44 protein-coding genes (1 of these 44 running past the window's edge) are annotated in these 57671 nt (G+C 39.2%); 28 read left to right on the top strand and 16 right to left on the bottom strand.

The features are described 5' to 3' along the window. The 7 genes from K6D58_RS01605 to thyX form a co-directional block, all read left to right on the top strand. The coding region (locus K6D58_RS01605; RefSeq protein ID WP_296826882.1) for a type 2 periplasmic-binding domain-containing protein at nucleotides 1–1107 on the top strand (1107 nt) is incomplete at its 5' end. Between the two features lie 190 nt (nucleotides 1108–1297). Continuing rightward, entirely contained in the window at nucleotides 1298–2074 is a 777-nt protein-coding gene (locus tag K6D58_RS01610; RefSeq protein ID WP_296826884.1) for a sugar-binding protein, read from the top strand. A 27-nt stretch (nucleotides 2075–2101) separates the two neighbouring features. Continuing rightward, the gene (locus tag K6D58_RS01615) at nucleotides 2102–5254 is read left to right on the top strand and encodes a glycoside hydrolase family 2 TIM barrel-domain containing protein (protein ID WP_296826886.1); all 3153 of its coding nucleotides are present in this window, start codon (nucleotides 2102–2104) and stop codon (nucleotides 5252–5254) included. Nucleotides 5255–5318: 64 nt separating this feature from the next. After that, nucleotides 5319–6233 (top strand): glycoside hydrolase family 16 protein, encoded by a 915-nt coding sequence (locus tag K6D58_RS01620; RefSeq protein WP_296826888.1) that lies wholly within the window; start codon nucleotides 5319–5321, stop codon nucleotides 6231–6233. A gap of 20 nt (nucleotides 6234–6253) precedes the next feature. After that, a complete protein-coding gene (locus tag K6D58_RS01625) occupies nucleotides 6254–6868 on the top strand; it encodes a hypothetical protein (protein ID WP_296826890.1) in 615 nt (204 codons plus the stop codon). Between the two features lie 384 nt (nucleotides 6869–7252). Then, a complete protein-coding gene (locus tag K6D58_RS01630; protein WP_296826891.1) occupies nucleotides 7253–8743 on the top strand; it encodes a hypothetical protein in 1491 nt (496 codons plus the stop codon). A 61-nt stretch (nucleotides 8744–8804) separates the two neighbouring features. Next, a complete protein-coding gene (thyX, locus tag K6D58_RS01635) occupies nucleotides 8805–9512 on the top strand; it encodes an FAD-dependent thymidylate synthase (RefSeq protein ID WP_296826893.1) in 708 nt (235 codons plus the stop codon). A 105-nt stretch (nucleotides 9513–9617) separates the two neighbouring features. On the opposite strand, the gene leuS is transcribed toward thyX, so the two are convergent. Together leuS and K6D58_RS01645 are read right to left on the bottom strand one after the other, a co-directional pair. Beyond that, nucleotides 9618–12164 carry a leucine--tRNA ligase gene (gene leuS / locus K6D58_RS01640; RefSeq protein WP_486389744.1) on the bottom strand — a complete coding sequence of 849 codons (2547 nt, stop codon included), beginning with the start codon at nucleotides 12162–12164 and terminating at the stop codon, nucleotides 9618–9620. 72 nt (nucleotides 12165–12236) lie between these two features. Beyond that, nucleotides 12237–13592, bottom strand: coding sequence for an MATE family efflux transporter (locus K6D58_RS01645; protein ID WP_296826897.1), 1356 nt, complete (start codon nucleotides 13590–13592; stop codon nucleotides 12237–12239). A 165-nt stretch (nucleotides 13593–13757) separates the two neighbouring features. Here K6D58_RS01645 and K6D58_RS01650 point away from each other — a divergent pair, with 165 nt between their 5' ends. From K6D58_RS01650 to K6D58_RS01660, 3 genes are all read left to right on the top strand, one after another. Further along, on the top strand, nucleotides 13758–14468 hold the full coding sequence (locus tag K6D58_RS01650) for a LamG domain-containing protein (protein ID WP_296826899.1): 711 nt from the start codon (nucleotides 13758–13760) through the stop codon (nucleotides 14466–14468). A 196-nt stretch (nucleotides 14469–14664) separates the two neighbouring features. Next, complete coding sequence (locus K6D58_RS01655) at nucleotides 14665–15048, top strand: PilZ domain-containing protein (RefSeq protein ID WP_296826901.1); 384 nt, start codon at nucleotides 14665–14667, stop codon at nucleotides 15046–15048. Next, nucleotides 15049–16005, top strand: a complete 957-nt coding sequence (locus K6D58_RS01660) for an SAM-dependent methyltransferase (RefSeq protein ID WP_296826903.1) — start codon at nucleotides 15049–15051, stop codon at nucleotides 16003–16005. It abuts the gene before it with no gap. Nucleotides 16006–16098: 93 nt separating this feature from the next. Here the strand turns inward: K6D58_RS01660 and metA are convergent, their stop codons facing one another. Next, nucleotides 16099–17019, bottom strand: coding sequence for a homoserine O-acetyltransferase MetA (metA, locus tag K6D58_RS01665; protein ID WP_296826905.1), 921 nt, complete (start codon nucleotides 17017–17019; stop codon nucleotides 16099–16101). 47 nt (nucleotides 17020–17066) lie between these two features. On the opposite strand from metA, the gene K6D58_RS01670 reads away from it, so the two are divergent. The 4 genes from K6D58_RS01670 to K6D58_RS01685 all read left to right on the top strand — a co-directional run bounded on the left by K6D58_RS01670 (nucleotide 17067) and on the right by K6D58_RS01685 (nucleotide 22587). After that, nucleotides 17067–18050, top strand: coding sequence for an alpha/beta hydrolase fold domain-containing protein (locus K6D58_RS01670; RefSeq protein ID WP_296826907.1), 984 nt, complete (start codon nucleotides 17067–17069; stop codon nucleotides 18048–18050). A gap of 27 nt (nucleotides 18051–18077) precedes the next feature. Then, on the top strand, nucleotides 18078–19547 hold the full coding sequence (locus tag K6D58_RS01675) for a peptidase U32 family protein (RefSeq protein ID WP_296826963.1): 1470 nt from the start codon (nucleotides 18078–18080) through the stop codon (nucleotides 19545–19547). A 154-nt stretch (nucleotides 19548–19701) separates the two neighbouring features. Next, on the top strand, nucleotides 19702–20625 hold the full coding sequence (locus K6D58_RS01680) for a carbohydrate kinase family protein (RefSeq protein WP_296826909.1): 924 nt from the start codon (nucleotides 19702–19704) through the stop codon (nucleotides 20623–20625). Between the two features lie 48 nt (nucleotides 20626–20673). Further along, the gene (locus tag K6D58_RS01685) at nucleotides 20674–22587 is read left to right on the top strand and encodes a RelA/SpoT family protein (protein ID WP_296826911.1); all 1914 of its coding nucleotides are present in this window, start codon (nucleotides 20674–20676) and stop codon (nucleotides 22585–22587) included. On the opposite strand, the gene prmC is transcribed toward K6D58_RS01685, so the two are convergent. The 5 genes from prmC to galE all read right to left on the bottom strand — a co-directional run bounded on the left by prmC (nucleotide 22571) and on the right by galE (nucleotide 28713). After that, nucleotides 22571–23506, bottom strand: a complete 936-nt coding sequence (gene prmC, locus K6D58_RS01690) for a peptide chain release factor N(5)-glutamine methyltransferase (protein WP_296826913.1) — start codon at nucleotides 23504–23506, stop codon at nucleotides 22571–22573. The two genes, K6D58_RS01685 and prmC, sit on opposite strands and share 17 nt — an antisense overlap. Nucleotides 23507–23510: 4 nt before the next feature. Beyond that, the gene (prfA, locus tag K6D58_RS01695) at nucleotides 23511–24587 is read right to left on the bottom strand and encodes a peptide chain release factor 1 (protein ID WP_296826915.1); all 1077 of its coding nucleotides are present in this window, start codon (nucleotides 24585–24587) and stop codon (nucleotides 23511–23513) included. Nucleotides 24588–24640: 53 nt separating this feature from the next. Next, a complete protein-coding gene (pepF, locus tag K6D58_RS01700; RefSeq protein ID WP_296826917.1) occupies nucleotides 24641–26437 on the bottom strand; it encodes an oligoendopeptidase F in 1797 nt (598 codons plus the stop codon). A 3-nt stretch (nucleotides 26438–26440) separates the two neighbouring features. Continuing rightward, entirely contained in the window at nucleotides 26441–27673 is a 1233-nt protein-coding gene (locus tag K6D58_RS01705) for a M20 family metallo-hydrolase (protein WP_296826918.1), read from the bottom strand. Between the two features lie 77 nt (nucleotides 27674–27750). Then, a complete protein-coding gene (gene galE, locus K6D58_RS01710; protein WP_296826920.1) occupies nucleotides 27751–28713 on the bottom strand; it encodes a UDP-glucose 4-epimerase GalE in 963 nt (320 codons plus the stop codon). 116 nt (nucleotides 28714–28829) lie between these two features. On the opposite strand from galE, the gene K6D58_RS01715 reads away from it, so the two are divergent. Genes K6D58_RS01715 through K6D58_RS01740 form a run of 6 tightly spaced genes read left to right on the top strand, consistent with a single transcriptional unit; the run spans nucleotide 28830 to nucleotide 35872 of the window. Next, complete coding sequence (locus K6D58_RS01715) at nucleotides 28830–30110, top strand: M16 family metallopeptidase (RefSeq protein ID WP_296826922.1); 1281 nt, start codon at nucleotides 28830–28832, stop codon at nucleotides 30108–30110. Continuing rightward, nucleotides 30095–30547 (top strand): dUTP diphosphatase, encoded by a 453-nt coding sequence (dut, locus tag K6D58_RS01720; RefSeq protein WP_296826924.1) that lies wholly within the window; start codon nucleotides 30095–30097, stop codon nucleotides 30545–30547. The genes K6D58_RS01715 and dut overlap by 16 nt, the downstream gene beginning before the upstream one ends. Beyond that, entirely contained in the window at nucleotides 30548–31864 is a 1317-nt protein-coding gene (locus K6D58_RS01725) for an LptF/LptG family permease (RefSeq protein WP_296826926.1), read from the top strand. Then, nucleotides 31861–32931, top strand: coding sequence for an LptF/LptG family permease (locus tag K6D58_RS01730; RefSeq protein WP_296826928.1), 1071 nt, complete (start codon nucleotides 31861–31863; stop codon nucleotides 32929–32931). The genes K6D58_RS01725 and K6D58_RS01730 overlap by 4 nt, the downstream gene beginning before the upstream one ends. Before the next feature lie 19 nt (nucleotides 32932–32950). Then, the gene (gene tgt, locus K6D58_RS01735; protein WP_296826929.1) at nucleotides 32951–34087 is read left to right on the top strand and encodes a tRNA guanosine(34) transglycosylase Tgt; all 1137 of its coding nucleotides are present in this window, start codon (nucleotides 32951–32953) and stop codon (nucleotides 34085–34087) included. 3 nt (nucleotides 34088–34090) lie between these two features. Then, on the top strand, nucleotides 34091–35872 hold the full coding sequence (locus K6D58_RS01740) for a HEAT repeat domain-containing protein (RefSeq protein WP_296826931.1): 1782 nt from the start codon (nucleotides 34091–34093) through the stop codon (nucleotides 35870–35872). A 92-nt stretch (nucleotides 35873–35964) separates the two neighbouring features. On the opposite strand, the gene K6D58_RS01745 is transcribed toward K6D58_RS01740, so the two are convergent. Genes K6D58_RS01745 through K6D58_RS01755 form a run of 3 tightly spaced genes read right to left on the bottom strand, consistent with a single transcriptional unit; the run spans nucleotide 35965 to nucleotide 42111 of the window. Beyond that, nucleotides 35965–38568 (bottom strand): helicase-related protein, encoded by a 2604-nt coding sequence (locus tag K6D58_RS01745; protein ID WP_296826933.1) that lies wholly within the window; start codon nucleotides 38566–38568, stop codon nucleotides 35965–35967. Beyond that, nucleotides 38559–39755, bottom strand: coding sequence for a CapA family protein (locus K6D58_RS01750; protein WP_296826935.1), 1197 nt, complete (start codon nucleotides 39753–39755; stop codon nucleotides 38559–38561). Before K6D58_RS01750 ends, K6D58_RS01745 begins: the two co-directional genes overlap by 10 nt. Further along, entirely contained in the window at nucleotides 39739–42111 is a 2373-nt protein-coding gene (locus K6D58_RS01755; protein WP_296826937.1) for a coiled-coil domain-containing protein, read from the bottom strand. The genes K6D58_RS01750 and K6D58_RS01755 overlap by 17 nt, the downstream gene beginning before the upstream one ends. Nucleotides 42112–42249: 138 nt before the next feature. Here K6D58_RS01755 and K6D58_RS01760 point away from each other — a divergent pair, with 138 nt between their 5' ends. Together K6D58_RS01760 and K6D58_RS01765 are read left to right on the top strand one after the other, a co-directional pair. Then, a complete protein-coding gene (locus tag K6D58_RS01760) occupies nucleotides 42250–44151 on the top strand; it encodes an EAL domain-containing protein (RefSeq protein ID WP_296826939.1) in 1902 nt (633 codons plus the stop codon). A 63-nt stretch (nucleotides 44152–44214) separates the two neighbouring features. Beyond that, entirely contained in the window at nucleotides 44215–44889 is a 675-nt protein-coding gene (locus K6D58_RS01765; protein ID WP_296826940.1) for a hypothetical protein, read from the top strand. Nucleotides 44890–44896: 7 nt separating this feature from the next. On the opposite strand, the gene K6D58_RS01770 is transcribed toward K6D58_RS01765, so the two are convergent. Continuing rightward, complete coding sequence (locus K6D58_RS01770; RefSeq protein ID WP_296826942.1) at nucleotides 44897–45334, bottom strand: YcgN family cysteine cluster protein; 438 nt, start codon at nucleotides 45332–45334, stop codon at nucleotides 44897–44899. Nucleotides 45335–45512: 178 nt separating this feature from the next. Between K6D58_RS01770 and rocF the strand changes: the two genes are divergently transcribed. Together rocF and K6D58_RS01780 are read left to right on the top strand one after the other, a co-directional pair. Next, the gene (rocF, locus tag K6D58_RS01775; protein WP_296826944.1) at nucleotides 45513–46424 is read left to right on the top strand and encodes an arginase; all 912 of its coding nucleotides are present in this window, start codon (nucleotides 45513–45515) and stop codon (nucleotides 46422–46424) included. 99 nt (nucleotides 46425–46523) lie between these two features. Beyond that, the gene (locus K6D58_RS01780) at nucleotides 46524–48596 is read left to right on the top strand and encodes a methyl-accepting chemotaxis protein (RefSeq protein WP_296826946.1); all 2073 of its coding nucleotides are present in this window, start codon (nucleotides 46524–46526) and stop codon (nucleotides 48594–48596) included. Between the two features lie 98 nt (nucleotides 48597–48694). Here K6D58_RS01780 and K6D58_RS01785 read toward each other — a convergent pair whose 3' ends face one another. The 3 genes from K6D58_RS01785 to K6D58_RS01795 all read right to left on the bottom strand — a co-directional run bounded on the left by K6D58_RS01785 (nucleotide 48695) and on the right by K6D58_RS01795 (nucleotide 53302). Then, nucleotides 48695–50017, bottom strand: a complete 1323-nt coding sequence (locus K6D58_RS01785; RefSeq protein ID WP_296826948.1) for an aspartate kinase — start codon at nucleotides 50015–50017, stop codon at nucleotides 48695–48697. Between the two features lie 30 nt (nucleotides 50018–50047). After that, nucleotides 50048–51997: a ribonuclease catalytic domain-containing protein gene (locus K6D58_RS01790; RefSeq protein ID WP_296826950.1), complete on the bottom strand. Its 1950-nt coding sequence runs from the start codon at nucleotides 51995–51997 to the stop codon at nucleotides 50048–50050. An 87-nt stretch (nucleotides 51998–52084) separates the two neighbouring features. Continuing rightward, entirely contained in the window at nucleotides 52085–53302 is a 1218-nt protein-coding gene (locus K6D58_RS01795) for an ABC transporter ATP-binding protein (RefSeq protein ID WP_296826952.1), read from the bottom strand. Between the two features lie 185 nt (nucleotides 53303–53487). Here K6D58_RS01795 and K6D58_RS01800 point away from each other — a divergent pair, with 185 nt between their 5' ends. From K6D58_RS01800 to dapB, 4 genes are all read left to right on the top strand, one after another. Then, the gene (locus tag K6D58_RS01800) at nucleotides 53488–53619 is read left to right on the top strand and encodes a hypothetical protein (protein WP_296826954.1); all 132 of its coding nucleotides are present in this window, start codon (nucleotides 53488–53490) and stop codon (nucleotides 53617–53619) included. A 90-nt stretch (nucleotides 53620–53709) separates the two neighbouring features. Then, nucleotides 53710–55629 (top strand): clostripain-related cysteine peptidase, encoded by a 1920-nt coding sequence (locus tag K6D58_RS01805; RefSeq protein WP_296826956.1) that lies wholly within the window; start codon nucleotides 53710–53712, stop codon nucleotides 55627–55629. 21 nt (nucleotides 55630–55650) lie between these two features. After that, nucleotides 55651–56004: a hypothetical protein gene (locus K6D58_RS01810; protein ID WP_296826958.1), complete on the top strand. Its 354-nt coding sequence runs from the start codon at nucleotides 55651–55653 to the stop codon at nucleotides 56002–56004. Nucleotides 56005–56114: 110 nt separating this feature from the next. Beyond that, complete coding sequence (gene dapB / locus K6D58_RS01815) at nucleotides 56115–56903, top strand: 4-hydroxy-tetrahydrodipicolinate reductase (RefSeq protein WP_296826960.1); 789 nt, start codon at nucleotides 56115–56117, stop codon at nucleotides 56901–56903. A 12-nt stretch (nucleotides 56904–56915) separates the two neighbouring features. Here dapB and K6D58_RS01820 read toward each other — a convergent pair. Then, the coding region annotated (locus K6D58_RS01820) for an alpha-L-arabinofuranosidase C-terminal domain-containing protein (RefSeq protein WP_296826961.1) crosses the window boundary (this coding region is incomplete at its 5' end): on the bottom strand, nucleotides 56916–57671 show 756 of its 1461 nt. Its footprint extends 705 nt past the window's final position.

Below are 57671 nucleotides of genomic sequence, written 5' to 3' on the forward strand. Positions count from 1 at the left end.
GGTAAGCTTACATCCAATGAAACTTTCCTTGTAAGAAAAGATTTGTACGAAACTCTTGGCAGACCTGACATGACAACTCCTGAAGGATTCCTTAAGGCCCTCCGCAATGCAAAGAAAATGTTCCCTAATGTAAACGGTCAGGCCCTTATTCCTTTTGGTACTACAGAATTTACTGACACAGGATGTTCCCAGCTTCAGGCAGCTCTTTCTCACTTCCTTGCAATTGATCCTGAAGTAGATGGAGAATTTGTAGATGTAAATCTTGGTCTTACAGAAAATGAAGAATACCTGAGATGGCTTAAAGTATTGCGCATTGCATATCAGGAAAAACTTCTTACTAAAGAAATGTTTATTGACAAGAGATCACAGATAGAAGAAAAGGCTTCAAACGGCCGTTACTTCTGTATGCTCTATCAGAACTGGGATATGCAGACAGCACAGAATACCCTTTATGCAAGGGACCCTGATTCAATTTATATTGCTGTTCCTGGTCCTAAAAACAGTAAGGGTGATGATCCTGTTCTTGCAGGTGGTGGAATCTCTGGATGGACAATCACATTGATTTCTAAAAAGTGTAAGGATAAGGGTAAGGCAATTCAGTTCCTTACTTACCTTATAAGTGAAGAAGGACAGATGGATACTAACTTTGGTATTAAGGGCGAGACCTGGGATTACAACGAGGCAGGTATTCCTGAACTTTACCCAGAAATCAGGGCTCTTGATTCAAACAATAAAAATCAGCAGGAAACAGAAATCGGTGTTCAGTACACTTACTGGATGCTTATGGATACAGCATGGCAGACACAGTGGCCTGTTGAATATGCTCCTTCTTTAGGACAGCCACAGCTCTGGACAATTCCTTATGTTCACTCTTATGCAGTATATGATGGTCTTACAATTCCAAGTGGTTCTGATGAAGACTTGATTTATGCAGACATTCAGCGTAGGTGGGGTAAGGTACTTCCTGAACTTATTCAGGCAGAAACTGATGAAGAGTTTGATTCTATTGTTGCAGAGTTTAATGTTTATAAACGCAGCAAGGGAATTGATAAAGTTAAGGCTCTTCAGACAAAGCTTATGAAGGAAAATAAACTCAAGCTTCGTTAATAAAAAATAATTAATGAGAAGCGGCACCTGTGACTTTAGCATCTTAAAGTTTGTGCCGCTTTTTTTTGTCTTTTAATTTTTAAATTTTTTATTGGACTAAAAAAAATACTCTAATCCCGAAAACCAGCCCACTTGCTGACAGAGGGGAGGGAGTAGAGAATTACAGTAAGAAAAATTATCCGGGGGAAAAATGAAAAAACTTTTAACAGCAGCAGTTTCATGTTTTGCTTTGTTTTCTCTTACATCATGTCTGACAATACATGCAAAGAAAACTGTGGAACTTCCAGAAAAAATCAAGGCTGAACTCAATGGCCAGAGTGTAAAAGTAGAGAAAGAAGCACTTTCATATTTTTACTATTCAGAGGAGCTTGTTCCTGTTATTGATGGTAACTTTTCTGAGTGGAAAGGTTTGGAAGGAGTTCACTCAAGACAGCAGGTATATGGTGGAAGATTTAATCCTGATAATGCAGACGGTTTCTTTGTAGCCAGAACTGATGGAAGCAATCTTTATATTTACGCAGATGTTACTGACAATGATGCCCGTGTAAATGAATATGAAGTTCCACAGGCATGGCGTGGAGACGGTATTGAATTCTTCTTTGGAACTGATACAAGCAAACACACTGCATTTAAGGAAAATGATTCAAGAGTAAGAATTGTTCCAAGAAGCAAGAGTGATATTTTTGATGTAGCAATTGGTCTTAACGATGCTCCAATTGAATCAAGTGATATAGAAGCAGCAGTTGTTTTTAATTCAAAGGGATACAAGGTAGAAGTAAAGGTTCCTCTCAGTCTTCTTGGATCAAAGGAACTTAAGCTTAAGCAGAAAGTTCGTGCAGACTTCCAGGTAAATGATGCTGATGACGGAAAAGAAAGAACAGGCCTTCTTCACTGGAACAGCCCTAATGACAACACCTATTCAGATCCTTCTTCATGGGGTGACGGTAAAGTTATAGCCCTTCCATAAGCTGAAAATTATTAAGGAGAATAAGAGATGTTAAAAAAGAAACTTGCTATATTTGCAGCTGCTTTACTTTCCTTTGCAACAGCTGTTTCTGCGGAAAAAATTACAGTAAGGCAGGATGCCGGGGGATGGAAAATCTATGACGGTAAAACTGCTGTAGAAATTAAAGGTATAGTATGGTCCTTTACTCCAATCGGAGAAAGCTTCAGCTATAATCTTTTTGCTCAGGATGATGCATTCATTCAGAAAATGATTGATACTGATATGCCTATGCTTAAGGCAATGGGTGTAAATACTATCCGCTGTTTTACTACAATTCCTCCAAAGTGGGTAGAATACATTTATACTAAATACGGTATTTACACTATGATTAACGACCTTCTTGGCCGTTACGGTGTCAGTGTAAACGGTACCTGGTATGCTCAGACAGATTACTCTGATTTTTATACACGTCAGACTCTTATTGAGCAGGCCCGTCAGACAGCTCTTGCATACAAAGACTGCAAGGGTGTAATCATGTACATGTTTGGTAATGAATCAAACTACGGTCTTGTATGGTCTTCTACAGAAATTGAAGATCTTCCTGTTGGTGATCAGAATGTTGTAAAGGCTGCATATCTTTATGACCTTCTTGAACAGGCAATGGCTGTATGTAAGGATGTAGATCCTAATCGTCCTATTGGCATTGTAAACGGTGACGTAGGAAACCTTGAACTCATTGCAAAACTTTGTCCTTCCCTTGATATTCTTGGTGTAAACGTATACCGCGGATACAAGGCATACGACAGTCTTTATGAAAACGTAGCAGATGTTCTTAACAAGCCTATTGTATTTACAGAATTTGGTGCTGATGCTTATAACGATATCCTTCATCAGGAAGATCAGACTGCCCAGCTTACATATATGAAGAGCCAGTGGCAGGAAATCTATGAACAGTCATACGGAAAGGGTAAGTGCCAGAATATTCTTGGTGGTTACGTATTTGAATGGATGGATGAATGGTGGAAGCGCTATCAGACAAAAAATCTTGATCTTCATGACGACGCATCATGGGCTAATGCAGGTTATGACATTGACTATCGCGAAGGTGTAAACAATATGTCGGAAGAGTGGTTTGGTATTTGCGGTCAGAGCCCTCTTAAAGAAAACGGCATTAACGTTCGTATTCCACGTGCAGCTTATTACATGCTTAAGGATGTATGGTCTATGTCACTTTACAACTCTTCAAGCCAGGAAGTTGCCCGTAAGTTTGCTTCCCTTAATGATGCAGAATACATTGCAAGGGGAAATGAAAAATCAATCAAGCAGACTCTTAACGAAAACAAAAAAGTAGAAATAAGTCAGCTTACAGCTACTGTAAATGCTACAACTCCAGTTTATCTTAACGCCCTTATTGATGACATTAAGGACGGAACCCGTAACTGGGCAAGTGACTTCCGCTATAAGAATGCTGAAGGTGAAATCAATGAACCAACAGTTACAGCAGAAGCAACTCTTGGTGTAACAGTAAGACCTTTTGAAAATCTTGAAGGAGAAGCTGTTATTAAGGCAGTAACTGGTGAACCTTATACAAGAATCGCTGATCACTGGGCTTCTTATTATGAAGACACAGGAAATCTTTACGGAAACAATTCCAGTGACGAAGATCAGATTCAGTATGTAGATGTTTACTCTGCAAGCTTTAACTATACAAATGATATGTTTGACCTTAATGGTTATTACCATGTTGGTCATGCAGGTTTTGAAGGTAAGGGAGATCCTTTCTGTATTTCTGCAGAAGGCTTTGATATTATCGGTTACGATACTTACGGTTCAAAGGCTCCAATCGCTCTTGAATTTATTGGTCATGGACTTCTTGAAGGTCTTGAAGTTATTGGTGGTCCGGAAATTGTCGGTGGTGCATGTCCACAGGTTCAGGCAAATTACTTTAAGTGGATTCCTTCTGTAGGACCTCTTGATGGTATCGTATTTAATGCAACTGCAGCTGCAGAATTTGCTTCAAGTGAAAATGTTCTTATCGATCCTTATAACGGATATGGCGGAGGCTACAAGGCATCTGTTTATGGAGAAACTTACATCATGCCTTGGTTCCAGCTTAAGGCAGGAGTGCTTACTGCAGGTTCAGAAAAAATCGGTGCTTACTATATTAATGGTGACAAAGAAATCGATCAGGTTGACTTCCTTGATACTCTTGGTGCTCAGATTGAACTTGGTACAAATATGTTCCAGCACAGCTACATCTTTACAAAGGCAATCTATCGTGGTGTTGTAGCTGATACAAATGCTGCTATTGCAAGAGGAAGTTTCTTTACAGCTGATTCAGGAAGCGGTAACCGTTTTGAAGTTCAGCTTGGTGCAGAACTTACTTATGGAGACATGGTATTTAAACCTGTTGTACGTGCCCGCACTCCACTTGAAAAGCCAATGGGACGTTCCCTTGTAAGTGGTTCTCCATTTGTTGTAGGTCTTGGAAACCGTCAGGCCGTAGAAGTAGAAGCAGTATTTACTTATGATCCTGAAGGTGGTACATGGTTCCACGAATGGAACAGCGAAGATATTGAAGGTGCTCCATGGGCATTCAGTGTAACAGGTCTTTATCAGCTTTATGCAGGTAAGACAGATAACCTCTGTTATAAGAGTGATTCAAAGACAACTGTTAACCGCAACGACGGAACTACAGTTACAGACTATGAATGGTATGACGGCGGTGCTCTTGATCTTCAGAATAACCTCTTCCAGGTTGGAACAAGATGGGTACTTAATCCACCACAGGTTCCAGGCTTAAGGGCAATTATCAATGCAAACGTTGGACGCCTTTCTGCTTCTACTGGTGCATGGGAAGATGCAGGTAGTGATGAGTTCTGTACATTCGTAAGCGGTGGAATTGCTGCACGTTACAAGCACTTTATTGGAAGCCTTGACTGTACTGTAAACGGATGGGGTACCGAAAGCTGGTGGCGTGACTTTAACATGACATTCCCACTTCAGTACACACTTGACCTGGCTTATGCATTCGGAACAAATCCATCATTCCTTGACAGTGCAAACCGTATTGGTCTTAAGATTGTTGGAAAGAACTTTGGTGAAGATTCTTCTGATGCATACGGTGCCCTTCCTTACGGTGCTTCTGTTGACGGAGCAATGTATATGGAAGTAACAACTTATTTCAGCATCGGTCTGTAATTAAAATATGAAGGCAGGCCGGATTATATTGCCGGCTTGTCTTAGGGGTTAAATGGAGGAAGAAATGATTAAATTAAAATATAAAGTTCTGGCAGCAACAGCCGCAGCAATTCTTGCATCCAGTGCAGTAATTACTTCATGCTGTTTTTTGCCTGATGACGATGAAAAATTAGATCTTAGTGAATATGAACTTTACTGGTGTGATGAGTTTGATGGAAGTTCACTTGATACTGACACCTGGAATGAACAGGTATGGGCTTCTGGAAAAGTAAACAATGAAGTTCAGTCTTATGCAGCAGGACATGCAACTATTGTAGAAGATGATGAAGCAACAGACGGAAGTGTTCTCCGCCTTACAGCAACTTCTTCCAATGGTTCAACCTGGGTCAGCTCAAGAATTGATACAGCTACTAACTTTAACTTTAAGTATGGTTATGTAGAAGCCCGCATTAAAATGCCTGTAGCTTATGATTCTTCATCTGGAAGTAACGTAATTGAAAATAAGGGTGTATGGCCTGCTTTCTGGATGATGCCTGAAAATGTTTATGACGATGAAGGTGAATCAACAGATGGTGGTGTATACGGTGTATGGCCACGCTCAGGTGAATTAGACATTATGGAATATTCTCCATCTACAAGTGGAGAAAAAACTTATTCTACAATTCATCATGCAACATCAAAAACAGATGCGACAGACAGTTACTCATCTCTTGGTGATAAAACTTTTGACAATCCTTATGAATGGCATACCTACGGACTTTTGTGGACCAGCGGAACTGTAGAAGCTTACTATGACGGACAGTCCCTTGGTACAATTTATGCCAATACAGGTAACAACTGGGCTAAGTGGCCTTATGACCAGAACTTCTATATCATTCTTAACCTTGCCATGGGCGGAACTTTAGGCGGCAGCATTAACTCTGACATGAGAAGAGCTGAATATGATATCGACTATGTTCGCGTATACAAGGCTAAATAATTTAAGACAGGGGGAAGATTATGAAAAAGATTTGTAAAGCTTTTGCTGCGGCAGTATTTGTTCTTTCTGCCTTTGGATTTACGGCCTGCAATGATGCAATCGTAGATGATGGAAGTAATGTTAAGAGTTATATCGATAATGCAGGCTCCGGAGGTGGTGCCGTTCCTTTTAAAAGTTTTGAAGGCTGTGACCTTCAGATTTGGGTAGATACTTTTACCGCTACTCAGACTTCAGAAGCTGAACTTTTTACAGTTGGTTCTGTAGGCTGGTGGGGAGGGGCCTTTGTTAATAAGGGTTCTGTTGGACCGACAGATGCTGGTGTTGTAACTTATGATATGTCTAATGTGGCAACAATTACTTTTGAAGCCATGATTTCAGAAGCTGGAAGTATCTGGGTTTCTACAAGTGCTTCTGATTCAACTGCAGGTGCTAAAGTCGGTAAAACTTTCAGCATTACTACAGAATGGGATGAATATACATTTAATATTTCTGACGGAACAAATGCAGTATCAGACCATGATTATGGTGTATTTGCAATCGGCGGTTCAAATTCTTCTGGTACAGTTGTTTACATAAAGAACATCGCCTTCTACGACGCCTCAGGCAACGAAATCGTTCCTGGTGTCAATGACTGAGATATGATTAGTAAATAGTCATAAATTAAATCCTGTAGACAGGTTTTCATGGAAGAAAATTTTATGAAAACTTGTCTTTTTTTTTTGCATTTTTAAAAAAGTGTGTTAGAATTATAATGAAAAGGTTTTCACTTAGGCTCCTTAAGGAAAACCTTGTAACACTGCTATGATTTGTATAAATCATAAACTAAATCCTTTGGCTGCCTTTTAATGAACGGTCACATTAGAGGGTAGTCTTTTTTTTGCCCTGATAACAAAAAGTTTATTCTTATTACAATTATTTATCATATTTTTTAAGCCTACATTTAAATTTGCCTCCTAAGATGGATTTATCAGGCGGGGACAATCCTATAAGTCTGAAAAAAAGCATTACAGGAGTTATAAATGAAAAGAATATTAACATTTATCTTAACATCAACCCTTGCTCTTTCCCTTGCAAGCGGTCAGGATTTTTCTGAAGATGATTTTCCTCCTCCACCTCCAGGAGCTTTTGATATGGATGGTGATTTTGAACCAGGTAATGGTAAGGGGGGAGACGGTTTTGGAACAGTGGCTGACGAAAAGGAACCTGACCTTAAGGCAGTAAAAGTTCTGGAAGATGGAGATTCTTTTACCGGAGTTAAGTTCACATCAAAAAGTCAGGATCAGAGTGTTCTTCTTGCAGAAGATGGGATTAAGGCATCTCTGTCGGATTCAACTTTAAATAAAAAAAAGGGAGATACTTCCAAGGTTGGACAGAGTAACTTCTATGGACTTAATGCAGCAGTTGTAGCAAAAAGCGGAGCAAATCTTCAATTAAACAATGTTACAATCCGTACAATTGCAGAAGGTTCAAATGCGGTTTTTGCAACAGGAGAAGGTTCCCGTATAACAATAGACGGAATTAAAATTCAGACAGATGAAGATTCTTCCAGAGGTCTTGATGCAACTTACGGTGGAACAGTAGAAGCAAAAAATGTAGACATTACTACTAAGGGTGCTCACTGTGCAGCTTTTGCAACAGACAGGGGAGAAGGCAACATTATTGTAGATTCAGGTAAGGCTTCAACAGCAGGCCAGGGTTCTCCTGTAATTTATTCAACAGGTAATATTCGTGTTGCAAATATTACAGGCAGTGCTACAGGTTCAGAAATTGCAGTTATCGAAGGAAAAAATTCCATATCCATTACTGATTCAGAGATTTCAGGGGGTACTGATTCAAGAAGGGATACTGGCTGCGGCATAATGCTTTACCAGAGTATGAGTGGTGATGCAAACAGGGGTACTTCAGTATTCAGTGCCAGCAATTCAAGACTTATCAGCAATTCTGACGGAGCTTTCTTTTACGTAACAAATACTGATGCAAAAATAAATCTTTCCAATACTGAGCTTGTAAATTCTTCCGGTATTCTTCTTCAGGTTACTCAGAATTATTCATCAAGAGGCTGGGGAAAACAGGGAGCTAACGGCGGAACTCTTGAGTTTAATGCTCAAAATCAGCAGCTTGCCGGAAAGGTAATTACAGATTCAATCAGTAAGATAACAATGAATCTTAAAAATGGCACAAGCTTTAAGGGTTCAATTAACGAAGAAAAATCCGGTCCTGTTAACTTGAATATTTCTAAGGATGCCACTGTTGAATTAACAGCAAATTCCTATGTAAATATTCTCTCAGACGGAGATTCATCTTTTGCAAACATTAAGTCCAATGGTTATACCCTCTTTTACAATAAGAATGCAGAAGAGAACAAGGCTTTAGGCAACAAGGTTATTAATCTTGCCGATGGTGGAAAAATTATCGGAATAGAAATGACCTGGGAAGAAGTGACTCCTGTAAAAACTCAAAAGCAGGGAAGGCCTGGTAAACCGCCTGCAGGTGCAAAACCAAAATTTTAATTAGTTAAAATATGCCGCAGGGACAAATGACACAAATGAGTCTTTGCGGTATACTGTCCTAATGGTAGAGATTCTAAGCATTACAGAAAAAAATCCTTTAGAGCATATTGGAATGGTAGCAGGCATCTGCTGGAACAGTCCCGTAGATAATCCGGAAAAAAACCGTAAACGTGCAATCAGCTGTATTTCTTCCGGTCACGGCCGCGTAATGGAATATGCAGATGCAGAACTTGTAATTTCAGGTTATTCAGCAAGATGTATTCGTGAACTTTATACCCATATAATCGGAACAACCCGTCTTCAGGAAAGCACCCGCTACGTAAACATGGAAGACTTTAAGTATTACACTCCTTCTACAGTTGCCAGTGATGAACAGAAAAAAGAATATGATGGCTGTATGGATGCTATTGCAAAAAGCTACAGCGCTTTATTAGACAGCGGTGTTTCTAAAGAAGATGCAGCAAATCTTCTTCCCCTTGGAATGGATACAAAAATCGTTCTTAAAATAAATCTCCGTGCCCTCATTCACTTTATGGAAATGAGACTCTGCACCAGAGCCTACAAAGAAATCCGTGCCCTTTCTTCAGAAATTAAAAAGGTACTTTCTGATTATTCTGAAGAATGGAAGTACATTGCAGAAAACTATTTCTTACCAAAGTGTGAAGCTGCAGGTTTCTGTATTGAAGAAAAATGCTGCGGCCGTAAACCAAAAAGATCTGAGGTAGTAATTATTTCTAAAGAAGAATATCAGGCCCTTAAATCAAAATAATTTTTTTTCGGTTATAAAAAAATAAGGCAGAGTGGAGTAAACTTCAAATTAAAGAAGCTTTCCATTCTGCCTTTTTTTTGTGTGAATTGTTTTAATTTAATTCACTTATTTTGCTACGATGTTAACAAGCTTGTCTTTTACAACAATTACCTTGGCAACTGTTTTTCCTTCTGTAAACTTTTTAAAGCCTTCTGTTTCAAAAGCCATCTTCTTAAGGGTTTCTTCATCAGTGCCGGGAGCTGCTTCAAACTTATCACGAAGCTTTCCGTTAATCATTACAGGGAATTCCTTTGTGTCTTCCTTGCAGAATTCTTCGCTGAACTCAGGCCACTTTTCGTAAGCATTTGATTCCTTATGACCAAGTTTTTCCCAGAGTTCTTCACCAAGGTGAGGAGCATAAGGGCTGAGCATAAGAACAAAGCCTTCCCACATAGCCTTAGGTACAGAGTCAAGTTTTGAACATTCATTAATAAAGATCATCATCTGACTGATGGCAGTATTAAAGTCAAGGTTTTCTGTATCCTTAGTAACTTTTGCTACTGTTTTTGCATAAGTCTTGCGGAGGGAAACAAGAGCCTTGTCTTCGAGTTTTCCTGTAATATCAATATCTGACATTTCTTTTTCAGAAATTGACCATACCTTATCAAGGAAGCGGTTAATACCAATAAGACCCTGAGTGTTCCATGGCTTTGAAACTGTGAGAGGTCCCATGAACATTTCGTACATGCGCACACTGTCTGCACCATAGCTGTCAATCATTTCGTCAGGGTTAACAACGTTCTTAAGGGACTTGGACATTTTTGCAATTACACGTTCAAGTTCTTCTCCGTCGTCCTTTGCATAGTATTTACCGTCTTTTTCTTCTACAGCATCTACTGCAACCAGTGACTTTGACTTTCTCTGGAATGCAAAAGAAGTAATCATACCCTGGTTAATAAGGCGCTGGAATGGTTCTTTTGTAGAAACTACACCAAGATCATAAAGAACCTTGTGCCAGAATCTTGCATAAAGAAGGTGGAGTACTGCATGTTCTGCACCACCAACGTAAAGGTCTACAGGCATCCAGTAAGATTCCTTTGCCTTGTCACAGAAAGATTTTTCGTTTGTAGGATCAATATAGCGCAGGTAGTACCAGCAGCTTCCTGCCCACTGAGGCATTGTGTTTGTTTCCCGCTTTGCAGGCTTTCCGCATTTAGGACATTTGCAGTTTACCCATGAGTCAATTCCAGCAAGAGGTGATTCACCTGTTCCTGTAGGCTGGTAGGTTTTTACTGCAGGGAGTTCAAGAGGAAGTTCTTCTTCCGGTACGGCAACTGTTCCGCAGTCAGGGCAGTGTACCAGAGGAATTGGTTCACCCCAGTAACGCTGGCGGCTGAATACCCAGTCACGGAGTTTATAGTTTACAGCCTTTTTACCGATTCCCTTTTCTGCAAGGAATTCGAGCATCTTTGCAATGGCGTCCTTTTTGTTAAGGCCGTCAAGGAATTCTGAATTAACATGGATTCCGTCTTCTGTCCAGGCCTGAGTCTGAACATCAACTTCTGATTTTAATACTTCAATAATTGGAAGATTGAATTTCTTTGCAAATTCCCAGTCACGGGTATCGTGGGCAGGAACGGCCATAATGGCACCTGTACCGTAAGAAATAAGAACGTAGTCTGCAACCCAGATAGGAATAAGTTTTCCGTTTACAGGATTAATTGCATAGCTTCCTGAGAAAACACCAGTCTTGTCTTTTGCCAGGTCTGTACGTTCAAGGTCAGATTTTTTAGCTGCCTGTTCGCGGTAAGCTTTAACTGCATCTGCCTGTTCAGCAGTTGTAAGTTTGTCAATCATAGGATGTTCAGGAGAAACAACCATGTATGTTGCACCAAAGAGGGTATCACATCTTGTTGTGTATACTGTAAGGGTTGTGTCTGTAGCCTTTCCGTCTTTATCAGCAACAGTAAAGTTTACTTCTGCACCTTCTGATTTACCAATCCAGTTTTTCTGCATAAGCTTTACGCTTTCCGGCCAGTCAAGATCATCAAGGTCTTCAATAAGGCGTTCTGCATAAGCTGTAATTTTTAAAATCCACTGGCGGATTGTTTTGTGGGTAACCTGAGCACCACAACGGTCACAGTGACCTTCCTTAACTTCTTCGTTAGCAAGACCTGTCATACAGCTTGGACACCAGTTAATAGGTGTTTCTGCTTCGTAGGCAAGTCCCTTTTTATAAAGCTGAAGGAAAATCCACTGAGTCCATTTGTAGTAGTCCGGAGTACAGGTACGGATTTCCCTGTCCCAGTCATAGCTGAATCCCAGGGCTTTAATCTGCTGGGTAAAATGTTCAATATTTGCGTTTGTTGTTGTTGAAGGATGGGTTCCTGTTTTAATGGCATAGTTTTCTGCAGGAAGACCAAAGGCGTCGTATCCCATTGGATGAAGTACATTATAACCTTTCATGCGGAGGTAGCGGCACCAGATATCAGTTGCTGTATAACCTTCAGGATGTCCTACATGAAGACCTGCTCCACTTGGGTAAGGGAACATGTCCAGAACGTAGCGTCTCTTGTCTTTTGGAACACTTTCATCTTCCTTTGTTTTAAAAGTCTTGTGTTCATCCCAGTATTTCTGCCATTTAGGCTCTATGTTTTTGAATGGATATGACATCATTCATCTCCTGAAAAAAATATGATGAATATAGTATCACTTTTTTAATGCCGTGTCATTCTTTGGGCTATCTTATCTGGTCAGATCCTTAACCCACCTGTATTTTCTGTAGTGGTGAAGTACCCATGGAATTTTTCCCACTTCATCAAGACAGGTGCAGGCATAAACCAGAAGAACAGGCCAGTTAAAAAAGAAGGTGCCGGCTGCTGCCAGGGGAACTGCAATACACCACATGCAGACTGCCAGGGAGTAAACGTCAAATATGGTATCTCCACCGCAGTCAAAGATTCCGTTTATAAGAACGGAGTTTACCGTACGGCCAATCATATAGACTGCCATAATAATCATCATTCCCTTTAAAAGTTCTCTTGCTTGTGGTGTAAGCTTTACAAAATCCAGAACAAGGGGAGTAAGGCCCAGCATTATAAAGGTAGAAATAAAGCCCAGGACAAAGGCTATTACAAGAAGCCTGTCTCCGTAAGATTTACCTGTATCAAGTTTTCCGGCACCCAGCTGGGTTCCTACAAGAATTCCACCTCCTGAAGCAAGACCGTTGCAGAAGCAGCATACAAGGTCACGGACAACACTTGCTACTGAGTTTGCAGCTGCAGCATCCTTTCCCAAATGTCCCATAAATGCTGTATAGGAAGTAAAGCCTGTTCCCCAGAAAAGGGAAGCTCCTAAAAGGGGCAGGGTGTACTTTACAAAATCCTTTTCCAGCTGAGGATTGAATTTAAATATCTTTTTTAAATCAGGCCTGATAAAATTCTTTTTGAATGAAGACAGAAGACACCAGACTAGTTCAACGATTCTTGCAATAAGGGTTGCCAGGGCAGCTCCCTTAACATTCATTTTTTCAAAACCAAAAAGACCAAAGATAAAGACTGCATTTAAGCCTATATTAAGAATAACAGTGCCGGCACTGATAACTGCAGTTTCCTTTGCATTGTCAGAAATCTTCATCATGGTAAGGTAGCACTGGGATACTCCAGTAATAAGATAAGACCAGGCTGCAATTTTAAGATAGCCGGCACCTATTTTTATAAGCTCCTCTTTGTCGGTAAAAATGAACATAAGGTTTTCCGGAAAGAATTCACAAAGCACAAAGAAAAGCAGGCAGGCAAGTACATTTATCCTTAAGCTTATAAGAAAAATATCATTAAGGGACTTAAGGTCTTTTTTTCCAAAGTACTGGGCTCCTAAAATCGACTCGGCTCCAGTTACAGAAAAAATAATCATGTTCTGTATAAACTGAATCTGTGTTGCCAGTGAAACTGCGGACATCATGTCCTGTTCAACATTTCCAAGCATGATTGCATCACAGGCAGCAACTGCAGAAAGCATAAGGCTCTGGAATGCTATAGGAAGGGCAAGCTTAAAAAGTTTACCCAGAAATTCTCTTTCAAATATTTCTTTTCTACTAACCATAGCTAATTACTAACATATTAATTAAAAAGTTTAAAGGAAGGCTTTAGGTTAAAGCCTGCAGTTTGACGACTTGTTTATATCATAACTGCCAGGGGGATTTTTTTATTTACATTTCCTTTTCTGCGTTTTATTATAGAAGAAAAGAGAACAATAAAGGTGGTTTATATGAAATTAAAATCTATTGTACTTGTAAGTGCAGCTCTTCTTGCAGGAAGCCTTCCTGTTTTTGCAAAAAAATCTTCAGCAAAAAAATTTGCTGTTAATGCAGAAGAATCAGCTGTTTTGTATCTGACCTTTGATTCAGAAAATGAAGCCGGCTTTACATATAAGGGAAGCCCTGTTAAAGGAGAAGGCTTAAATGGTCAGGCCCTTGTTTTTGACGGACAGGATGATTACCTTGAGCTTGATAAAAAAATCCTTGAAGGTGAGGGACTTACTTTTTCCGTAAACATTAAAGCTGAAAGCTGGTCTTACTGGGAACGTATCTTTGACTTTGGTAACGGTTCAGATTGTGACGTATGGCTGGGCTATGATCAGGCAACAAAAGCCCTTCGTCTTGCAGCAGGAAGAGCCAGTGCCCTTGCACCCCTTCCTCCTGTAAATGAATGGACAAATGTTACAGTAACCTTTGGCGAAAAGAATGCAGTTATCTATGTAAACGGAAAGCTTTCCCAGAAACTTTCAATTGGTGTAAGTCCACAGAAAGTTCTTGCCAGCGTAAAAGGTATTTATGTAGGAAAATCCAACTGGAACGATCCTATGTTTAAAGGAAGCATGGACGATATCTTTATTGCAACAAGAGTATTTTCTGCAGAAGAAGTTGCTTCTCTTGCAGCAGGTATAGTTGATACTTCTTCAATTGGATATCAGAAATAAAAAATAGTAAAATTTTTATAAAAGGTGCCCTGATTTTAGCTTTTAATATAGTTTTTAATCAGGGTATTTTTTTTGCCTGAATTAATTTTTTTAGTGGACTTAAATTTTTTAAAGAAAGGATTTTTTATGACAGAATTTTCCTTTTTGTCATAAGTGCTTGACATGTCAATCTATAAAAGTTCATAATTTTATTACTATGAAAAAGGAACATAGAACGGACGAGCGTTTTGATGAGGTCGGCCGTGTAACAGCAGATGGTATATGTGCCTATCCGGGAATGCTTGATGACATAAGTGCTTCCGGCTGTAAAATGCATTTTCCAGTAAATACTCTTGTTGATATGGAAAAGGATTACAACGTTAAGATTAATCTTTCTCATACAGGTATTGTGGAACAGCTCGAATTAGTAGTACATCCTCAGTGGAAAAAAGACGAATCCAACGAGACTTATATTGGTTTCAGAATTCTTCGTTCTCCAGATACTCCTCTTTTAAATGAATATATTCATCACATGAAGAATTCCAGCAGCCAGGCTCAGATGAGGAATCTTCTTATTACTACAAACGTAGATTTTATTTAAATGTCATATCAGATTACAAAACTAACAGGCAGGGCCCTTCTTGCTTTTCCGGAAAAAAAATCCATGCTTCTCTCTGAATTGTCCAGGCGTTTTTCTGCTTCCCTTAACAAGGCTGTACATTACGGAGACCTTATTTATATAGAAGATTTTAATGAAGTTCCATATTTTGCAAGAAGCGTAATGACGGAACCTTTTCTCTTAAAGTTTGATTCCATTGGAGATGCAGCTTCTGCCCTAAAGGAAATTCAAAGGTCCTGGGCTCCTTACCAGTACACCTGTTTTAGAAGGGCTCAGCTTATTCAGGAAAAACTTCCCTATGTAAATTTAAAGAACAGAAATTTTCCGGTAAAGATTCCTTCTTCTCCAATTGGTCTTTACACCCTTATTGATGAACACACACTTATTGCTTCTGCTTCTACCACAAGTCCCCTTCCTGCAGGCAGTCTTATTTTTAATGAAGATCATGAAAATCCACCAAGCAGGGCCTACCTTAAAATTCAGGAAAGCCTTAGTCTTGCTTCTTACTTTTTTGATGTTGAACTTCCTTCTGAAAAATCCCGCTGTTTTGAAGCAGGAGCCTGTCCTGGTGGCTGGACCTATGTTCTTGTAAATCTGGGCTCCCAGGTTTATGCCGTAGACAGGGCTCCTTTAGCAGACAGCCTTATGAATAATCCTAAGGTTACTTTTGCAGCCCATGATGCCTTTACCCTTACTCCGGAAGAAATAGGGGACTGTGACTGGGTTTTTAGTGATGTTATCTGTTACCCTGAACGTCTTTTATCCTGGATTAAAACCTGGCTTGAAAGCGGCCGTACAAAAAAGATGATTTGTACCATAAAAATGCAGGGCGAAATTGACTGGGATTTAGTTGCTCAGTTTGCTGCCATTCCTGACAGTAAGGTAGTTCACTTAGGTTACAATAAACATGAGCTTACCTTTATTCACGTAGAAAAATAGCATAATAATTGATTCAATAAAAAAAGCTGTCCTCTTTTTTGTGAAGCGTCTTCACTTAAAAGCAGGGCAGCTTTTTTTTGCAGGTGAATTTTTTTATTCAGAGATTTCCTTAAGGCGGTAAGGAGTTTCCTGGTAAACGTAGTAGTTAAGCCAGTTTGAATAAAAAAGATGGGCTGTACTTCTCCAGGTTGAATAAACAGGTTTTGAAGGATCGTCATCTGTAAAGTAATTTTGAGGAAGATGAGGATTTATTCCCTTCTTTAAATCCCTTTTGTATTCTCCTGCAAGGGTGTCAGTGTCATATTCAAGATGGCCTGTCATAAAAATTGAACGGCCGTCCTTAGACTTGCTTATTGTAACTCCTGTTTTTTCTGAATCAGCTAAAAGGACCAGGTCCCTGCATTTTTTTACTTCTTCACTGCTGATATAGGTGTAGCGGGAAGTTGGAACAGGAAAGTAATCATCAAAGCCCCTCATTAAAGGATCTTTTGGAGTCAGAAGCCTGGATTTGTAAATGCCGGAAAATTTTTCCTTTACTTCATGCTTGTTGATTCCGTAAAGGTGGTAAAGTCCGGCCATAGCACCCCAGCAGATGTAAAGGGTACAGAAAACATTTTTTCTTGCCCAGTCCATGATTTTGCAAAGCTCATTCCAGTAGTCAACTTCTTCAAAGGGCAGCTGCTCTACAGGGGCTCCTGTAATAATCATTCCGTCAAACTTTTTTGTACGAAGTTTGTCTGAAGAAATATAAAATCTGTCCAGGTGATTTTTTGCCGTGTTTTTTGAAGTGTGACCCTTCATCTGAACAAGAGAGATGTCTATCTGAAGAGGAGTGTTGGAAAGCATGCGTAAAAGCTGGGTTTCCGTTACTTCCTTGGTAGGCATGAGATTAACTATAGCTATTTTTAAAGGACGGATCTGCTGCTGTTTAGCCCGGTCTTCCGTCATTACGAAAATATTTTCCTTAGTAAGGATTTCCCTTGCCGGTAAATCTGCATCTATCTTAATTGGCATGATTAAAGCATAGCAAAAATTCTCTTACTTTGCTATACTGAGTAGATATGGATTCCTCTAACAACAGAAAAGCGGCTTTGAAAAAATTACGTTCTCTTATCATAAGTCCTAAGGGCGAGGTAGAGAAATTTCGTAAAAAGATTGAAGATACTTTTTCTACTGTAGTTCTGCCAAATAATGTGGAGTGTTCAAGACGGGACTATGGCGGAGTAATGTGCGATATGCTTATACCGGAAATGTATACATCCGGTAAAGTTATGATTTACATTCACGGGGGAAGTTTTACAGGAGGCTCTTCTGCTGCTTACAGAAGTTTTGCTGCCAGTCTTGCAAATGCTGCAAACTGCCGTGTTCTTGTTCCTGATTTTCGTTTACCTCCTTCATATTCATTTCCTTCAGGAATCGAAGATTTACAGAGCGTGTTCAGAAGTTTTTTCATTCAGGAAGAAATCGAATGTAGCCTTAAAAATAAAAAGAGCGACCTTAACCTTACAGTTGCAGCTGATTCCAGTGGAGCAAGTATTGCCTGCGGTCTTTTACAGGAACTTCCGGAAAAAAGCTTTAGCAGGATTTCCATGCTTCTTTTGTTTTCTCCATGGCTGGATTTTTCTCCTGACAGTTATATTTTTGGCCGTCATGCAAAGGATGAAGTTTTAACTGGAGAAAGTGTAAAGAGGGCTGTTGAATTTTATACCTACGAATCCAACTATACAAATCCGGAAGTATCTCCTTTAAAAATTGACAGGGACAAGCTTTCTAAGTTTCCTCCTGTTTACATTCAGTGTGGCAGCAGGGAACTTTTCATTGAACAGGTAAAGACCTTTGACGATATGCTGGAGCGCTCCGGTGTTGAGTGTACACTGGATATTGTTGACGACATGATGTTCATGTTCCAGCTTGCAGACGAATATATCAGGGAAGCTCATCTTGCAGTAAACAGGGTAGGAGCTTACCTTACTAAAAAAACAGAAAGCGAATCAGAAATCAGGGAGAGGGAACTTCTCCTTAAAAGAAATAACGTAACGGAATAATCAGGATACAGGTTTTTTATGGGTAAAATTGAACTTCTTTCCCCGGCGGGAAACGTTGATAAGTTAAAGTACTGCTATACCTATGGTGCCGATGCTGCATATATAGGACTTAAAAATTTTTCATTAAGGGTTAAGGCTGATAATTTTTATCAGGATGAATATAAGAAGGTCCAGGAGCTTAAGGCAAAGTTTCCTGGCAAAAGACTTCACTGTGCCCTTAACATTTCTTTTCATAATGACGAGATAGACAGACTGCTGTCAGAAATAGATTATTTTAAACAGTATCCTATAGATGCCTTTATTGTACAGGATCTTGGTATAGTTCCAATTTTGCAGAAACATTTTCCTGGTGCTGAACTTCACCTTTCAACTCAGGCTTCCTGCATGAACCGTGAAGCCGTAAAGATGTACAAGTCCATTGGATTCAGCAGGGTTGTAATGGGTCGTGAAGCTTCTTTAAAGGAAATTGCAGAAATTAAGGATGCAGTTCCTGATATGGAAATTGAATGCTTTGTTCACGGAGCAATGTGCATTGCCTATGCCGGCCGCTGTCTTATGAGTGCCTACCTTAACGGAAGAAGTGCTCAGAGTGGTTTCTGTTCTCATACCTGCCGCTGGGACTATGATGTAATGGCTCCTGGTAAGGGAGAAGATATAGGAAAGACTATTGCCCAGTCAGGAGACCTTGTCTTAAGGGAACACAAACGCCCTGATGAATATTTTCCTGTATACGAGGGTGAAAATTTTACAGCCGTTCTTTCTTCAAAAGATTTGTGCATGATAGATCATCTTGCAGAACTAAAAAAAGCCGGAGTTGATTCCCTTAAAATAGAAGGCCGCATGAAGAGTGTTTATTATGTTGCCATGATAACCCGTGCCTACAGAAAAGCCCTGGATGCCCTTGATGGTAAACTTTCTCAGGAAGAAGCCCGTCCTTTTATTGATGAACTTTATAAAGTAAGTCACCGTGCCTTTACTACAGCCTTTTACTTTGACAAAACGGAGGCAGATAAAACCGTAAGCGGTGCCAGTGACAGTCCCTGGGAACTTGCAGCAGAAATATCTGATGCCCTTCCTGCTAAAGAAGAAGAGTGGATTCTTAATAAGGCTGCAGAAATGAAAAAGGCCAGGGATGATGAATATAATTCCATGTGTCAGCAGGCTCAGGATGCATTTAAATTAAGGGTAGAAAAAATGCCGGACAAGTACCTTCCTTATGTAGAAAAGGTAGAAGGCTGGAAGATGTATCCCCTTAATCCCCTTAACATGATTGATAAAAATACAGAGCTGGAACTTGTAAGTCCTGATATTAATGGTAAAAAAATTACTCAGGATGACTTTAAGCTTGTTAATCCAAATACTGGAGAAGTTTACAACTGGGTTTGTGCAGATCATCCATGTGTAATTTATACCGGACAGGATATTCCTTACGGTACTTTGCTCAGGTCAAAAAATTCAGGATATGTAGAAGGTCAGATCAGGGATCCGGGCCGTTGATTTTTTTGGATAAAAGTTAATAAAGAAAAATGTTTTTAAGATTATGCCCTGCCTTAATTCCGGATAAATAAGAATCAGGACTGGCTTGTGCTAAAAAATAAACAGCAGTGATTTTATAAAGATGCTGTATAATAAATCAGGAGTTTTATTTTTTATGGAAAACCATCATAAGATTTTGTGCATCGGAAACGTTTCAGTAGACATAAAGGCATTCAGTATGCTTGATGATGATACAGAGGCTTATCGTGACGGAACTATAGAACTGGTTCCGGGAGGTGTAGGCAGGGGAATGGCCATTAACCTTAAGCACCTTGGTTTTGATACTTCAATTTATTCTGTTGTAGGAAACGATATTTTTGGTGATTATCTTAAGGCCGGTCTTGAAGCAGAAAAAATAAACACCGAACTTTTAAGGGTAAGCAGTCAGCATGAGACAGCCCTCTTTTCCGTTATGTCCAAGCCAAACTCCCATTCATCCTGTATTTACAGCACTAAGGTTTTAAGTGAAATTGTTTTTGACGAGCAGGTAAAGGCATTCATAGAAAAAGAAAATATTAAAACCCTTGTACTTGATTCAAATATCAGTGAAGAAACTTTTGCAGAAATCTATGCCTATAAAAAAGACCATCCTGATCTTTTTATATTCCAGAATGCAACAGCTCCTGATATAGCCCGCCGCAGCCTGAAATATGCAGGACTTGTAAATCTTTTTGCCTGCAATGAATACGAAGCTCAGGCTATTATTGGAGAGACAGCAACTCCGGATCTTGAAACTGCAGATAAAATGCAGGCCTTAGGTTACAGGGACTTTATCATTACTTTTGAGGACAGGGGAGTTATGGTCCGCATTAACGGAGAAACCTATAACGCTCCTCCATACACACCTTATACAATTGTAGACACTATTGGTGCAGGGGATGCCCTTGCTTCCGGCTTCCTTACCGGTTACCTTACTGGAGAAAGCCTTAAGCAGTGTGTTCACTACGGCCTTATCTGTGCAAAAGAAACCCTTATGACCCGTCAGACTGTAAGCAGTCTCTTGTCAAGGGACTATCTTGCCACTTATAAAAATAATTAGGCAGATTATTCTTGTAATTTACTGCTGTAACGTTGTATAGTTTTATAGATGGCAGAAGAAAGCTTTGAAACAAATACTTTAGTTACAGACCCGGATATCCTCATTAATACTTTTTTTTCCCGTTATGGTGACAACTATACTGAGGATGATAAAGAAAAAATCCGCAGTGCCTGGGAATATCTTATTTCCAAGACTTTTGAATTAAAAAGAAAATGCGGTAAGCCTTATTATCTTCATCCTATGAGGGTTGCAGCCTGTCTGGCAGACAGTCACTTAGGCTGCGAAGCAATCTGTGCAGGCTTTTTTCATAATCTTGTGGAAGCTGTTCCGGAATGCAGCGAAGAAATCGAAGAAAAGTTTGGTGCTGACATTGCCCGTATTTGTTACGGTACTTCAAAAATTACCAATCTTAAAATTAAAAGTCAGACTCTTCAGCAGGCAGATGCTATCCGCAAGATGCTTTTTGCCATGGTAGATGATATCCGTGTTATTCTTGTAAAACTTGCAGACAGACTGGACCGTATGCGTAACTTAAAGTCTGTGAGCGAAGAAGCCCAGAGGGCTGTTGCCAAAGAAGTAATCGATATCTGGTGTCCTCTTGCCAGCAGGCTTGGTATGAGTGACGTAAAAAGTGAGATGGAAGATTTAAGCCTTAAGTATTCCAACCCTGATGCCTTTCAGCAGATAAAGACAATTGTTGCTGCAAAAAAGGCAGAGCGTTCGGAGTACCTTGAAAGGGCTGTAAAAAAGATTTACACCGCCACAGAAAAGCTGGGTATAAACGTACAGATTAAAAGCCGTGCCAAGCATTTTTATTCAATCTATCAGAAAATGCGCAAGCGTAATAAATCTGTAGATGAACTTTACGATCTCTTTGCCTTAAGGATTCTCTGTGAAACAAATGCTGAGTGCTACACCCTTATTGGTATAGTTCACGGTATATGGAAACCTATGGACGGAAGGTTTAAGGATTACATTGCCATGCCTAAGGCCAACGGTTACCAGTCCCTTCATACAACTGTAATTTGTGAAGGCCGTCCTCTTGAGATTCAGATAAGAACCTATGCAATGCACAACGTGGCTGAACACGGAGTTGCTTCCCACTGGCTTTACAAGAAGGGTACTAACCATGACATGGTTAAGGCAGAAGACCTTAGTATTATTAACCAGCTCAGGGCTTTACGTGATGAACACCTTACTGATGAAAATTTCTTTGCTGAATTAAAGAATGAACTTTTAGGTGATTCCATTTACGTATTTACTCCTATGGGTGACGTTAAGGAACTTCCTTGTGGTGCCAATGCCATAGACTTTGCCTATGCAGTACATTCCGGTGTAGGAGAAAAAATTGTAGGTGCCAAGGCTGACGGAAAAATCATTCAGCTTACGGCTCCCCTTAAAAATACACAGATTGTAGAGATACTTACAAATCCTCAGGCTCATCCAACTCAGGCTCAGTTAAAGGCTGTTCATACATCAAAGGCCCGTCAGAAGATTCACAGCTGGCTTGTAGAAAATGATCCTACTTTTATTGATAAAGAAGCAGAGGCAAAAAGACAGGCAGAAATTATTGCCAACACCCTTCACTCAAAGCAGGTGGCTGAACGTCTGGCAGAAGAAAAAAAACATAAGTCTTCCAAAAAGAATCAGACTGCCTATACAGGAAAAATCCGTGTAGAAGGATCTGATAACTTCCTTGTAAATATTGCCCAGTGCTGTAAGCCTGAACCAGGGGATCCTATTGTAGGTTATGTTTCTCATAAAAAGGGGCTGGTAATTCATTCGGCAAACTGTCTTACCTTCCTTCGTATTCCTAACATCCAGAACCGTATCATTGACGTAAGCTGGGCTACAAAGGGAGAGAATCATGAGCAGTCTAAGGCTGAATTAAAAGAGGCTGCAGAAAAGCAGAAGGCAAAAAACCTTCAGATAGAAAAGAATAAGTTTAAAAAGATTCGCTAAAGCTTTTAAAGCCTTCCGTTACCCTGAGCTGGCCTTCAAGGTCTTTGTGAATTTTACATTCCTTTAAGCCTGTCTCTTTAAAAATGCGGCAGGTTTCTTCTGCATTGTATTCTCCGCTTTCACAAAGGAGGGCTCCTCCTGCTTCAAGATGACTGTAGGCCTGGGGCAGCAGGTTTCTGATTATTCCCAGCCCGTCATTTTCTTTTGTAGGATTTCCTTCAATATCAATATCTCCGTCTAAAGCAAGAAGGGGTTCACTTCTGCCGTCTTTAAGAAGGTCTTTTGCCAGTGGAGAAGGTATGTATGGGGGATTGGTAAGTATCAGGTCAAAATTTCTGTTTACCTGGTCAAAAAGATTAGTCTGTATAAACCTGATGTTTTGAGCCTGCTTTTCTGTAAGAAGTCGGCGGCTGTTTTCTTTTGCAACATCCAGGGCTTTACTGCTTATATCTGCCAGTATAAAAAGGGGCATGTTTTCTTCTGTGATTATTTTATTCTCAAGGGCACTTTTAAATACACTTAAGGCAATACAGCCGCTGCCACAGCACATGTCGCAAATAGAAAGAATCTTTTGATTGATTTTGGAATTAATTTTTTCTTCCAGTATTTCCAGGGCCTTTTCTACAAGAATCTCTGTGTCTGCTTTTGGAATAAGAACGTCAGGTGTAACGTAAAAATCGTAGCCGTAGAATTCTTTTTTTTGAGTGATATAGGCTACAGGCAGCCCTGTCTGTCTTTTTGATAACCAGTCTTTATAAAGCTCTTCTTCTTCTTTACTGAGAAGCCTTTCTCTTGAAAAAAGAAGTTTTGTTTTATCAAGACCGGTTATCTCCTGAAGAAGGACAGTAACATCCAGCTGGGGAGAAGGTGACTGGCTTAAAACTTTACTTCCGTAAACTTTTGCTTCTGCTACTGTCATTTGATCAGGCGTCTATTTCGTTGAACTTTTCTTCCTTTGCGTAAACGTTAAGGGCATCAAGCATTTCGTCCATGTTGCCCATCATAAAGCCAGGAAGGTTGTGTACGCTTAAGTTAATGCGGTGATCAGTTACACGGTCCTGAGGATAGTTGTAGGTGCGGATTTTTTCTGATCTGTCACCATTACCAATCATGCTCTTTCTTGAAGCTGAACGTTCTGCATCAAGCTTGCTCTGTTCAAGATCAAAGAGGCGGGCCCTGAGAACCTGCCATGCCTTTTCTTTATTTTTAATCTGGCTTTTCTGATCCTGCTGGATTACAACAATACCTGAAGGAATATGAGTAAGGCGTACTGCAGAGTCTGTAGTATTTACACACTGGCCACCTGGTCCGCCGGCACGCATTACGTCTACACGAACATCACCTGGATTTATTTTAATATCAGCTTCTTCTGCTTCCGGAAGAACTGCAACTGTTACAGTAGATGTCTGAAGACGGCCCTGGCTTTCTGTTGCAGGAACACGCTGTACACGGTGAACTCCTGATTCAAAACGGAGGGTTCCGTAAACAAATTTTCCTGTAATTGAAGTAACGATTTTATTAAAGCCGCCAACTTCTGTTTCCTGAGCTTCCATTGTTTCGTACTTCCAGCCTTTCTTTTCGCAAAGGTGGCAGTACATTTCCCACATATCCCTTACAAAGAGGGAAGCTTCGTCTCCACCAGCTGCTGAACGGATTTCCAGAATGATGTTTTTTTCATCCAGTGGATCAGGAGGAATAAGCTTAAGCTTAATTGTTTCTTCTATCTGAGGCTGCTTTTCTTCCAGTTCCTTAAGTTCTTCACGGGCCATTTCCTTCATTTCTGCATCATCTTCTGCAGTAATCATCATCTTGGCATCTTCAATTCCGCTGAGAACTTTTTTATAGTCAGCATACAATTCCATAAGGTCAGACAGATACTGATTTTCTCTCATGATGTCCTTGTATTTTTTCTGGTCCTTAACAAGGTCAGGGTCGCTGATTTCTTCTGTTACAACTTTATAACGCTGAGAAAGTTCTTCTAATTTCTTTAATAAATCCATAGTTCACCAATAATAAAGGAATATTTGTCTTCTTTCAATCTACAGCAGTCAATCTACAGAAGCTTTTCAAGTTTATCTACAAGGCCTGCAAAAGTATCCAGGGCATCCTGAACAGGTTTTGTACTGCTCATGTCTACGCCGCCAACTTTAAGGGCTTCAATAGGATATCTTGAACCTCCGGATTTAAGGAAGTTAAAGTAATCGTTAAGTTCCTTTTCTCCACCTTCAGTAACTCTTTTTGCAAGAGCCAGGGCTGCAGAAATACCTGTAGCATATTTATAAACATAGAAGGCATTATAAAAGTGAGGAATGCGCAGGCCTTCAAGGTCAGAAGATTTTTCAAATACCATGTCAGGACCAAAATACTCTTCCAGAAGTTTTCTGTAAACTGCCCTGATGGAATCTGTACTTAAAGGTTCTCCCTTTTCTACCATCTCATGACACTTAAGTTCAAATTCTGCAAACATTGTCTGACGGTGAAGGGTAGCAAGAATGTCAGATGCCCTCATGCTGAGAAGATATTTTTTCATGTCATCACTGTCTGCATTATTAAGCAGGTATTCAAATACAAGTTCTTCGTTAAAGGTAGATGCTACTTCTGCTTCAAAGATTGTGTAGTCGTAATGCCTGAAAGGATTATTGTGTACGCTGAACCAGGAGTGCATTGAGTGACCGCCTTCATGGGCCATGGTAAATACATCCCTAATGGAATCTTCTTTATAATTAAGAAGAATGTATGGATAGCCGTCATAGGCTCCGGAAGAGAAGGCACCGCTGCGCTTTCCCTTGTTTTCGTAACGGTCTGTCCAGCCGCTTAAAAGTCCTGAGCAAAGTGTATCAGTATAGTCTTTGCCTAAAATTGCCAGTGAATTGCGGACAATTTCTACTGCTTCTTCGTAGCTGTGATTTGCCTTTACGCTTTTTACAAGAGGAACATAAACGTCATAGTGTCTGAGCTCTTTAAGTCCAAGGACTCTTTTTCTTAAAGCATAGTAGCGGTGAAGAACAGGAAGATTTTTATGTACTGTTTCAATAAGGTTTTTATAAACGCTTACAGGAACCTTGTCTCCGTAAAGGGATGCTTCAAGGGCGCTGTCATAACCTCTGGCACGGGCAATAAAAATGTCCTGCTTTACTGAACCTGCATAAAGGGCTGCAAGAGTGTTGGCATGGCCTTCATGTACTCCGTAGAATTTTTCGTAGGTTTCCTTACGTACAGCCCGGTCCTGATTTTCTTCCAGGGAAGACCAGGTGCTGTGGGTAATAGGAACATCCTTTCCGTCAACTTTTACGCTTCCAAAGTTTAAGTCAACGTCAGAGAGAAGGGAGAATACATTGCTTGCTGTATCTGAAGTTTCAGACTGAAGGGCAAGGAGACGTTCTTCTTTTTCTGAAAGGGTATGTGGCTTTGCATGAAGGATTTTCTGAATGTAAATGCGGTAGTTTTCAAAGCCCGGCATTTTAATCCATTCATTAATTTTTTCTTCAGGCAGGGAAAGAAGTTCCGGAACAAAATATGAAGTAAGGCTTGAACATTCTGTGTAAGCCATCATTACTCTGTTTAAATCTTCCTGGGCTTTTGAATCTCCCTGATCAGCAGAATTCTTTAAGCCGGCATAGTGAGATACCTTTTCTACAAGACGGTCTAAATCTTCGTCTGCATGAAGGGCTTCAAGAAGTTTTTCTGCACTGTCACCAAGGTGTCCTTTGTAAGTAAGAAACTTTTTTGCAAGCACAGGAATCTCTTTAAGTTCTTTTTCCCACTGAGCTTCATCTGAATAAAGCTTTGTAAGGTCCCATTTGTATTCTGAGGGAATCTGATCTCTTGTTTTAATTTCGTTGTCTGCCATTTATTATATCTCACTTGCCATCCAGGCGATTGTCATTGCATCAGCTGCTATATTTTTAATAATGCAGTATTCGTTTGGCTGGTGGGCCAGTTCATCCATGGTGCTCCATACAACTGCATCAATACCTTTACTTCTTAATCCGGCTGCAACTGTACCGCCGCCAATACCAATAAACTTAGGTTCAATTCCGTGAACATTTTTTATTGCCAGGGCAAGTTCCTTTGCAACAGCGGCATCTTTAGAAGTTGCAGGACTTTCTTCTGCCTGAAGTTCCTTCATTTCTATTTTAACGCCGTACTTTTCTTCTACCTGGGCCATCTGCTTTTTCATTTCTGCCCTTACTTCATCAAGGCTGTAAGATGGATTAATGCGGCAGTCACAGCAGAATACATCGTCTCCAGGAATAAAGTTTACACCGTCAACATTTGCCAGCTGTTTTGTAGGCTGGAAGGTTGAATATGGAGGATCAAAAAGTGAATCTTCTTTATTGAAGGTTTTTTCAAGGCTGTTGATTCTAAGGGCAAGGTCACATCCTGCAATCATGGCATTCTTTCCAAGATCAGGACGGCTGCCGTGACACTGTTTTCCTATGGTGTGGAATTCAACCCAGAAAATATTTTTTTCTGCAATTTCTATAGTTTCGCCTTTTTCGTCTCCTCCATCAGGAATAAGGATGCGGTCGTTTTTTCCAAAAATATCAAAGTGCTCTTTTATAAGGTAATTCATTCCGTAAGCGGAACCTACTTCTTCGTCTGCCATAAAGAGGAGTTTGATTGTGTGTTCAGGAATGATGTGCTGCTTTACAAAACTTAAGGCTGCAAGAACGCCTGAACAAAGTCCCTGCTGATTGTCTTCTACACCACGGCCGTAAATCTTTCCGTCTTTTTCTACAACAGTCCATGGGTCTGTATTCCATGCCTTTATGTCTCCTACAGGTACAACATCCATGTGGGCGCATACCCAAATTGCATAGTCATCTTTATTTCCTGGAATTGTTGCAACAAGATTAGGGCGGCTGCCTTCAGCTACTCTTGAATCCGGTGCATCGTAGTGTTCAAAATATTTAATTCCGGCAGCTTTAAGATATTCTTCAATAACCCTGCATTTTTCCCACTCACCAGTTCCGCCGTTTTCTGGTGCAAGAGACTTGCATTTTGTGAGCATTGTTTCCAGTTCTACCATATCTTTAGTGTGTTCTGAAATCCAGTTTTTAAGCTGATCGAATTCAAGTGACATAATTATTCCTCCGGTTGATTGAAGCTAAAAAAAGCCGTCCCCTTCAACAGTGAACGGCTTTGTAAATTATTTAATGATTATTTTGTGTAAACATCCCATGTTGTTTTTACAAGGGTTTCTACATCAGAATATTTTGGTTCCCAGCCAAGAAGTTCCTTTGCTTTTTTAGATGTTGTGTAAAGGCTTGCAGGATCACCAGGACGGCGTTCTACTTCTTCTGCCTTGATTTCTTTTCCTGTAATCTTGCGGGCTGCATCAATGATTTCCTTAACAGTTGTTCCCTTTTCTGTACCAAGGTTAAGCATAAGGCTTTCATTCTTTTTAGAGATGTATTCCAGAGCCATTACGTGAGCACGGGCAAGGTCTGTAACGTGAACATAGTCACGGATACATGTACCGTCGCGGGTATCATAGTCTGTTCCAAAAATCTTAAGTTCCCTCTGACCAAGAGCTGCTTCCATTACACGTGGAAGAAGGTTTTCCGGTTTCTGTTCAAGTCCGCGGATAATTCCTTCTGGATCATAGCCTGCTGCATTAAAGTAGCGGAGGGCTGCAAATTTAAGACCCTTAAGCTGATCGTACCAGCTCATGAATTCTTCAATCTTGAGTTTTGTAAATCCATAGTAGTTGATTGGTTTCTGTGGATGGTTTTCATCAAGTGGAAGATACTGTGGTTCACCAAAAGTTGCTGCTGATGAAGAGAATACCATGTATTTGCAGTTATATTTTACAGCTGCATTCATGATGTTGATAGTTCCTGTAATGTTGTTTACGGAATATTTTTCCGGCTTAACCATTGATTCACCGGCTGCTTTGTATGCTGCAAGGTGAACAAATCCGTCAAATCCCTGTGCAAAGGCAGCTTCAATTTCTGAAGGAATAAGGATGTCTCCATGGATGAATCCGTTTTCTGGGAAAAGGTTGCACCTGAGTCCGCTGGAAAGGTTGTCAAATACAGTTACTTCGTGTCCAGCTTTCATCATTTCTTTTACAACGTGGCTGCCGATGTATCCGGCTCCGCCAATTACTAAAACCTTCATATTTATGCCTCCAATATTTCTTGTACTATTCTAATGAATTATGAAGTTGTGTGCAATTTGTAAACTGATAAATAATATTGTTAACAGAGTAAAAATCAGCTATAGTTAACTTTCCTATGATAAAGAGTGAAGTTTTGCAGAATAATATTGTGCTGGTTTCTGAACATATAAAGGGAGCCGCTTCTGCAGCAATTGCCTTCTATTTTAATGTGGGCAGCAGGTATGAAAATGAATCTGAAAGGGGTATTTCTCATTTAACTGAGCACCTTTTATTTAAAGGAACAGATTCAAGAAGCAATACTCAGATAACCCGGACTTTTGACAGAATGGGTGCAGTGGTCAATGCCTTTACAGAAAGGGAAAATGTCTGCCTTTACGCCCTTGTTCCTGATTTAAAGGACAATATAAAAAATGCAGTAGAAGTTCTTTGTGACATGTCTTCCAGGAGTAATTTTCCAGAAGAAGAGTTTATAAAGGAAAAGAGGGTAGTACAAAGTGAAATTGCTTCCCTTGAAGACGATTCGGAAGAATGTGCACTGGACGAAGCAGCAGATTTTGTATGGAAGGATAAAAGCCTGAGTAAGTCTATAGGGGGCAGTGTAAAACAGGTTGAATCCATCAGCAGGTCGCAGATTGCCTTATGGTATAAAAAATATTTTGCTCAGGGTGAACTTAGTGTTTTTGTAACAGGAAGCTTTAATATAGAAGATATTAAGTCTCAGTTAGAAAAACTTGACCTTCATAAAAAATTCCTTATGTATCCTGAGGAAAAACATTTTTCCGGTCAGGTTGAATGGAATGCAGGTTATGATTTTGCAAAGTCTTCATTCAGTCAGTGTCAGATTTATCTTATGTATCCCCAGCTTATGCCTTTAACAGAAAAGGAAAGCTTTACCATGCTGGTTTTTAATGCCATTGCAGGGGATACAATGAGCAGCCGTCTTTTTGAATCTTTAAGGGAAAAGAACGGACTCTGTTATTCAGTATTCAGCTTTTTTACTTTTTACGAAAATGCTGCAGCCTGGTGTGCCAGTGTTTCTACTGAAGAATATAATGCTGTAAAAACTGCCTGTCTCCTTCAGTCAGAAGTAGAAAAAATTGTAAGGGATGGTGTGAGCCAGGAAGAAGTTGATGCTGCCATAGAACACGTGTGCGGAGAAGAAATACTTGCTTCCGGGGATATGGAATACATCCTTAAACGTAACCAGAAGAACTTTTCTCTTGGTTTTAAGATGAGGGATACTGCCCAAACCCTGGAATGTATACGTGGGGTTACAAAAAATGATATAATGGAACTGGCAAAGGCCCTTATTCTGCCTCAAAACAAGGCGGTTATTGTATACGGACCTAAGCTTTCCAAAAAAAGTAAAAAGGAAATTACATGCAGCAGAAAGTAAAAATTAACTGTAAGGTAAATGAAGGGGCAGTAATGCCTTCTTACAAAACAGCAGGGGCTGCCGGAGCAGATGTTTGCGCCCTCATTGATTCACCTCTGGTACTTAAAAAAGGAGAAAGGGCTCTTGTAGGAACAGGTCTCTTTTTTGAAATCCCGGAAGGATACGAAATCCAGGTTCGTCCAAGAAGCGGACTGGCTTTTAAAAACGGTGTAACTGTCCTTAATACACCTGGAACAATTGACAGTGATTATCGCGGAGAACTTAAGGTTCTTCTTGCTAACTTTGGAAGTGAAGATTTTACAATTAATTCCGGAGACCGCATTGCCCAGATAGTTGTAGCTCCTGTTACTCTGGGAGATTTTATTCAGGCAGACCAGCTTTCTGATACACAGAGAGGCAGCGGCGGTTTTGGAAGTACGGGAGTTTCTTCTAAATAAATGCTTTCCAGGGGACTGACTGCAGCAATAAAAAAACTGTTCTCTTCTATTAACAATGCAGGCTTTAAGGGAATACTTGATTCAAGAGTATCTAATTTCCGCCTGCTTAAGTGGATTTATATTTTTGCCTTTAATCTGGCCCGTAAGAAGGGTGACCATAAAAAAATGTGCTTTTTTGCAGACCGTATTTACCGGATGCAGACGGTAAGGCGTTTTATAATGGTCAGGTATATTGCAAAGGAACTTTTTGTATATTTCTTTGTATGCTTTTTATTTTTCTTTGTTGTATTTTTTGTTAACCAGCTTCTTTTAATGGCAGAGACTGTTTTAAAAAAGAGGGTTCCTGTCAGATACGTACTGCAGCTTATTGTTTACTGTATGCCTGGTGTTGTTTCTCAAAGTGCGCCTTTTGCAACTCTGGTAGGCTTCCTTATGTGTCTGGGTCGAATGGTAACTGACAACGAAGTTCTTATTTTAAGGGCCAGTGGTCACCGTTATGGTATTCTTCTTATTCCGGTTCTTATTATGGGACTTTTGATTTCCCTCTTCAGCTTTGTAATGAATGATTATTTTCTTCCTCTGGGAACTTTAAAATTCAACAGGCTCTATAAATCAATTATCGTTTCCAATCCTGCTGTTGAACTTGAATCCAATTCAATTAAGAGGCTTAATGATTCTACCCTTATAATTGGTGATGTTGACGGTCAGCATGTAAGTGACCTTGTTTTTTTTGACGTTAAGGATAAGAAAGACCAGCGCTTTATTGTTTCTAAAGATGCTAACGTAAAAAAGTCTTCCCATGACGGTGTTCTTATGGAACTGGACATGACTTCTCCTGTTGTTTTAATGATGAATAAAAACCAGAAGAGGGACTTTGACGTAATTGTATCTGATGAACTCCGCCTTAATGTTTTTGAAGATTCCATTATGGAAACAAGTCAGCAGATTTCTCCAAGAGAAATGACCAGCAGTGATTTAAAAAATCGTATTAAAAGAATGGAAAAACTGACTAATGCAAATAAAAAACAGCTTAATACCTATAAGCTGGAATATAATAAAAAATTTTCCGTTCCTTTTGGTTCAATCTTTTTTGCCATACTTGCTTTTCCTTTAGCCCTGGTTTTTGGAAAAAAAGACGGACAGACTCTGGGACTTATCTTTGGAATTATAATTTCAGTAATGTACTGGGCTGCAAATATTTTAGGACAGATGTTTGGTTTAAGAAGCGGCTACAACGGATTCTGGATGATGTGGGGACCGAATTTCTTTATAGGAATAGCGGGCTTTATCCTTTACTTAAGGCTTAGAAGAAAATGAAACTTGTTTTTTACATGCTTAAAAAATTCTTTGGAATATTTTTAGGTTCACTTTTGTTTTTTATTCTTGTCCTCTCCCTTACAGATCTTCTTATGAATCTCTGGAGTTATATTTCTAAATCTGTTCCTTCTAAAACTGTAGGACTGATAATGCTTCTTTATCTTCCTAAGACAATCTGGTATGCCCTTCCTATAGCCATGCTTTTTGCCACGGCTTATATGCTCAGCGATTTTTATGCCCGTAATGAGCTCCTTGCAATTTTTGCTTCCGGAGTTTCACTTTTTAAATTTGCAGCACCTCTTCTTTTAGTTGCCCTGGGCATGAGCTTTGGAATGTTTTTTCTGGAAGATAATCTTGTTGTTAAAACCTTTGCCAGAAAAGAAGCCCTGCAAAAGGAAGCTTTAAAAACAGAAAAGAACAAAAACAATGACAATATTGTTATTATGGCAGAAGAGGGAAGGATAGTTTATCAGGCTGAATATTATGATGATTCCCTTGAAAGGCTTTTTACCCTTTACATTCTTTTTAGGGATGAAAATAAAAACCTTCAGGCAATTATTGTTGCAGATAATGCCAGCTATCAGATTGATCACTGGGTACTTTCCGGGGCCACTCAGTACAGCTACGAAAATGGAGAAGTAAAAATAAAGGGACTTGATCAGACTTTAGTTAAGCGTCTTACAGAAAGCCCGGAGACTTTCCGCAACAATACTATTTCTGTAGAAACTGTAAATACAAAGGAAGCAAAGGCTTATATAAAACATCTGGAAAAGGCAGGTCTTCCAAGTGCAGAAGCAAAGTCTGTTTACTATAAGAAGTACTCTTTTCCTTTTGTACTTGTTATAGTAGTTTTCCTTGCTGTTGGTTTAAGCGGTAAAACAAGAAAAAACGTTCTTATAATAAGTTTGTTTCTTAGTATACTTTCCGTTGTTTTATTTTATGTAACACAGATGATTACAATGCTTATGGCAAAATTCGGAACTATTCCTCCTCTCTTTGGTGCCTGGTTCCCGGTATTTTTGTTTATAATAATAAGCCTTGTTTTATTAAAATATGCCAGAACTTAATTTTTAACAGGATATAGATATGATAAAGAATTTTTTTGAAGTACATCATGAATGTAAAGATTCCCTTGCCCGCACTGGTGTCATTCACCTTCCTCATGGAGATGTTCAGACTCCTGTATTTATGCCGGTAGGAACTAAGGGAACAGTTAAAGCTGTAGACAAGGATTCCCTTGAAGAAATGGGTTTTGAAATCATACTTGCAAATACCTATCATATGTTCCTTCGCCCTGGTGCTGATATTGTTCAGGAAGGAGGGGGACTTCACGGCTTTACAAAATGGAACCGTAACTTTCTTACAGATTCCGGAGGTTTTCAGGTATGGTCCCTTTCTAAATTAAGAAAGATTGATCCAAACGGAATTACCTTTAGAAGTGACATTGACGGAAGCAAGCATTATTTTACTCCGGAAAATATTGTTCAGACTCAGGTAAAGCTTAATTCTGATATTCAGATGCAGCTGGATGTTTGTACCGGTTATGACGTAAAGCGTAAGGAAGCAGAACAGGCCCTTAAGATTACCAGTGACTGGACTAAACGTGCCATTGCTGAATGGAAGAGACATCAGGAAGAAGGTTATCAGGGTACACTCTTTCCTATCGTACAGGGAAACTTTTTTGATGACTTAAGAAAGGAAAGTGCCCAGTTTGTAAGTGAACTTGATACACCTGGACTTGCTATCGGTGGTTTAAGCGTAGGTGAGCCGGCTGATGTTTTTGCAGAAAAGCTTCAGTACACAGTACAGTTTATTACAAGAAGTAAACCCCGTTATGTAATGGGTATTGGTACACCTGAATATATTTTTGAAGCAGTTGCGGACGGAATTGATATGTTTGACTGTGTTCAGCCAACCCGTATTGCCCGTCACGGTATGTACTTTACAAGAAAGGGTATGGTTTCTATTAAACAGAAGCGTTATGAACATGACTTTACCCCTGTAGATCCTGAGTGTAACTGCAAGGTTTGCAGAACTTACAGCCGTGCATATCTCCGTCATATTTTCAGGGAGCAGGAAATCCTTTCTTCCATGCTGGCAAGTTACCATAACCTTTATTTCTTAAATGATATGATTAAGCAGATTCGTAAGGCAATAAATGAAGACCGCTTTGAAGAATTCCGTAAGGAGTTTCTGGACAGGTTCCATTCCGGGGAGGTTTAATTAATGAAAAAGATTTTTTTGCTGACTTCAATTTTTCTTTTTACAGGTATGAGTCTTTTTGCTCAGGATGCAACTGCACCTCAGGCAATTGATAATCTTCTTACAGATCAAAAAGAAGAATCCGGCTCTGAGACAGAAGCTCCTGCTGAAAGTAATAGTGATGGGGCAGGGGCTGTGGATGCTGCAGTAGAAACTGTGGACGCTGCAGAAAGTCTGGGTTCAGAAGTAAGTGCTGATGAAAAGCAGGCTGGAGAAAATAAAACTTCAGAAAAAAAATCAGACCCTATTGTAGAAGCCTATCTTGAAAGTGAAAAGAAAAAAAAGGATGACTCAAAAAAATCCGGACCATATAAATACGACAGGGAAAAGGAATATGCCGATGCCCGCCGTCCAAGAAAACCAGATTCTGCAGAAATCGAAAAGGCTGCTTCCCGGGATGAAAAAAAATCCGGTGAAGACTACCTTGATAAATGCCGGGAAACTTTTGAGTTTGGTCTTGAAGCAGAAATCAGTGATCTTCTTGATGAACTTACAAAAAATGAAGATCTGCGTTTTGTTGACGAAATCTACGATCTTTTTTACGTAACAAAAAATCCGGTTATAAGAAACAAAATCCTTACTTATTTTACAAAGCTTAAGGATCCATGTCTTTGTGACTATGCTACAGAAGTTATAAACGATCCTTATGACGTGCAGAAAGATACTGTTGAACTGGTATTTAAATATGCTGCAGAAGTTGAATGTAAGGAAGCTGTTCCAGGTCTTATTTATTTAATCGATAAAGAAGAAGAGGATTACTTTAACATGGCCTTAACTGCTGTAGGCAGCCTGGGTGGAAGTGAAGAAGCACTTTTTCTTTCTGATTATCTTGACCGTGATGACCTGGCTGTTGCTCAGAAACAGTCCCTTATGCGTGTTCTTGGAAAAATCAAGGCTATTGATACCTGGGACAAGCTTTCAGAAATTGCACAGGACGAAGACGAAAACTCCTATGTGCGTATGTATGCTGCAGAAGCTATTGGTGCCATGGAAAAAGAAGAAAGTGAAGAAATCCTTGTTAAACTTTTTGAAGAAAAGGATCCTGTATTCAGGCAGCATGTTGTAAGGGGAATTTCTCATTTTAAGGATAAGACTGCTGATGAAATTATTCTTCAGGCTTTAAGGGACGGCCAGTACAAGGTAAGGCTTGAAGCCATAGACTGTGTAAAGGAAAGGGATATGAAGGAAGCTGCTCCCTATCTTATTTACCGCTGCAAGGATAAGTCAGAAGAAAAAGTTGTAAAGGAAAAGTGTTATGATGTTCTTGCAAAACTTAACACTGACAAAGGAAATGAATTCCTTATTTCTCAGATAAAGGATAAGAAACTTAATGATACAGCCAGGGCAAAAGTTGCAGCTGCCCTTCTGGAATATGATCATGCAGGAACAGATGAAATAATAGAAGTTGCCAGAAGTACATTAAAAGATGATCTTCGTAAAAACCTCAGGTATGCCCTTGGTAAAGAATTTGCAAAGTACGGCAGAAAAGAGTTTGAAGATATCTGTAAGGCTTACATTGAACATTCAGATGTTTCTACTCAGGGAACAGGTCTTGATATATGGGCTAAGGGCCGCTATTCCTCTTTAAGGCAGATGGTTGCAGATATTGCAAAGGATGCCGAAGAAAGTGAAGAAGAAGAAAGCAAAGATAAAAAGAAGGCTAAACCTAAAAAGAAGAATGCCAATGCTGCAAAGGCAAAGCGAATCCTTGGAATTGTAGATTCAATGACCGGCAGCGAAAAATAAAAAAAAGTCCCTGCTCCCAAAAAGATTTTGAAGTCAGCTTCATTTAATTCTTAAGGCAGCAGGGATTTTTTATTTATAAGTTTGAATGCATTTTAGTCATACAAAGAATTAAGAAGTCTGTATATTACATTTACCTTTTCTTTTTGAGCATTACTTAAATCAAGGGCATTACATTCATCAATAAGACGTTCAAGGGAAGAAATGCTTTCATTAATTGCTGTAGGGAATCCTCTGGAAACCTTGTACCAGAAAGTTCCCCTGTTGTCGGTAAAGAGGGTAATAAATCCAAGTTCCTTAGAAGAACTTTTTGCAATGGCAACCCTCATAATGCAGTTAAGGCTTTCAATAAGTTCTTCAAGATTTTCTTTTGTACTAACGTTAATGTTCATCTTTCTCTTCCACTGATTTTCATCAATAGGAGTAAGATTAAGCACTCTTGCTGCCTTAATGATTATTTCCATCTTTTCGTTATTAAAGAGGGTAAACTTTTTATTCATAAGGACACTGCCTTTCATGCCGCCAATCTGGGCAAGAAGGTTTTCGTTTTTTTCTGCCTTTGCAGCTTCAATAAGATCATTTACAGGAAGTATAAGGCATTTTTTTCCTTTTGATTTTACAATCTTAAATAACTTTCCACCAAAGCTTACTGTGTCATCATTTTTTTCACCGGAATTTTTCTCCAGTCTTTTTGCAAAACGGGAATCGCTTCTGCCAACCTTATGGTTTGTGTCCTTAAAGCTTGTTCCTGAATATTCAAAGGAGCCTGTAAGCTGACGGGAATTTTTACCCCTCATATGCTGCAGGTTAAATTCCAGTTCCGGATTAATTTTTGCAATAAGGGCTTTAGTAAGTGGAGAAACACTCATGGCAAACATACGGCTGGTTTTAACGATTTCTCCAGCTACTATGTAAAGGGGGTTTGTCTTAAACATAGAAGAACCGGGGTGAATGGAAATGTGGTCTGCTGTAAGGGTTCTGTAAGTTTCCCTTCCTTCACGGATACATACAAACTGAATCATTCCACTGGCAATGCAGCAGAGGTAATTATCCATCTGACCGCCGCCTGTTACAGGAATCTTCATTCTGTCACCAACAATTTCTTCAAGCTGACTCTTTACGTTAAAGATTTCTGCCATTACCTTTTCATCAAGGTAATTGTTTTTGCACCAGCGTTCCTTGTTGTTTACAGAGAGATAGGTTTTGTAAATCTTTACATAGCTTACAAAGTCTCCCTGAATATCACGGAAGGCATGGTGGGCTTTGCGGGCATCCATTTCTTCACCTGCAGGGAGAACAAAAGGATTCTGTGTACTTAAGAAAGAAGCTGCTATAAGAACTTCATCAAGAACGTCAGGGTAGAGCATAAGGCTTTCTACGATAATGCGGCTTACCCTTGGTTCAAGAGGGAACTCAACCATAAGTTTACCAATCTTACTTAAAGTTCCGTCACTCTCCAAAGCTCCCAGCATATTAAGGGTGTTAACGGCACCCATAAGGTCTTCATGCTGAGGTGGAGAAATAAAATCAAACTTATCAAATTCAGTAATGCCAAGTTCTGACATTCTTAATACAACTTCACTAAGGTCGGTTCTGTAAATTTCTTCTGTTGTATATTCAGGTCTTTCTTCAAACTCTGCCTTTTTGTAAAGACGGTAACAGGTCCCTTCCTGAGTACGGCCGGCTCTTCCCCGTCTCTGGTTACAGCTGGCTTTACTTACAGGACATTCAATAAGGCTGGAGGTAAAGGTTCTTGGTGAATAAAAGTTAAGCTTGGCAAGTCCTGAATCAATTACAGTTGTAATGCCGTTAATTGTAACGGAAGTTTCTGCAATGTTTGTACTGATAACAACTTTCTTTTTTCCAAAAGGAGCTGAATCAAAAACCTTTTCCTGTTCTTCTTTAGGAAGTCTTCCGTAAAGTGGAACAAGATGAATCTTTGAATGGAAGCTGGCATTTGAAAGACGCTGCATACAGTCTTTAATAACTTTTTCTCCAGGAAGGAATACAAGGATATCTCCGTCTTCCCTGTTATCAAGTACACGGTCAATGGTGCTTTCTATTTTCTGCAAAAGTGCTTCTTCTGCTTCTTCATTAATTGTACTTGCCTTAATAAGAGGTGGATCGTAAACCATGGCAACAGGGAATACCTGTGTGTCAATTGTTACAATTGGACAGTCATTAAAATATTTACTGAAGGCTTCTGCATTCATTGTTGCAGAACTTACTATTACTTTAAAATCTTTTCTTACGGCAAGAACACGTTTAAGAAGACCAAGTACAAAATCAATGTTAAGGCTGCGTTCATGAGCTTCGTCTACCATGATTACGGAATACTTACTCATCCATGGATCAAGCTTCATTTCCTGAAGAAGAATACCGTCAGTCATGATTTTTATTTTTGTAGTAGCATCAGTCTTATCTTCAAAGCGCATTTTGTAGCCTACAAGTCCAGGGTAAGAAGTCTTAAGCTGCTTTGAAATAAATTCACTTACACTTAAAGCTGCAATACGTCTTGGCTGTGTTACAGCTATGATTCCGTTCTGGGAGTAGCCTGCTTCGTGAAGAATTACCGGAAGCTGGGTCGTCTTACCGGAACCGGTAGGACTTTGTACAACAATTACCTGATTAGTTTTTAATGTTTCCAGTATCCTGTCTTTCTGTTCATATACTGGAAGTTTTTTGTAGTTTATTCCCATATTAGTTTTCCTTTTATTTTTTCCATAAGTTGCATTCTTTTTTCAAGATAGGCGGCCCAGCTTTTCTTTCCGGAGTCCCTGAGACTTTTGATAAAATCTTCATCAAGTTTTTTTATTACAAAGTGCCACTGGTTTGTGATGTAGCTTGTAATAAGAACAGGATCTATTTTAATAATATTTACTTTACCGGAAGAGTCTTTTGTAAAAAGCACCTGGGTGATAAAACCTTCTCCTGTGTAATCCCTGATAGTGTCAGGCTTGTCATAAGTAGGAGATGTTCTCTGGGCACTGATGGTATTTCCCTGAGAGTAAAAAATTATTTTATCTCCCTGACCGTCTTTATATTTATAAAGTTCCCATTCTTTTGGTACATGAGGATGGTTTGCATTAATTACATCAACTCCTGCATCAAGAAGTGAGTGATAGAATTTTTTTTGAGAGTCTTTTGTAGTAAGAATATATTCTTCTTCTGCTGTATGAAAACTTAAAACAAAAAGATCACAGGGATTATCTTCCCTTAGTTTTTTTACCTGTTCAATAAATGTCTGGCGGCTTTTTGAATTTGGTTTTATATAATTTATATAGGAAGAATAGTCATTGCGATTTAAAAGTTCTGTTACTGCAAGATAAAGAACAGTCCAGTTTTTGATTTTAATTACTTCATAGGTAAAGGGAGAAGTAGAAGAATCCTTTACTCCTGATGAATAAACAGGACGGAGGTCCTTTTCTGTTTCTTTTCTTTTATTATCAAAGTATTTTTTTGTTTCTTTTATTCCTTCCAGTCCCTGATCATTAGTGTGATTATTGCATAAAGAAAAAATATTAAAGCCTGCTTTTATTGCCGCTTCTGCATATTGATGATGAACATTAAAATTAGGATAAGAAGAGTAGGGAGCCGAATCCATAACAGGAGTTTCTATATTTACAAAAGCACCATCACTTTTATGAAGTAAATCTGTCACGTCCTCATAAACTTCGTCAAAATTTTTTATATTCCAGTTTGGTTTATGAGCCATTATGTCACCGGCAAAGGACAGAAGAATTGAATTGTCCTTGTCATAAAAAGTGTCTGAAGTCTTTATGGCATCTTCTTGAATTTTACCTGAGGATTTACAGGTAATCAGACAAGTGCAGGAGACAATAATATAAAGTGTTTTTTTGAGCAGTGACTTAGAAGCAGAGTTCATAACCGATGGAGAATTTTCCCAAGTATTTTTCTTCTGTAACTAAAGCTGTTGCACTGATATAGGCACCACCAGAGTTTGGTGTATAAAGTTCAAGGCTTGCACCGCTTCCTAAACCAATGTCACCGCATATGGTTCCACATTCACCCCAGAGACTGAACCTGAGACAGCTTGCCAGGTTAAAGCTTGCTCCTGCAATACCTGTAAAGTCATAGAAGGTTTCAAGATCTTCAGTTGAAGAAGAGGATGAGGAAGAACTATAGTATGAAGAACCTGAATAGTATTCACCAGTATCCTTCATTGCTTTTTTGTCGCCGCCAAAACCAAAGTCAAGGTTAGCACCTAAAAAGAAGTTTTCAGTTAAACCGATTGTAAATGAATAACCGATTGTAAAGTAAATCTCTTCCTGGTTCATGTAAAGGCTTAAGTTTCCTGGAATTGCAAAACCGCTGCTGTAAAAAGTACTTACAGTATCCCTTGCATCCTGACTTGAAGGAGTGGAGTTAGATGCAGATTTATTTTTGCTGGATGCAGATTCCTTCTTTTTGCGTTCAGCATTTTTAGAAGCTTTTTTCTCTTTTTCAAATTTTGCCTTAGCCTCTTTTTTTATGTCTGCTTCCTGTTCTGACTTTGTACGCCAGTCAACCTTGCAGGCCGGAGTATAGTTGTAATTAACTACTTCGAGGAAATTTACTGTCTTTATTTTTTTTGAATTACTTACATTTTTTAACACCAGATTTGTAATCTTAATCCGGTAGGCAGAAGGTCTTGTGTAGTTTTCTGCAGAAATTTTATAGGTAATGATAGCTTCGATATAAGGAACATTTAATCTGAAGAAAGAGTCATAGCTGTCTACGATATCAAAGTATTCCTGAATAAGTTTATTTTTCTTTTCTATATTTTTATCACCGGCTTTAGGAGCTTCAGGAATCTCTTTTCCTGTAACTTCCTTGTAAGTAAGAAGGGCTTTGTCTGTGTAAACGGTTTTTCCGCTAAAGGCAAAGGCCATTGTATAGTACCATCCTCCTGCATTTCCGTCATAATTATCTACACGGAAGTAAAGACTGCTGTCTGTAAGGGAGCTGGATGTAAATTCCTTAGATTCCATCTTTTCAATATCAGCAGAGATTTTTTTACGAAGCTGATTCTGAACATCCATAATGCTTTTGTTAAGCTCTGTAGCATTTTCTACAGCCTTTTCTTCATATTCACCCTGAAGTTTAGCTATGTCTGAATTAAGGGCTGCCTGAGAAAGTTCAGATCTGTTTCCATTGGAATCTTTTTCTGCTGCCTGAAGGGGTCTGTTTTTTCTTTCTTCTATTTTTTTATCGTATTCTTCCTTAAGGGAATTATTATAGGAGGCAATAGCTTCGTTTACGGATTTTTCATTGGCGTAAAGGGTCTGTTTTTCTGCTTCTATAAGTTCAATGTATTCACCTGCAGTAAGGCCCTCAATTTTTTTGTTACGGATTTCCATAGCTTTTTCTTCTATTTCGTTGGAAAGCTTAAGGATTTCCTGCTGCTGTTTTGTGTCACGGTCCATGCGGGCAAGCTCTTCTTCCTGTTCACGCTTTGCATCTTCCTGAAGACGCTGGAGCTTTTCTTTTTCTGCAGCCTGCTGACGTTCAAGAACTGCTTTCTGAGTTTCTATCCTTGTTTTTTCTGCTTCAAGTTCAAGGTCAGTAAGTTTTCCGGCAGAAAGTTTGCTTTCTTCTTTTGTAATGCGTTCAAGTTCTGCTGTAATTGCAGAAAGGTTTTCTTCCATTTCTTTTTCTGATGCAGAATTTGTTTCTGTAAGGGAGCCAATCTGAATAAGTCGTTTACCTGCAGTGGTAAGGTTTACTCCCAGGTCAGAAAGAAGTTTAACACAGGCTTCCCCATGAACTTTTGTAAGGTAGTCTGTCTGAGAATAGAAGGAAGATGTAAAGCCTCCTTCTGATTTTCTTGTTTCTATATTGAAGATTGTTGCAGAGAGACTGTAGGTTTCTTTATTGCGGGTAGTGCTGAGGGTAATGTAGTATTTTGCCTGCAGGGATTTTCCCAGTTCAACAGGGTTTTCTGAAGAATATTCAGAACTTTCGTACTGTCTCTGGATTTTTCTGATGGTTTCTGTCTGTTCAGCATCAATAACCTGAATGTTAGAGTAGCTGTTTAAGTCATTTATAATATCGGACTTTATTTTAATAGGAATCCACTGGTCACTTTTATCAGATTTACCATTTAAAAGTGTTGAATCGTATATAAGGACTTTTTTATCTGAACCTCCGTTGCCTGTAAAATAACCATTCTGGGCAAATACAGCTGTGGTGGCAGCTGAGAGGAAGATGAATGTTGCCGAAATAATCTTTTTTAAGTTCATAAATATATTTTATCATTTTAAGCTTGTGTTTACAACGTTTAAGCAAAGCAATGTTTATTTTTGCTTATTCCTTGCAAATTGGACTTTTATGCCTCATAATTTAAGGTAAGGTAAATATTTAAAATTGGGGGCATTCTGTTGTATAATTATGGATTTGTAATTCCTGATTTTGTAATTCTTCTCGTGTTTCTGGTTTTCTATTTTACAAAAAGAAGAATTCCTGTCCGCCTAAATAAATCCTTCCTTAATATACTTGTTGTAGAAATAATTGTCCTTGTTCTTGACGTTCTTGCATCCCGTAAAATTGAATGTCCCCGGGATACAGAAGATTTAATTATTACAACTATTAATGTTTTCTTCTTTGCTGCTTTTGTATTGCGTACAGCCTTTTTTTATTTTTTTACCTACAACGCAGTAGACAAACATATAAAAAAGAATAACTGGCTTTATTATTCAACCCTTGTAATTTTTATTCTTTCTGAAACAGCAGTTCTTATTAATTATTTTTATCCACTTATATTTTCTTTTGAAGACGGCATTTACCAAAAGGGAAAGTTTTATAATCTTCTATATATAAGCTGTTTTTATTTTATAATTGTTTCCCTTTGTCAGGTTTTTATAAACAGAAAAAAGAATACTTTAAGGACATCAATTTCCCTTACAGCCTATAATCTTGTTCTTTTTAGCGGTTATATCTGCAGAATAGCCTTTAAGAATTTTCTTGTAATGGATTTCTTCTGTCTTATAGCCATAGTTATTATTTACCTGTCATTCCAGAATCCGGATTTATTTATGGAAGAAAAAACAGGGACTTTTAATACCAGTGCCTTTATCAGGCTTATGGATGAAATTAAGAAAACGCACAATTCTTACATAAAGGCTCTTGTTATCAGACATTATCATGAACTCAGGGAAGTTTACGGAAATATCCAGATGGACAGGGGTATTGCAATGATTGGTGAATATCTTTTAAAGAACTTTCCAAAGTTTCTGATTTTTTATTTAAGGAACGGAGTTTTTACCATTGTAAATGCTAATTCAGAATGTCTTGACGGCAATGTTTGTGAACAGATAAGTGAACGTTTCCTTCATACCTGGTGTGCCGGTAAGGATTCAGATCTCCTTCTTGAGCCCGGCTTTATTCATGTAAGCAGAAATCTTAAAAATGTCAGCGCTGATGAAATCCTGAATGCCATAATGTCTTCCATAAATGTTCTGGAAAAAAATGATCTTACTGATACGATTATTACAAATGAAATTATTGAAGATATGGAACAGGTCAGGGAGGTAAAACTTTCTGTAGAAAGGGCTGTTGAACAGAATACAGTTGAACTTTTCCTTCAGCCTCTTGTTGATGTTAACAAACACAATATTATTGGTGCAGAAGCTCTTGCCCGTATCCGTGATTCAGAGGGAAATATTATTCCTCCTGTAAAATTTATTCCTGTTGCAGAAAAAAACGGCCGTATAAATATTCTTGGTGAACAGATTTTTGAAAAGGCCTGCCGCTTTATTAAAGAAAATGATGTGGCTGCTATGGGAATCTCCTGGATTAACGTAAACCTTTCTCCAATTCAGTTTTTACGCAGGGATTTAAACGAAAGATTTTCTGCCATACTTCAAAAATATCAGGTTCCAGCAAACATGATTCATCTTGAAATTACGGAAGAGTCCATGATTGATTATGTTCTCTTGCGTCGTCAGATTCTTACCATGCAGCAGTCAGGTTTTCAGTTTGTTCTTGATGACTATGGCTCTGGTTATTCAAATGTCACCAGACTTAAGCACTGTCCTTTTATAAACGTAAAGCTGGATATGGAAGTTGTATGGGACTATTTTAAAGAGCAGGATAAAATTCTTCCTACTCTGGTAGAGACTTTTAAACAGATGAATTTTACAGTAACAGCAGAAGGTATAGAAAGCAACGAAATTGCATTTGCCATGAAAAATATCGGCTGTGATTATCTTCAGGGATATTATTTTGACAAACCTTTACCAGTAGATGTTTTTTTAAGGAAGTATTCAAATAAAGATAAATAAATGAAATAATGATTATCTAAAAACATTTAACATGTGTGTTTTTTATTTAAAGGAGACAATCTTATGAAAAAAATAATTATATCTTTTGCCCTTGCCCTTTTTTTTATACCTGCTGCTTTTGCCGGCAAGTGGACTAATAATATAGGGGCTGCTTTTGATTTTCAGTTATCACTTTCCAATTACAGTGATGATGATGTTTCTGATATAACCCAGACAGGTTATGGTTTTCATACTACATACATTGGCCTTGCAGAAAATGGCTTTACGGCAAAGTTTGACTTAAATGCCGGTCTGGTTCTTTCTGATGATGTAGATATTCAGGACAGTGATATTAATGCAGGCGTTTACACATCCTACAGTTTTGGTGCCGGTTACTCTTTTATAAATAAAGAAAATTTTATTCTTGGAATTGCCGCTGTTCTTTGTGCAGATTTTTATGACTATAGTTATTCAGAAACAGAAACTATAAGCGGTATTGAACATCAGTATGAAAATACTTTATCTACAAGTATCTTTAGTGCAGGCCTTGATATTTACAGCAGACTTTCTTTTACAGAACACTTTGGAATGTATGCAAACTTAAGCGGCAGATATTTTGTTGCAGGATATACAAGCCTTACTCAGTCTGATGAATATGAAAGCGGCAGCAGTACCAGTATTCAGTCTTATAAAAGTGACGAAACTCTTTTTGGAAACTTTTTAATAGAACCATCTTTAGGTTTTATGTGGACTTTCTGATTTTAAATCAGCATTCTTCTATTTCGTAATCTTCCCAGAAAGCTTCATCTATGTCTTCTTCATGAACCAGATTTTTAACCTGAAGGGTTTTGACTGAATCTTTTTTTCCGCTTACAAGGGGATGTTCAGGAGGAAGGTCTTTTCCTTCATAAATCAAACGGTAGGCGCAGGTAGAAGGAAGCCATTTAAATTCAGGAAGATTATCTTTTGTCAGTCTGATACATTCTTCATTAAGTTCAAATCTGTGACAGTAGTTGCTGCACTGTCCGTTTTTAAGGTTAAGAAGATTACAGGCAATTCTTGTGAAGTGGAGTTTTTCTTTTTTGCCGTAACCTGTTATGTATTTTCTAAGACAGCATTTTCCGCAGCCGTCACATAAAGCTTCCCATTCTTCTTCATTCATCTGAGTCAGGGATTTTACTTTGTAAAAATCACTTTCAATCATTATTTAAAAATTATAGCCTGATAAAGAAGTAAGTGTCCATAAAGTTTTTTTAAGCATAATTTAAGAATGGAAAATCTGCCTTTTTATTTTAAGATATTAGTAATTAAATAAAAAATGAATACCTTTTTATGCCACTATTAGCTTGAATTAACAATGCTCTTTTAAGTAGAATGCCATCATGAATGTTCATATTATAGAAATGCCGCTGGATTATGGCGGCCGTCGTCATGGAAGTGACATGGGACCTTCCGCAATTCGCCTTGCAGGCATAAGAAAAAAGCTTGAAGGTATCGGACACACTGTTATTACTGATTCAAAGAATATCGAAATAATTCCTCAGGAAAACGTAGACATAGGGGCAAATCCTAAGGCTAAGTATCTTGAACCAATCGTAAAAGCCTGTACTGAACTTGCAGATGTTGTTAAAAGCTCTGCAGAAAAAGAAGAGTTTCCCCTTGTACTTGGTGGAGACCATTCCATTGTACTTGGTACAGTAGCCGGGCTTCATTCAGCTTATGCAAAAAAAGGTAAGCGACTTGGTGTTCTTTATGTAGATGCCCATGGTGATTTTAATACAGATCAGACTTCACCTACTGGAAACATTCATGGTGAATGTATGTCTGCCTGTGCAGGTTATGGTCTTGATGCCCTTGTTAATCTTTACGAGGAGGGACGTAAAGTTGATCCTGCAAACATCTGTTATGTTGGTGTAAGGGATCTTGATGAAGGTGAAAAAAAACTGATGAAGGAAGCCGGAGTTACGGTTTTTACTATCAGTGACATTGACCGTTATGGGTTTGATGAAGTTGTAAAGAAGGTTAAGCTCTTCTTTAAAACAAGATGTGATGTAGTTCACATAAGCTTTGACATGGACTCTCTTGATCCTTCAATTGCACCGGGTACAGGTGTTCCGGTTCCAGGAGGAATGAATTACCGTGAAGCCCTTCTTCTTATGGAAGAAATGCATATGACCGGTCTTGTAAAATCCATGGAAGTTGTAGAAGTTAATCCTATTCTTGACGTGCGTAACGAAACTGCTGTTATGGCAGTAAATATCGCAGCCCGCCTCCTTGGTGAAAAACTTTTCTAAAACTTTTAAATAAGGGACTTTTTTTTGAAGCCCCTTGTCCCTAAGATTTTTTTTCTGCTTATTTCAAATTTTCTCATTTAATTCATAGGGAGTTTTATTATGACAATCCGAAAAAAACTTGTATTATCCAACGCAGCTATTGTCCTATTTTCAGTTCTGGTAATCGTTCTTCCAATGGTTATGTCCCAGATTAAGCTTCTTGATTCCAATATTCATACTCTTGCAAAAGCAGAGATGACAGGAGCAAGTGAATCAGTCTCTGCATTTTTATCCAGGCCGGAAATGATAGTTAAAAGTGTGGAGCCTTATATCATTAATTCAGAATTAAGTTATACATCTACACCTTCTGTTCTTGCCCGCCTTATAAAAGATGAACCTTCAATTTTCTGTATGTATTTTGCAGATACAACTCCTATGTGGGAGGGAGGAAAATTTTATTCCAGTGATGAATGGGTGCCGGATAATTCCTATGACAAAAATGAAAAGGACTGGTATACAAAAGCCCTGGCCTCTTATAACTGTGTTTTGACACCTCCATATACAGACGCTTCTACAGGAAAACTTGTAGCTTCCATAACCTATGCCATAAGGAATGAAAATAAAATTCTTGGTGTTGCAGGTATAGACATTATGCTTGATGACCTGGAGTATATCGTAAAGGACATTCAGCTGACAAAAAAAGGAAAGTCCTATCTTCTTAATTCAGAAGGGTATTATCTTACAGGAAAAAATTCTTCCGATATTCTTAAAGCAAATTTCTTTAGTGAATATCCTGAATTAAAAAATTATAAAAACAAAATTACAGAAAATACCTTAACAATAACAGATGATGGTAGTGGTGAATATTTTTCTGCCAGGGTTATTGATTCCAAAACAGGATGGATCCTTGTAACAAAGGGACCTTCATCAGAAATTACAGAGTCCATTTATACCAGCGTAACAAAGGCTGTTTTACTGGGTATTTTTGCCCTTGCTGCTGCCTGTCTTTCTGCCTTCCTTTTTTCTACCACAATAGTAAAACCTGTAAAGAAAGTAGATGCTTCCGTTAACGAAATTGCAAATGGAAACGCTGATCTTACTTACAGACTTAAGGTTGCTTCTAAAGATGAAGTAGGAAGTCTTGTTGGAGGCTTTAATAAATTTATTTCCAAACTTCATGAAATTGTAGGACAGATTAAAAATTCCAATTCAGTTCTTAACGGAGTAGAAGGTCAGCTTCAGGCTAATGTTCAGGAAGCAGGTGGAGCCGTAACTCAGATTATTTCAAATATAGAAAGCATAGGCCGTCAGGTAAACAGTCAGGCTGATGCAGTAACTCAGACTTCATCTGCAGTTGCAGAGATTGCAGAGAATATTAATTCCCTGGAACTTATGGTAGAAAAACAGGCTGCAGGAGTAACCCAGGCATCTGCTGCAGTTGAAGAAATGATAGGAAATATTTCATCCGTAAATTCTTCCGTAGAAAAAATGGCAGATTCTTTTGCAGGACTTCAGACAGCTTCTGATATTGGTATACAGAGTCAGATGGCAGTTGTAAGGGATATAGAAGAAGTTGCAAATCAGTCAAAGACTCTTCTTGAAGCAAACCTTGCTATTGCCAGTGTTGCAAGTCAGACAAACCTTCTTGCCATGAATGCAGCAATCGAAGCTGCCCATGCCGGAGAAGCAGGAAGGGGATTCTCTGTAGTTGCAGACGAAATCCGCAAGCTGTCAGAAACATCAACAGCCCAGTCTAAAAAAATCGGTCAGGAGCTTAACAGAATTCAGGAAACAATTGCCAATGTAGTTGCATCTTCTTCTGAAAGCAGAAAGAATTTTAATGACGTAAGCGAAATGATAAAAATAACTGACGGCCTTGTACGCCAGATCAGGGAAGCTATGGATGAACAGCAGACAGGTTCAGTTCAGATTGTTGATTCCCTAAAAGTAATGAACGACAATACCCTGGAAGTAAAAACTGCTTCTAAAGAAATGGCAGAGGGTAACCGTCTTATCCTTGATGAAATTCATAATCTTCAGGAAACAACTTTTGTAATTAAAGACAGCATGAACGAAATTACAGAAGGCGCCAGGGATATGAGCACAACCAGTGCAGCCCTTTCTGATATTTCTGCAAAGGTCAGGGATTCAATTAAACAGATTGGTCTGGAAATCAATCAGTTTACTACATGATAAGACCGATAGTTATTAAGTAAAAAATAAAAAGCCCTTCCTTAGAAAAAAAATTTTAAGGAAGGGCTTTCTTTTATTTTCTGAACAAAATCTTTTTATTAAAAGAGGGCAGAGTGAAGAACCTGTACTGTCTTTTCTACCTGGGCTGTATCTACAATAACACTGATGTTAACCTTAGATGCACCCTGAGAAATCATCTGTACGTTAATTCCTTCCTTTTCAAGATCAGAGAAGGCTTTTGCAAGAATTGAACTTGAGCGGGAAGCGTCACAGATAATTGTAACGATTGCTTTTTCTTTTTTAACAGTAATGTCAGCAACATTCTTTACGTCTTCAATAAGACCTGTAAGGTCAGCTTTGCCGTTTACTGTAAGTGAAATGGATACTTCAGAAGTTGCAATTACATCAACAGAAATATTCCATTTAAGGAACTGATTAAATACATGGGCAAGGAATCCTGCAGCTCCCAGCATACGTGAAGACTGAATATCTATAAGTGAAACATTTTTAACACTGGTAATTGCAGTAACAAGAGGTCGTTCTCCCGAATGTTTTTCTACGATAATCGAACCAGGGGATTCAATGTTATAGGAGTTTTTTACGCGGACAGGAGTACCTGTCTTGCGGCATGGAATCATTGAACGTGGATGAAGTACCTGAGCTCCAAACATTGCAAGTTCCTGGGCTTCTTCATAAGTTACTTCCGGAACAGGATGAGCTTCCTTTACAACACGAGGGTCTGTAGTAAGGATACCATCTACGTCTTTCCATGTCTGGATTTCTTCGGCATGCATTGCAGCACCAATCATTGTTGCAGAAAGATCTGAGCCGCCTCTTCCAAGAGTTGTAATAATTCCGTTTTTATCTTTAGCAATGAAACCTGTTACAATAGGAATCTTTTTGTCAGTGCCATTTTTGTAGCCGTCAAGATGCTGAGGAATATTTGTCCATACATCATCAAGAAGTTCAGCAGACATATAGTTGGAATCAGAAACCATACCAATGTCCCAGGCGTCATAGAAGACAGCGTCTGTTCCCTGCTTGCTGAGGTAGGCTGCCATCATGCGTACTGACATTCTTTCTCCAAAAGAAACAAGGTAGTCTCTGGTACGCTTTGTAAGCTCATGAAGCATGCTTATTCCTGTAAGAAGGAATTTAAGTTCTTCAAGGAGTTCTTTAATTGCCGGAACTTCTACACCAAGATCTTTTGCAGTAGCCAGGTGAAGGTCTTCTACTTTTTTAATGTCAACAGTACCCTTTACAGCCATATCTGCTGCTTCAAGGAGGTGATCTGTTGTATCTCCCATTGCTGACAAAACAACTACAGGACGCTTTTCTTTATAAGCCTGAATTATACTTGCTACGTGGCGGATGCGTTCAGCGCTGGCAACACTTGAACCGCCGAATTTCATTACTATCATACTTCAGCAAGTATATTCAAATTCAGTTTCTCATTCAACAGGAAGGTAGTCTACGGTCAGTTCCGGAATGTTTATATTTGCTGCCTTTATCCTGATACTTTCGTTAAGCTCAACTTCTTTAGAAGGCATAATGTAGCTTTCACTTCCCAGTTCCGGAATACTAAAGAGAGGAACCTTCTGGCTTTTGTCTACACAGATGGCTTCTCCAGTCCATTCAGGATTCTGAAGAAGGTAAACCAGAGTCCAGTGGGTATTGCTTTTACGCTCTGCCTTTTTTGCAGCCTGCATTGCAGCATCTCCTTCACTTACCCTCATAAGCATTGTGTCTTTATCTATAAGGGGGCGGCCGTCAAGAAAAGCCCTCAGCTGTTCATGGGCAATAAGGTCTGAATAGCGGCGCAGGGGACTTGTAACCTGAGTGTACATGTTAAGGCCAAGGCTGCAGTGCATTGCCGGAGTTACTCCAACACTTCTTCTTTTCATGCAGCGGCGGAGGCGGTATTGTCCAGCCAGTCCTTCCGGTATTTCTGCAGGAATATCAGGAGCTTCCTGACTTACATAAGGGAAGGGAATGTTGTTTTTAAAGGCAAATTTTGCAGCACCTTCTCCTGCTAAAAGCATCATTTCCCTGATCATTTCTCCGCTTTCAAAATGATTTACATTTCTTATGGAAACAATTTTGCTTTCAGGATCTACGCTAAGGTGAACTTCAGGCATGTTTATCTGTACGGAACCAGCTTTCTTACGGCGTTCCACATTTTTTCTTGCAATGTCAAAAAGAGGCTTAAGTTCTGCAGAGTCTTTTTCATCATCAGCCTGCTTATAGGTAAGACGCTTTACGTCAACTATGGTTTTCATAACGGTACATTCTTCTATTGAACCGTCGTCTGCAAGCTTTATCCTGAATGAAAGGGCACGGCTTATTTCGTTTAGACCTAATGCGTAATCTTCAAGGCTTCCTTCTGCCAGCATACGGGCGGCTCCTTCCGGAATGTAAAGGGTAGAACCTCTGGCACGGGCACTTTTATCTATACTGCTTTCAGGCATTACGGAAGATGCAGGGTCTGCTATGTGAACCCATAAATACTGACCGTCAAAAGCTACAGCATCATCAGGGTCAGCTGACCATTCATCATCAATAGCGTAGGAAATGCCTTCCACTTTTACTCTTTCTTCTTCCGGAGGCCTGCTTAAACATTCAGAAGCAGAATGCATGGACAGACCCCAGCGTAAAGGGTGAGGGTTGCGGGTGATTTTCCACAGTCCTGTATCCAGAAGAAGCTTGTGGGCCTTTTCCGGACTTTCCTTTAAGTGGGCATCATGCATTGTTCTTGATTTATCAGTTTTACCCAGGGCAAGGGCTTCTACGTCTCCCATAAATTTTGAATCTTCAGGAAGAAGTTCATGTTTTTTAAGGCGGTCAATAAAGGCTGCCCTTAATTCAGCTTCCTTACCTTTTTCGTCAGCCTTTTTTACAAGGGAATCTATTTCTTCTTTAGAGCGGGGAGTAAAGGTAATTTTGCCATCCATCTGGTCCTTTAAGTTCTGCATAAAGAAAACAGTATTTTTAAGGGCAGCAAAGAGTCCCCAGGCCTGGTCTGCCTTAAGGTCTCCGTAAAAAAGAGAAACCAGGTCTTCAAAAGAGTGGCTCTGATTTTTTGTAGAATCATCTGAGGATAAAAGTTCCCAGCACTCTTTTATAAGGCCGGTAATTTTATTGTCACTGTTAAGATCGTAGATTTTATCTTCTGAAGGGGCATTTTGTTCTGCAAAATCCAGGGCTGCTTCCAGGGAAGAGGCAGGTCCTTCGTGTAAAAGAAGAATGTCTTTAGGTCTTACGCTTTGTTCACCGTAAACAGCTTTTTTTGTCTGAGTGGCCGGAACAGAAAGGAATTTTACCGTAAATTTTCCGTTTGCAGCTTCCTCGGTAACAAGAGCTGCAGAATTTTTATATAAAACAAGTGAATTCTTTTTAATCATTCCATAAGTTTAACTTACTTTTTAAATAAAAAAAAGCACCGCCTTAAAAATAAGACGGCGCCTTATACTGAAAAAATCAGTTATTCATTACATGTTGTCGTTAGCAGAAGCGTCAGCGATAAAGCCGTCGTCCTTCTTGTAACCAACTTCACCTGTAAGTGCGTTTACGAGCCAAGGTGCATCGATTCTTTCGCAGATGTTAAGTTCAGCATCAAGATCTTCTGGGTTCTTGATAAAGAATTTACATCTGTTCATAGCTGGCTGGAAGTTTACAGTTTCGCCAAGCTTGAAAGATTCTTTTGCAGAAGCCTGAACGCGTGCAATGATGTTCTGTCCCTTTGTAGCAAGGAAGAGGTGTGTTTCTGCACCAAGTGGTTCCTTGTTAGAAACTTTCATCTGCATGTTGTTTTCTGCAAATGGTGAATCACCGTAAGCAAGATCTTCAGGACGTACGCCGAAGTAAACTTCTTTACCAACGTATTCCTTAAGTGCAACCTGCTGTTCTGCAGTTGGAACAAGTTCGAATGTACCTTCGTCAGCGATGATACCGTCTCCCTTCTTCTTGATTGTTACAGTAAGGAAGTTCATTGGAGGCGAACCGATGAATCCTGCAACGAATTTGTTGATTGGGTGGTTGTAAAGGAAGAGTGGTTCACCAATCTGCTGAACGTGTCCGTCCTTCATAACAACGATTTTTGTACCCATTGTCATAGCTTCAATCTGGTCGTGTGTAACGTAGATCATTGTAGCCTGGAGCCTCTGGTGAAGAGCTGCAATTTCACCACGCATTGTAACGCGGAGTTTTGCATCAAGGTTAGAAAGAGGTTCATCAAAAAGGAATACTTTTGGATTACGAACGATAGCGCGTCCTACTGCAACACGCTGGCGCTGTCCACCAGAAAGTGCCTTTGGCTTACGATCAAGGTACTGTGTAAGACCAAGTGAAGTAGCTGCTTCGTCAACGCGGCGGCGGATTTCTGCCTTATCCATCTTGCGGATTTTAAGACCGAATGCCATGTTGTCATAAACAGTCATATGTGGGTAAAGAGCATAGTTCTGGAATACCATGGCGATGTTTCTGTCCTTTGGTGGAACATCATTCATGAGTTCTCCGTCGATGAGAAGTTCACCTTCAGAGATTTCTTCCAGACCTGCAATCATGCGGAGAGTAGTTGACTTACCGCATCCTGAAGGACCTACGAATACGCAGAAGTCCTTGTCTTCAATTGTGATATTGGCATTCTGTACGGCATGAACTCCGCCGTCATAGATTTTACCAATACCCTTCAGTTCTACTTTTGCCAATTTTGGCCTCCCGAGGGGTTATATTATTCCTTTATTATATGTTGCCTTTTTTTATAAGTCAAATGGTATTTAAGGCTAAAAAGGGGATATTTTCTGCATTTATATAGAAATAACTAAAAATTACTTGATAAAAAAATAACGGAAAATTATAATTTGTCATCACAATTTAAGGAGATTTAAATTATATGAAAGTTAAATCATTAATGAAAGCCGGTACTTTATTTTTACTGGCTCTTTTTATGGCAGTTTTTACTGCCTGTACAGGTGAAGATAAGTCTGAACCTGAGGGTTCTGATGAGAAGCAGTCCATGTATTAGAATCTTAAATTTATATTGAATAACAATAAAATTTTTTTATATAATGAAATTCTTGCGGTAAGAATAATTACTGCATTCTGGAGGTTTCAAATGAAAAAATTCAGGACAGATATGTTTATATTTCTTGTCTGTGCTGTGCTTTCGGTATTGTTTACGTCCTGCTGGCATAATTCAGAGGGATCTAACGAACCGGAATGGGTTAAAGAAAGCGACTGGCTTTTTGTTTATTATTATGATGCAGATAATAACTTGAATGATGAACTTTACACAAACATGAAGCAGGCAGAATATGCTTTGACACGTTTCAGAAATGAAGACGGAAGTGTAAGAACTGGAATGCCTTCTGTAAACATGGTTGTATTATGGGATGGACAAAGCGAAGACGGCCTTGTTGAAAACGGTAACGTATACGCTCATCCTTCATCAGCTCTCTTTGATCTTGGAGCTGATTTTGATCTTGAATATAAAACCTGTACTTCAAATAAGTACGGAGTGGGATATGTCTGCTATAAAAATTCAGGTGATTCAGAACGACCTTTAGGTGATTCTTTTAAAATGAGCAGCAGTACAGTTGATTATAAAAAAGAAGTTTCATGGTTAAAGAATGAACCTGACATGGGAAGTGGAAAAACTCTTACTGAATATATGAAATGGATTTCCCGTCATTATGCCGCAAATCATATAGTACTCTGTTTAAGTGATCATGGTGCGGGAACGGGTAAAGAAATGTATGCAGACGTAACTTCTTCTTCAAGAACTCTCTGTTATGATGATACAAATGGAGGCGAACGCTGCATTACAACTCGTAACATTAAAGAAGCTCTTTCAGCTGCAGGATACACTGGTGAAAATAAAATCTCACTTCTCTGGATGGATGTATGCCTTCAGTCTACTGCAGAAATTGCCTATGACTTGAGAGGTCAGGCTGATTACATGGTTGCTTCTCCAAATGTAAGCATGAGTCATGAGTATGCTCATTTATTCAGCAGCTTTACCAGTGATACTACAGTTCTTGATTTTGGAAAAACACTTGTAAGTGCCTATCATCATGATTATTATTCCATCTCTATGCCTGCAGAGGAGGATGCCTATTCAAGCGGCTGTTCCCTGTTTACAATGTCTCTTCTTGATCTTGATGAATCAAAGCATGAAGCTTTAAAGTCTTCTATAGATTTGTTTGCTGATGCTCTTCTGGAGATTGAAGATGACGGTGTATCATCTCAGAAGTTTTACAGTTTCTATTCTGACTATGTAGGTCAGGATAAGGACGATTATGAAGCTACTAAAGACAGAGGCATCGTTTACGGCGGAACTTACGTTTATCTTTCTGATATAGGGGAGCTGGCAAAAAGAGCTGCTTCTTACTTTTCTGATAATGCCGCACTCTGCTCAGCTGCACAGAAAGTCCTGAATGAACTTGATGCCTCTAATAACGGCGTAATAGTTTATTCTTATGCCGGAAAAAAGGGTCTTGAAGTTTGTGATATGAACATGGAGGCTGTAGATAATGCTCTGGTTTTAAGTGATTTGCAGCCTTCTGATTTAGGCTGGTCTGAAGTTACTGATGGTCAGCTTTACATGACAGATGGAAAAGATTATCTCACTGGAGATACTGTTTCAACTGAGCTTTCAGAAAATTATTACGGACTAACCATAGAGACTCAGAATGTCACAACTAAAGATGATATCAGATACTATATAATTTTATATATTGTTACCTTTAAGTATCCTGAGTTAGAATTGGGAGATGAGCTTTCTGAAACTCAGATGAAGGAAATTGAAGATCTTTCAGCAGAACTTGCAGCTTTAAGTGATGATGATCTTTTAAATAGATTCTCAGCTGAAGCAATAGCTGCCGGCGCAAAACCGCTGGAAGTATATTACTATGTTGAAAATTTTAAGAAACTGCTTAAAGAAGCTGATTATGTTTCCAGCTATTCAGATTACACAGGTTATTCTGAAAAATGGGGTAAGGTAATCAGTCTCTGGCAGGCTGGAACTCAGGATTAATTTTTTTTGGAGGCAGACTTTATGTTCAGAAAATTTCTTTTTCTTTCAGCAGCTGTTCTGGTTTTAGCATCCGCTGTCTCCTGTTCATCTTCAAGGCAGGACAACGCAAGTTCAGAAACTGTTTCTGAGTTACCGGGACTTCCTGTTTCTGCACGGGGTATCCTTCAGTTAAATGAAGAAGGTGAAGCTGTCGTAGTTTCAGGAGGAAAAACTAAAAACCGGGGAACTGTGGTGCTTGTTCCATGTGAAGGATATGAAGAGGTTTATGCAGGTCTTTCTTCTTTCAGCGGAAAGTCTGTAGAAGTTACAGGCAGGCTTCTTGAAATGAACAGTCCCTGGTCATCAAAGATGGAACTTATTTCCATAAAGGAATAGTTTTTGAGGTTTCCCTTAGTATTCCAAGAATAGAAAAAATAATATATATTCTAGCTGTTGCTTTTTGAATTGAACTTCAGGGGGCAGCAGTTTTTTTTTGAGAGGTATATATGAAGATTGCACTTGTAGGATACGGAAAAATGGGTCACATGCTTGAATCAACAGCCCTTTCTTTTGGTAATGAAGTTGTTACTACAATAGATGTTGTTGCTCCTGATGCAAAGGTAAAGGCTGCTGCCGGAGATTATGAAGCTGTAGCAAAGGCCGTTAAGGAAAGCGGTGCAGAAGGTATTATTGAGTTTACCCATCCTTCTGCCGTTATGGGAAACATAAAGGCCCTTCTTCCCCTTAAGCTTCCTCTTGTTGTAGGAACTACAGGCTGGAATGACAAACATGAAGAAGTTGCTGCCCTTGCTGCTGAATGCGGGGGAACAATTATGACAAGTGCAAACTTTTCTATTGGTGTAAATCTTTTCTATAAAATAGTAGAAGAAGCTTCAAAACTCATTAATGCTTTTGATGAATATGATGCTGCAGTATGGGAAATGCATCACAACCAGAAGGCTGACTCTCCAAGCGGAACAGCCCTTGATGTTGCCAAGCATGTTCTTGCAGGATTTACAAAGAAAAACGAAATCGTAACAGATGCCTTCCATTCAAAGCCACAGGCAAACCAGCTTCATGTATCTTCTACAAGATGCGGTTCTGTTCCTGGAACCCACACTGTTTATTTTGATTCTCCTGCAGACACAATTGAACTTACCCATACAGCAAGAAGCCGCCAGGGATTTGCCAGCGGTGCAGTTCATGCCCTTGAAAACCTCAAAAAGTTCCTTGATGCAGGAAAACTTGATGCAGGAAAACTTTACGGCATGAAGGATGTTTTTCCTGAGTTCTAGTTCCTGCTGATTTTACAGCTCCTTCTTTATTATGAAGGCGGCTGCACTTAAAGGAGGCATCGTAAACTTAAAGCTTTTGTCTTTAATGCTTACGGTGCTTTTTTTTGCCTTAAAGTCATAAGGGTGCTCAAAAGTATTTTCTGCATCAAGAGGAAATCCTGAGTACATTATTACCTGAGCCTCTGCTGCCTTACATAAAAGTGAAGAAAAATCAAAGTTAAAGTCTTCTTCCTTTTCAAGAACATTTACAACCTTAAGATAGTAATTGTCCTGGTCTTCTGTCATGCTCTGGTAAAGAAGTTCCGGGGCAAATACTTTTGATTCAGTATCGTGAAAGAGGGCTCCGTCAATATAAGCCTTTATTTTTCTTCCCCTGCATTCCAGGGTAAGTTCATAGCAGGCATTACGCTGAACAATCATTCTGTGCTGGTCAAGACAGGAACTTTTTGAATTAATCTCTTCGCATATTGCCGAATCCTGATTCTGCCAGCCTCCTACTTCCCAGAGATAGCGCTTGTTTTTTTCTTCACCAAAGTAAATCCTGAACCCCTGTTTGCAGGAAAGTTCTTTTGCCTTAAGGGTAAGCCTCCAGTTTTTAGCCTTTGTTTTTGTAAGGTTTACCCGGCGGTTCTTTGCAGAAAGGCAGGCGTCCTTAAAGTGCCTTGTCTTTTTTACACTGCCATCCTGGTCCAGTTCCTGGAATATAATATCAGAATAGAGAACGGATGCTGTATTAAATGAAAGGAATATTCTTCCCGGAATTGAATC

The organism is Treponema sp. (assembly GCF_024696245.1).
Classification (GTDB): domain Bacteria; phylum Spirochaetota; class Spirochaetia; order Treponematales; family Treponemataceae; genus Treponema_D.

Coding starts and splice junctions, on each gene's coding strand:
- K6D58_RS01625 (WP_296826890.1), top strand. CDS start 6,254: ATGAAAAAGATTTGTAAAGCTTTTGCTGCGGCAGTATTTGTTCTTTCT.
- K6D58_RS01725 (WP_296826926.1), top strand. CDS start 30,548: ATGCTTTCCAGGGGACTGACTGCAGCAATAAAAAAACTGTTCTCTTCT.
- rocF (WP_296826944.1), top strand. CDS start 45,513: ATGAATGTTCATATTATAGAAATGCCGCTGGATTATGGCGGCCGTCGT.
- K6D58_RS01660 (WP_296826903.1), top strand. CDS start 15,049: ATGTCATATCAGATTACAAAACTAACAGGCAGGGCCCTTCTTGCTTTT.
- K6D58_RS01705 (WP_296826918.1), bottom strand. CDS start 27,673: ATGTCACTTGAATTCGATCAGCTTAAAAACTGGATTTCAGAACACACT.
- K6D58_RS01740 (WP_296826931.1), top strand. CDS start 34,091: ATGAAAAAGATTTTTTTGCTGACTTCAATTTTTCTTTTTACAGGTATG.
- K6D58_RS01770 (WP_296826942.1), bottom strand. CDS start 45,334: ATGATTGAAAGTGATTTTTACAAAGTAAAATCCCTGACTCAGATGAAT.
- K6D58_RS01745 (WP_296826933.1), bottom strand. CDS start 38,568: ATGGGAATAAACTACAAAAAACTTCCAGTATATGAACAGAAAGACAGG.
- thyX (WP_296826893.1), top strand. CDS start 8,805: ATGGTAGAGATTCTAAGCATTACAGAAAAAAATCCTTTAGAGCATATT.
- K6D58_RS01785 (WP_296826948.1), bottom strand. CDS start 50,017: ATGATAGTAATGAAATTCGGCGGTTCAAGTGTTGCCAGCGCTGAACGC.
- leuS (WP_486389744.1), bottom strand. CDS start 12,164: ATGTCATATCCATTCAAAAACATAGAGCCTAAATGGCAGAAATACTGG.
- tgt (WP_296826929.1), top strand. CDS start 32,951: ATGATAAAGAATTTTTTTGAAGTACATCATGAATGTAAAGATTCCCTT.
- K6D58_RS01655 (WP_296826901.1), top strand. CDS start 14,665: ATGAAAAAGGAACATAGAACGGACGAGCGTTTTGATGAGGTCGGCCGT.
- K6D58_RS01645 (WP_296826897.1), bottom strand. CDS start 13,592: ATGGTTAGTAGAAAAGAAATATTTGAAAGAGAATTTCTGGGTAAACTT.
- K6D58_RS01750 (WP_296826935.1), bottom strand. CDS start 39,755: ATGAACTCTGCTTCTAAGTCACTGCTCAAAAAAACACTTTATATTATT.
- prfA (WP_296826915.1), bottom strand. CDS start 24,587: ATGGATTTATTAAAGAAATTAGAAGAACTTTCTCAGCGTTATAAAGTT.
- K6D58_RS01715 (WP_296826922.1), top strand. CDS start 28,830: ATGATAAAGAGTGAAGTTTTGCAGAATAATATTGTGCTGGTTTCTGAA.
- galE (WP_296826920.1), bottom strand. CDS start 28,713: ATGAAGGTTTTAGTAATTGGCGGAGCCGGATACATCGGCAGCCACGTT.
- K6D58_RS01685 (WP_296826911.1), top strand. CDS start 20,674: ATGGCAGAAGAAAGCTTTGAAACAAATACTTTAGTTACAGACCCGGAT.
- metA (WP_296826905.1), bottom strand. CDS start 17,019: ATGCCAATTAAGATAGATGCAGATTTACCGGCAAGGGAAATCCTTACT.
- K6D58_RS01620 (WP_296826888.1), top strand. CDS start 5,319: ATGATTAAATTAAAATATAAAGTTCTGGCAGCAACAGCCGCAGCAATT.
- K6D58_RS01805 (WP_296826956.1), top strand. CDS start 53,710: ATGAAAAAATTCAGGACAGATATGTTTATATTTCTTGTCTGTGCTGTG.
- K6D58_RS01780 (WP_296826946.1), top strand. CDS start 46,524: ATGACAATCCGAAAAAAACTTGTATTATCCAACGCAGCTATTGTCCTA.
- K6D58_RS01730 (WP_296826928.1), top strand. CDS start 31,861: ATGAAACTTGTTTTTTACATGCTTAAAAAATTCTTTGGAATATTTTTA.
- pepF (WP_296826917.1), bottom strand. CDS start 26,437: ATGGCAGACAACGAAATTAAAACAAGAGATCAGATTCCCTCAGAATAC.
- K6D58_RS01810 (WP_296826958.1), top strand. CDS start 55,651: ATGTTCAGAAAATTTCTTTTTCTTTCAGCAGCTGTTCTGGTTTTAGCA.
- K6D58_RS01615 (WP_296826886.1), top strand. CDS start 2,102: ATGTTAAAAAAGAAACTTGCTATATTTGCAGCTGCTTTACTTTCCTTT.
- dut (WP_296826924.1), top strand. CDS start 30,095: ATGCAGCAGAAAGTAAAAATTAACTGTAAGGTAAATGAAGGGGCAGTA.
- K6D58_RS01610 (WP_296826884.1), top strand. CDS start 1,298: ATGAAAAAACTTTTAACAGCAGCAGTTTCATGTTTTGCTTTGTTTTCT.
- K6D58_RS01790 (WP_296826950.1), bottom strand. CDS start 51,997: ATGATTAAAAAGAATTCACTTGTTTTATATAAAAATTCTGCAGCTCTT.
- K6D58_RS01680 (WP_296826909.1), top strand. CDS start 19,702: ATGGAAAACCATCATAAGATTTTGTGCATCGGAAACGTTTCAGTAGAC.
- K6D58_RS01630 (WP_296826891.1), top strand. CDS start 7,253: ATGAAAAGAATATTAACATTTATCTTAACATCAACCCTTGCTCTTTCC.
- prmC (WP_296826913.1), bottom strand. CDS start 23,506: ATGACAGTAGCAGAAGCAAAAGTTTACGGAAGTAAAGTTTTAAGCCAG.
- K6D58_RS01800 (WP_296826954.1), top strand. CDS start 53,488: ATGAAAGTTAAATCATTAATGAAAGCCGGTACTTTATTTTTACTGGCT.
- K6D58_RS01670 (WP_296826907.1), top strand. CDS start 17,067: ATGGATTCCTCTAACAACAGAAAAGCGGCTTTGAAAAAATTACGTTCT.
- K6D58_RS01650 (WP_296826899.1), top strand. CDS start 13,758: ATGAAATTAAAATCTATTGTACTTGTAAGTGCAGCTCTTCTTGCAGGA.
- K6D58_RS01755 (WP_296826937.1), bottom strand. CDS start 42,111: ATGAACTTAAAAAAGATTATTTCGGCAACATTCATCTTCCTCTCAGCT.
- K6D58_RS01765 (WP_296826940.1), top strand. CDS start 44,215: ATGAAAAAAATAATTATATCTTTTGCCCTTGCCCTTTTTTTTATACCT.
- dapB (WP_296826960.1), top strand. CDS start 56,115: ATGAAGATTGCACTTGTAGGATACGGAAAAATGGGTCACATGCTTGAA.